Raw genomic sequence first — 41,614 nt, forward strand, 5'->3', positions numbered from 1 at the left:
CCTTCACCGCGTCGACGTACGTCAGCGGCGACGACGCCTCGAAGCGCTCGGGCACCTCTTCCGGGGTGCCCCCGAGCAGGGTCCGGTCCATCGCCTTCAGCGTCTCCATCTCGTCGTGGTACGCCGTCACATAGTCCGCGACCGGCACCGCCGCGATCCCGATCGTCCACGCGTCCGGCTGGGTGCCGAGCCCGAGCAGGGTCAGATACCCGCCCCAGGAGCCGCCGGTCAGGACCAGCCGCCCCGGGTCCGCGAGCCCGGACGACACCGCCCACTCCCGCACCGCCGCGATGTCCTCCAGTTCGATCAGCCCGACCCGGTGCTTGAGGGCGTCCGTCCACTCGCGTCCGTACCCCGTCGAACCCCGGTAGTTGATCCGCACCACCGCGTACCCGTGGTCCACCCAGGCCGCCGGGCCCGCCGCGAACGAGTCGCTGTCGTGCCAGGTGGGGCCGCCATGGATGTCGAACACCGTCGGCAGCGGTCCGGTCGCCCCGGCCGGCTTCTGCACCAACGCGTGGATGCGGCCGCCCGGCCCCTCCACCCACACGTCCTCCACCGGCACCGACCCCGGTGATCTCATTCCCGGCGGATCCAGCACGACCCCGCCCGACGTCGACCGCACCACCGGCGGCTCGGCCGCAGACGACCACAGGTACTCCACGGTCCCGTCGGGGCGGGCCGTCGCGCCGGACACCGAGCCCGGCGGTGTCGGCAACCGCACCAGCTCGTGCGTCACCAGGTCGTACCGCAGCAGTTCGCTGCGGGCCTCGAAGCTGTGCACGACCAGCAGTGCGGAGCCGTCCGGATACCACTCCGCGGCCACGTCGCCCGGCAGCTCCAGCGCCAGGTCCGTCTCCTCGCCCGAGGCGACGTCCCACACCAGCGGCTCCCACCGGCCGCGCCGCTGGTGCCCGACCAGCAGTCGGGTGTCCCCGTCGACCGGTGCGAAGCCCAGCACCTCCAGGCTCAGCTCGACTCTGCCGCCCTTGGTGTCGTCCAGCTCCGCCACCGTCGAGCCGTCCGGCCGCAGCACACGCAGGGCCGAGTGCATCGCGTCGCCGTGCTCGGTGTGCTCGATGGCGATCAGCGAACCGTCGTGCGCGAGGCCGCCCACCCCGGCCGACTCGCGGTGCCGGTAGATCTCGACCGGGTCGTGGCCGATCCGTGCCAGATGGATCGTCGAACCGTCCTCGTCGGTCGAGCGACCCACCACCGCCGTCCGTCCGTCCCGCCCGATCGCGAGCCCGGCCGGGTACGACGGCTCCAGGCCGGGAGCCGCCGGCTCGTCGGTCCCGGAGTCCGCGCCGGAGGCGCCCGGGGTGAACCGCTGGCGTCTCCAGATGCCGAACTCGTCCCCGTCGGTGTCGTCGAACCACCAGATCCACTCGCCGTCCGGTGAGAGCACCCCGTCCGTCGTGCCGTTCGGCCGGTTCGTGACCTGGCGCTGCTCGCCCGTGGTGCGGTCCCACGCGTACAGCTCGTACGTCCCCGTCGCGTTGGAGACGAACAACGCGCGGTGCGGCGCGTCCTCCGCCCACTCCGGCAGTGACACCCGCGGCGCCCGGAAGCGCTTCTCCCAGTCCGGCATGTCCTCGCCGTGCTCGGGCGAGGTGGACCCGTTGCTCTCAGTCATGGCCCCATAGTGCCTGGCTCGGGCGGTATCGTGCGGCCGAGGTCCTCAGCCTGTGGAAAACTCTTCGGGAAAACCTCCTGACCAGGCACGACCGCGCGACCGGACGACCGCGCGACCGGACGACCGGACGACCGGAGCCTCCCGGCCGCCGCCCCCCACGCCGTCCGTCGCCCCGGCCGATCCCGTGCCTACGCCGTCCCCGCCCCCTCGCGGTGCCTGCGGCCCAGGAGGTCCGCCAGGCCGCGGCGCGTCGCGGCCAGGACCACCCGGTCCTCCGGCCGCAGGACGTACGTGGGCGGCAGGTCCCAGACCAGCCCCGAGGGGCGGCCCGGACCGCCCGTCTCGGGGTCCGGCGCATGGTCCCGCCCGCCGGGCGCCGCGGTGTCCAGAGCGAGCACCCGCCAGGCCCCCGCCCGGAAGGCCTGCGCGACCGTCCGGCCCTCCAGCTGCGGATGCCCGGCCACGTCCACGGCGGCGAACAGCAGCACCCGCCGTTCGACGGGGATCGCCCCCAGGATCTGCCGCCCCAGCATGGCCCCGGCGAACGCGGGCGCGGCCAGGTGCGACACGCTGCGGCTGCGGGTCGGGGCGTGCGGGTGGGCGGCGCGCAGGGTGCGGTAGACGGCCGTTGCGAAGTCGTCGTCGTACAGGCGCAGGACGACCCGCAGGTCGGGCCGTACGGAGCGCGCGTACAGGACGGCCTCGAGGTTGGTGGTGTCGGCGCTGGTGAGCGCGAGCAGCGCATGCGCCCGGTGGATCTTGGCGGCCTCCAGGACGCCTTCCTGCGTCACGTCGCCGAGCACGACCGGCACCCGCAGCCGCCGGGCCGTCGCGAGGCCGCGCGCCTCCGGATCGCCCTCCACGCACACCACCGGAATCCTCAGCTCCCGCAGCCGGGTGAGGACCCGCGTGCCGATCTTGCCGACGCCGAGCAGCACCACATGACCGGACAGGCCGCGTGGCGGTTTGCGCAGCGCACTCCCGCTGCGGAAGGTGCCGAGCGCCTCGAGGACGGCCGCCACCAGCACGGGCAGCAGCAGCAACCCCACGAGGCCGGACAGCAGTTGCAAGATCTGCCGCCCGGCGGGCTCCCCGATGGCCGGGTTGTTGATGGCGAACAGGTCGAGCAGCGTCAAGTACGTGGCGCGCAGCGGGGGTTCCCCGGTGACCGCCATCGACGCGATCGCCAGCGCGACGACACAGCCCACGACTCCCGCGAACGACCAGCGCAGCCGCCGCGAGAACAGCGAGCCCAGGGGGACGACACTGCGCCCGCCGGACAGTGCGGGACCCGCGTAGGAGACGGTCTCCAGGACGACCGTGCCGCGTCCGGTGGCCGCGGCGATCGCCCGTTCGTCGGGCAGGAGTTGCGGCCCCTGCTCGCCGCTGCCGTCGGAACCGTCGGCGCCGACGGGGTCGCCCGCCGTCGCCGACAGCAGCGCCAGCGTGCACAGTCCCGGGTCGGCGACCTCGCCGGGGCGCGGCGGCGGGCGTTCCACGGCCCGCAGCATCAGCCCGTCGGTCTGCACCACCTTGGTGGTGCCGGCCACGGCCGTGGCCGCCAGCGCGGGCGCGGCGGTGTCGGCGTCGGACAGGACGGTCGTGGACGCGTCGAACGCCTCGGCCGCCCCGTCGCTCCCGCCGGAGGCCAGCGCCGCCGCCTGGTCGAGGAGCGCCTCGATGTGCTGCCCGAGCCGCCGGTTGTAGAGCCGCAGCACGAGCTGGAGGCGCGGGTTGAGGCGGCGGGCGGTGAGCGCGGCGCGGATGTTGGTCTGGTCGTCGTCATAGACGAGCGCCAGGGCCGTCGCCCGCTCCACCCCGGCCTCGGCGAGCACGGCCTCGGAAGCCTCCGGGGCCTCCAACAGCCGTACGGCGTCGGGTGGGTGCGGGGGACGGGCACCGCCGACGCCAGAGGTACGACCGTTCGCGTCATTGCCGTTGCCGTTGCCGTTGCCGTTGCTGTTGCCCGCCGCGCGCGTGACGGCGGCGGAGACCCGGTCTATCAGCGTGGAGGGGCGGGCACGGCCCACCACCGGCTGCCGGGCGACCCGTCTGGCGGGGGGCACGACAAGGGTCACCTGCTCGCCGTACACCCCGCGCAACTCGGCGGCCAGCCGGTGCGCGAGTCCGTCGTCCCCGCACACCACCATGTGCGCGACCGCGTCGCTCGATCCGTTCTGTTGCGGAACGCCTGCCACGAGGAGAAAGACTGCCCTACGGACGGGCCGGTTCCACAGGGGCGGGGTGCCGAAAGTCCACCCTTGCCGAACAGGCGCTTCCCGGGGGAGACTTCTACAGAACTGTAGAAATGTAGAACTGCAGAGCTGTCGCGCCGCGGATCCGGCGCATCCTCCACCCGCCCTGGGAGCAAGACTGATGTTCGGCATGAGTGAGCTGGCCGTGATTCTCCTCGTGGTCGTCGTCGTCCTGGGGATCAAGAAGCTGCCGGAGCTGGCGCGTTCGGCGGGGCAGGCGAGACGGATCCTCAAGAGCGAGGCGAAGGCGCCGACGGAGCAGGACGGCGTGACGCCGGATGCGGGCCCTGTGATCCGGGGGACGGTCGTCGGCCGGGACGAGCCGCCCGCGCGTTCCTGACGCGGGACCTCGGGGGAGGTTCAGGCCGCCCGGCGCTCGTTCCCTCCGAATGCGGCCTTCCGAATGCAGCCCTCCGAATACGGCATGAAAGGCGGAGACCGCCACCCGCAATGCGGTGTCATCCGAACGGGTCATCGTGCTGGACGAGACGGCGATCCGTGAATTCCGTGCGTCATACTCATGGTGTTCCCGTGGTGTGCAGGTTCCTGCGATGTGCACGTTCTGCTCTGTGCATGTTCCCGCGCTGTGTCTTTCTGTGCTCCGTGCGAGGAATGCGGAGGTCGTCACATCCGAATACGCAGGCCCGGACGGGTGGCATCGGCTCCACGGGCCGGACCATTCCCTGAGGGGGCCCGTCATGGCCGTGGAAATTACGCCCCTGGTAAAAACCTCCCGGCTCCGGAGGCGAGGGGGCCTCTTCGGCGAATGCCTGGCGGAATCCCTGGGGACGTGCGTCCTCGTCTCCTTCGGGTGCGGTGCGGTGGCCATGGCGGTCGCCGCACTGCCCGGATCGGGCCGTACGGCCGGTCCCACCACGTTTTTCCTGGGCGCCGGTGACTGGCTGCTCATCTCCTGGGGCTGGGCGCTCGCCGTGACCTTCGGTGTGTATGTGGCCGGCGGTGTCAGCGGCGCACACCTCAATCCGGCGGTGACGCTGGCATTCGCGCTGCGCCGCGGCTTCCCCTGGCGCAAGGTGGTTCCGTACACGGCGTCGCAACTGGCCGGCGCGTTCGTCGGGGCCGCGCTGGTGTACGGCGTCTACCACGACGCGATCGACACCCTCGACCGCGCCATGACGGGCCCGAAGACGAACGGGCACACCCTCGCCACCTTCTCCATCTTCGGCACGTTTCCCGCGCCCTATTACCACGGCGGCACCGGGGGCCCGCTCGTGGACCAGATCGTCGGGACGGCCTTTCTCGTCATGTTCATCGTGGCGGTCGTCGACCTGCGCAACACGGCGGTGAAGGCCAACCTGGGCCCCCTGGTGATCGGCTTCGCGGTCGCCGCCATCGGCATGTCGTACGGTGCGAACGCCGGCTATGCCATCAACCCCGCCCGGGACTTCGGCCCCCGTCTGTTCACATGGCTCGCGGGCTGGCAGGACCTCGCGCTGCCCGGCACCCTCGCGGGGTCCTTCAGCGACTACTTCTGGATCCCCCTCGTCGGCCCCCTCGTCGGCGGAGTGATCGGGGTGCTCGTCTACGACCTGTTCATCGGCGACGTCCTGCATGCCCGCGTGCGGCTGGCCGAACTCCCGGAGGCCGGCCTGACCCGCCTGGAGACGGACGCGGGCGAGAAGTGAGCCGGGCCCGCTGAAGACCAGCTCCGTGCGGTCGCAGGGCAGCGTGACGTCACAGGCGTCCGCCACGCGGCCGTCGAAGGCGTACGACGTCTTCCCGGAGGAGGATCACCGGCGTGCCCGGCGGCAGCCCCAGCTCCTCGGCCTGCTCCGGCGTCGGCGGGAAGCGGCGCTCACGGCACGCCCCGTACCGGGAACCGCGTCGTCCAGGGCTCCCGCACCCGGGCATGGAAGCGCCCGACCGCTGGCGACGGGGGATGCGCCAGCGATCGGGCTGTGGTCCAGCGTAACAACGTCGCTCGCGCGGCGGGAGTCGACTACTCGGCCGTAGCGGGGAGTTGTGAGCGGGATCACGTGGAATCCGCCGTCGTCCGCCCCGGCTCCCTCATCGCCCGCACGGCGGGTCGTACGAGAGCCGGGGCAGGTACTCGTGCCACCGCTGCGGGGTCAGCACGCCCCGGGTGACCGAGCAGATGTGCCGGATGGCCTCGTCGGCGTCCAGGCGCCACAGGCGGACCGTGTCCGCGCCGCTCGACACCCCGAGCACCTGGCTGTTGGGGCTGAAGGACAGGAAGTTGCCCGTCTTGGCGTAGGGGCTCATCGACTGGCCGATGGGGGTGGCCGACGACGGCCGGGCGACGTCCCAGAGCCGGACCGTGTTGTCGTTGCCGCCGCTGGCCAGGGTCTGGCCGGACCTGCTGAACGTCAGCGACGTGACCGCCTCGGTGTGGCCGATGAGCGGGGGGCCCAGCTCGGTCGCCGCGCGGGGCTCGGTGACGTTCCAGAGCCGTACGGTGTCGTCGTCGCTGCCGCTGGCCAGCGTATGGCCGTCGGGGCTGTAGGCGAGCGCGTTGACGGGCCCGGAGTGCTCCGTGAGCGGGGAGCGGAGCGGGGCCACCCGGGCGGGGTCGGTCACGTCCCACAGCCAAATGGTGCTGTCCGCGCTGCCGCTGGCGAGCGTGCGCCCGTCCGGGCTGAAGGCGAGGGCGTTGATGAAGCCCCGGTGGCCGGTGAGCGGCTTGCCGAGCGCGACGGCACGGGAGGGGTCGCTGACGTTCCACAGCTGGATGGTGCGTTGGTCGTAGGCGGTGGCCAGGATCCGTCCGTCGGGGCTGTACGCCAGGGCGTAGGAGCCCATGAAGCGGGTCTGCAGGGCGAGGCGCGGCCCGGTGAGGACCGGGTGGGCCGGATCGGTGACGTTCCACAGGTGCACCGACTCCTTGTCGGTCAGCACCACGAGCGTGCGGCCGTCGGGGGAGAACACCAGCGAACGCTGGCCGCCGTCGGCGGGCATGAAGGGCCGGCCCATGAGCCTCGGCCGACCGGGAGCCGCCACGTTCCACAGCCGGACCCTGCCGTCGCTCGCGACCGTGGCGAGCAGCTTGCCGTCCGGGCGGAACACCCCGTTGCGGCCTGTCATGTCCGACGTCGGGACCGACCACAGACGGACCCTGCTGTCACCGCTGCCGGTGGCCAGAGTACGGCCGTCCGGACTGAACCCCAGGGCGTACATCTCGCCGCTGCCGCCCGCGAGCGGCTCGCCGACCTGGGAGGGCAGGTGCGGATCGCTGACGTTCCACAGGCTCGCCGAGCTGTCCGCGCTGGCCGCGGCGAGCCGCTCCCCGTCGGGGCTGAAGGCCACGGACCAGATGGCACCCGTGTGGCCGGTGAGCGGCGAGCCGATCGGTGCCGCGCGCTTCGGGTCGGAGACGTCCCACAGCCGGATGGTGTCGTCGGCGCTGCCGCTGGCGAGCGTGCGCCCGTCGGGGCTGAAGGCCACCGAGTGCACCAGGTCCGTATGGCCCCTGAGCACCCTCGGCAGCGGCTCGGGGTGGCGCGGATCGGCCGTGTTCCACAGCCGGATCGTGTCGTCGTCGCCTCCTGCCGCGAGCGTGCGCCCGTCGGGGCTGAACGCCACACAGCGCACCGCTGCCGTATGGCCGCCCAGCGCGCCGAGCGACTGCGGCCGGCGCGGGTCGGCCACGTTCCACAGGCGTACGATGCGGTCCTCGCCGGCGGAGGCCAGCGTGCGTCCGTCGGGGCTGAAGGCGACCAGGTAGATCGTGCCCTCATGGCCCGTCAGGGGCCCCCCGAGAGGGGTGGGACGGGCGGGGTCGGTCACGTCCCACAACCGGATCGTGCCGTCGTCCCCGGCGCTGGCGAGGGTGTGTCCGTCCGGGCTGAAGACGGCACTGCTCACCCAGCTCGTATGACCGGTGAGAGGCTTGCCGAGCGGCTTGGGGCGGCTGCGGTCGGCCACGTTCCACAGGCGGACGGTCCGGTCGTAGCCGGCCGTGGCCAGGGTCGTGCCGTCGGGGCTGAACGAGGTGAGGTAGACGGCGCCGCGGTGGCCGAGCAGGGGGGTGGCCAGGGGCGCGTTCACGACCGAGATCAGCCTGCTGTACGTCCCCTTGTCGCCCGGCCGCAAGGTGTGCGCCACCAGGTCGAGCTGGGCGGACAGCGACGGATCCGTGCGCTGGACCCGGTCCGCCTCCGCGAGCACCTGTTCGAACACGGCGTCGTCCCGCTGCTGCCACGCGACCACCGCGGAACCGGCCGCGAGCACCACGAGCACGACCAGCGCCACCACGGCAGCGCGGCTGATCAGGAGCGTACGCTTGCGCAGCCTGACCGAGGCGGCCAGGAACTGCACGGTGCTGCGGGTCAAAGAGGTGTCCCCGGCGGACCGCGCCCAGCCGCGGGCCTGTTCCAGACGGGAGCCGCGGTAGAGCAGCGAACTGTCCCGGTCCGAGGCCTCCCAGGCCCTGCCGTCCTCCTCCAGCCGCTGGCGCAGCAGGTTGCCGTTCCTGTCCTCGTCGATCCAGCCGCGCAGCCGGGGCCAGGCGTGGAGCAGCGCCTCATGGGTGATCTCCACGGTGTCCGCGTCGAGTGTCACCAGCCGGGCGCGTACCAGCGCTTCGAGGGACTCCTCCGTCTTGCCGGGGTCCGCCGACTCCTGCGCCAACTGGCGCCGTGTTCCCCGGCGACGGGTGGCCTGGGTGTCCTCGCCGAGCCGGACCAGCCTCAGCAGCAGCAGCCGCGCGGCCGTGCGCGCCGCCGGGTCGAGGCCGGACCAGGCCTGCTCGGCGGTCGCCGCCACCGCTCCGTGGATCCCGCCGGCCGCGCGGAAACCGGCCAGCGTCAGCCGTCCCGCCTTCCGGCGCTGCCAGGTGGCGAGCAGGGCGTGGGACAAAAGCGGAAGTACACCCGCGTCATGGGCCCCGCGCGGGCCGTCGGCGCCCACCTCACGGACGATCAGCTCCGCCAGCCCCGGCTCCAGCTCGAGCCCTACGGCCTTGGCCGGACCCGTCACCGCAGCGCGCAACTCCGCGGTGGTCAGCGGCCCGAGCACCATGTGCCGGTGTTGCAGCGCGTCGGCCAGTTCGGGGTAGCCGAGACACTGCTCGTAGAAGTCGGCCCGCATGCCGAGGAGTACCAGCACCGGGGCCCGCTCGCCGGGGCCGGCCGGTGAGCAGGCGGCATGGAGGAGCTGGATGAAGGTGCTCCTGTCCGCCTCGTCGGGGCAGAGGGTGAACGCCTCCTCGAACTGGTCCACGACGATGACCGGACGCGCGGCCGAGGGCGCCTCGCGGTGCGTCCAGGCGGCGACGGCCTCCCGCACCGCGTGCGCGAAGCGCGCGCTGCCGGGCTCCTTGGGGAATTCTCGCGTCACGGCGTCCCGGGGAACGGTGTCCGGCGAAACGGCGTGCTTCGCGGCGGAGACCACGGGCGCGAGTTCGGGAACCCGCCGGACCAGTTCCCCGAGGGGATCGCTTCCGGGCACGAGGCGCAGTACCTCCCGTGCCCGGCCGCTCTCGTCGCCCAGCGCACCGTTCTGCAACGCGGGCACCAGACCGGCGTTCAGCAGCGACGATTTTCCTGCCCCGGAGGCGCCCACGAGCATGACCAGCCCGCCCGTCTCCTCCGCCGCGCCGAGCTGGGCGACGAGTGCCTTCGTGTACCGCTCCCGGCCGAAGAACCACCCGGCGTCCTGCCGCCGGTACGCGGCCAGACCCCGGTACGGGCACACACCGGCGACGGCCGGAGCCTCGACCGGAGGCCGATCCTCCCCGTCGGGGGCCGTCTCGGGGCCTTCGCCGGCCGGATCGGCCACCGCCCGCTCCCACAGACGCTGCCACTGGGCCACGTCGTACAGCCCCTTGGCCACCGGAGCGGGCCGCGAGCGCCGCGCCTGGGGTATCAGGACGTGCAGCACCGCCGCGAGCGCGGGAAACTGGGCGGGCACGTTCTTGGCCCGTCGCCAGTCGCTGATCCGCTGCGCCGACACCCGTACGGGCCGCCCCCGTTCGTCGACCCGCTGCAGTCGGTCGACCGCCTCGGCCACGCGTTTGAGCGGAGGGTTGCCGGCCTCCTTGTACAACAGCGCAAGGCGCTCTGCGAAGGCTGCGCGTGCCCCTGAGTCGGAACTCAAGGCCTCCACTCCCCACTTCCCCCGCAGCTGGACATCCGGACCGGAAAACTCACTCTATACGGCTGACCTGCGGTGAAGCCGCCGGTTTGACACCGGAGCCTCCTCGGGGGGACCAACCGGCTGGCAGGATCATGACCCACAGCGCGGCAACGCGCATCGTCCGGACGAGCCATCGGCTCAGCGTTCGAAAGACACCGCACGGCGCACGTTCTGGTCGCCTCCGCCGCAGTGATGGGGCGGGTGGTGGCGGTCTCGCCGCGGAAGCCGGAGCGATCCGTGGAGCCGGAATTGCTTCCGGGCAGCGCTGTCGCGTCGACCACGGCTTTGGCCTTTTGCCGATCCGTGCCGTTCGGTACCGGTCCCCGCGAGGGGAGGGACCGGTACCGAGCGCCGCGGTGCGCATGGGCCCGTCCCGGACGACTGAGCGGCTCAGCGCGGAACGACTCCGCCCGCTCTGTCCAGCTTCGCCCACTGCTCCGACGTCAGCCCATCACTTTCTTGAGCGGCAAGCGCTTTTCGACGGATACGGGTCGGTCTGTGCCGTTGCAGGCCGATGTAATGGCCGGTTTGTACCGTTGTCGGCGATGTGGTGGCCGGCTGACGGGAGCGGGAGCGGGAGCAGGAGCTAGAGGTCGAGAACGACTTCGGTGGCCGGCTCGCTGCAACAGACGAGGACGGTGCCGGCTTCGGGGAGTTCGAGGGGCGGGGTGGTGTAGGTGATGTCACCCGACACGAGGTGGGTGATGCAGGTGTGGCAGACACCGGTGCGGCAGGACCAGCGGGTCGGGATGTCGCAGGCCTCGGCGAGGTCGAGGAGGGACGCGTGAGCGGGTGACCAGGGGGTGGTGATGCCGCTGCGGGCGAAGGTGATGAGGGGGCCGGTGCCCGGTGGGCCGGGCGGCTGGTGGGGCCGGACCGCGGCAGTGGGCGATACGCCGGGATTGATGGCGGGGAGGGCGCTGAACCGCTCCGTGTGGATCCGCTCGGGGCGCAGGCCGTGATCGCGCAGATAGCCGCCGAGGTCCTCCATGAAGGCGGGTGGTCCGCAGAGGTAGGCGTCGGCGCCGGTGGGAATGCCCATGGCCGCGAGCGTGGGGGCGGTCGGACGGCCCTGGGTGACGTGGGGCTCGTCGGGACGCCGGGCGGCTTCGGCGGTGTAGTAGATGTGCTCGTGGGCGTGGGGGAGTTGCGCCAGGAGCGCCCGGACCTCGTCCGCGAAGGCGTGGTGGGCGCGGTCGTGGGCGGTGTGGATCCACCAGACGGGGCGTGTGTCCCGTACGGCGGCGAGTTGGTGGAGCATGGCGAGCACGGGGGTGGCGCCGATCCCGGCGGAGACGAGGACGACCGGGCGGCTGCCCTCGTCGAGCACGAACGTCCCGCGTGGGCTGGCGATGTCCACGGGGTCCCCGGGGCGGAGCGTGGCGTGGATGTAGCTGCTGACCTTGCCGTGGGGCTCGTGTTTGACGCTGATGCGGTAGGTGCCGGCGCTGGGCGCGGAGGACAGGGAGTAACTGCGGACCGCGGGGGCCCCTTCGCCGATGGCGAGGCGGAGGGAGAGGTACTGGCCGGCGCGGGCCTCGGGCAGGGGCGTGCCGTCGGTGGTGTCGAGGTAGACCGACGAGACGGTTGGGGTCTCGGGGACGATGCGGGCGACGCGCAAGGTCCTGAAGCCCGGCCATCCCGGCTCGTCTCTGGGCTGCTGGGTGCCGGTGCGTTCGCTCGGCCATCCCGGTTCCTGCCGGGGCTGCTGGGCGGCGGCGAGTTCACGGAAGGACTGCTGCCATCCAGGGCTGAGGGCGGGGATGTTCAGAGCTCTGCGCAGCTTCGCCGGGTCACGGCCGGGGAGGTAGAGCAGCGCGTCGGTGTCGGCGACGCTGAGTTCTTCGGGCCCCTTGCGGGTCAGGGTGATCTCGTCACCGGCCTGGACACGCCCCTCGGTGAGGACGCGCAGGTAGAAGCCGGGGCGGTGGTGGGCGACCAGCAGGGCGGCCATGGTGGGTTCACCCAGGCGCAGGCCGACGCGGTAACAGGTGACGCGCGGCTGGGTGACTTCGAATTCGGCCTCACCGATGCGGTACCGGTCGCCGATGCACACCTCGGTGTCGGGCAGACCGTCGACGGTGAAGTTCTCGCCGAAGACACCGAAAGTCAGGTCGTCGCGGCCGAGTTGCTTCTGCCAGTACTGGTAGGACTGGATTTGGTAAACGAGGACGGCGCGAATTTCGCCGCCGTGCCCGGCCAGATCACCCTGACCGTCTCCCTCGATGTTCAGCCGCCGCACCATCCGGGGGCCCTGCACGGGGGATTTCCAGGCCCCGGTGCGGACGGTTCTGCCCTGCCAGGAGACGTCCTTGGGCATTCCTACGTTGACGGACAGCAGCATCGCCATTGCGGACCTCCTGCGGGGTGGCCGGCCAGAGGCAAGCCCCTCAGGGCGCTGTGAGCTGTGAGCCGTGATCTGTGGCTCTGAGTCGTGAGTCGTGAGTCGTGATCTGTGATCTGTGATCTGTGATCTGTGATCTGTGATCTGTACGCTCAGGCCGATAGTAATTCCTATGCCAGTGCGTCCGCGATTCCGTGATCACACAGCATGGGGTGCACGCGCTGGGATTCCCCGAGCGAACAGACCGAAGACGTCACTCGGCTGCGGTGTCGCGGGTGCGCTGATAGTGACGCCTTGCCTTCATACGGTTGCCGCAGACGGCCATCGAGCACCAGCGGGCCTCGTTGGTCTTGCTGCGATCGATGAGGAACAGCCGGCACTCCGGGTTGGCGCACGGCCGTAGCCGGCCGGGCATCGTCTCCTCCAGCGCGCTCCACGCCATGACCGCGTCCACCGCCGTCCGGCGCTCCGCAGGGGCGTCCAGCTCCCACGACACGGCGGGCAGGAGGCGCGGACGGGAGACGACCCCCTCCAGAAGCGGGGTCAGCGACGTGGCGGGCCGGCTGCCGCGCACCACGCCCTGCAGGGCATCGCGCGCCTGAAGCAGATGTCGGTGCTCCCCGGCCGTACCGCTGCCGCCGTGGGTCCGCTGCCAGAACCTGGCCGCGTCGGGATCTGCCAGTCGGTCCTGGACGACCCCCTTGACCACCGGCGTGCTGTTGAGCAGCTCGAGCAGCGCGTCCTGCTGTTCCCGGTCGGTCGTCACCACGCCTCCTGACCGCATTGGCTCGCTTGACAGGGTGCCCGAGTCCCTCTCCGGGACGGCCGGCCGCGCTGGCTGCCGACCGTTCCTGGGTGGAGGCTTGAAACATGCCGATGTGCTGCGGCCTGGGCGGGCCGGCCGGCGCCCGCTCGCAGCCGCCACAACCGCGATCTGACGATCTCACCATCACAAGCACATTGACGGATCAGACCCATCGTGCGCGACCGAATGAGTAACCAGTGAAACTGACCGAAGGGGTTAGGGAGATGGTTTCCGCAGTTCACCACCGCACCGCCACCGTCAACGACCTCGAAGTCCTCTCCTCCTCGCCTGACGTACAGGGGGTCGCCTCGCGACGCAGGCGCTCGACGCCCGGGGCACGCCCCGACCGTCGATGACCACCACCCCCCATCCCGGGGTACGGCCACCCGCCAACCCCGCACCCGGAAGGAGCCCGCCATGGGACTGTCCTGGCAGCAAGGCCCCCTCTCCCCCGGCGCGATCGGACACTTCCTCACCCCCGAGCCCCTGCCCGAACGCCTCCTGTTCGCCGAGCCGTTGCGCCGTCGCCTGCGCGTGAAGTTCAACGGCACCTGGATCGCCGACAGCGAGAACGTCATCGTGCTGCACGAGCCGGGCCGCTACCCCGTCGCCTACTTCCCCCGCGAGGACGTGGACGCGCAGGCCCTGCTCGCGTCCGGGAAGGTCACCCAGCACAAGGACCTCGGTGACACCGCCTGGTACGCGGTGCGGGCCGGTGACCGCACCACCGAACGTGCCGCCTGGGAATTCACCGCGCTCCCCGGGCACGCCGCCGGACTCCAGGACCGTATCGCCTTCGCCTGGCGCGCGATGGACGCCTTCTACGAAGAAGACGAGCGCATCCTCGGGCACGCCGCGGACCCCTACCACCGCATCGACATCCGCGACACCTCCCGCACCCTGGAAGTCCGCCTCGACGACACCGTGATCGCCCGCTCCGAACACCCCGTCGTGCTCTTCGAGTCCGGATTCGCCCCGCGCTGGTACGTCCTGCGCGCCGACATCGACGAGAGAAGGCTGCGCCCCGTCGAGGGCCAGACCTTCTGCCCCTACAAGGGCCTGTGCGACTACTACGACATCGGCGACGCGCACCGCGCCGCCTGGTCGTACCGCAACGCCTACCGGGAAGTCGACCGGATCAACGGCCTGGTGTCCTTCGAACCGGACGAGGTCGAGGTCTCCCTCGACGGCAAGCGCCTGCACCTGGAACCCGGACAGAACGTCATCCCCCATGGCGCCGACCGCGATCTCGACGTCGACGAGCCCAAGCCCCACTGACCCCGACGAACCGGCCCACCGGCCCGCGCCCACGCCACGCGCCGCGAGCCGATCCGGATGACGCCGGGGCAGCCCGGCGGGCACGGTGGTCTCCGCGCAGCCGCCCTACGCGGTGCTCGTTGGAGGGGGAGTCACCGGCTCGGCCTGAGCAGAGCAACCTCTCAAGCCGAGCCGGTGGGCGATGTCGCGGAGCGGATCCCACGGCACCCTGGCTGCTGCCGGACTCCCTCTGCGCCGGTGGACGCCCCCGGACCGGTTCCGCCGGCCACCCCGGCGACCCGGCAGGTGTCGATCGGGCCGCACGGAAACACCCTCGGTGAGGCCCGATTGCCTTTACCGGGTCATGCTGTCGGGGGTGGGCATCAGTGCGTCCCACAGGGCCGTGGCCGCGCCGCGGTTGCGCGCGCTGAGCTCTTCCAGGTACCAGTCCTGGCCGAGGAGCTGCTTGACCCGCGGGATCGCCTCGCCGTCGGGGCCGCTGTAGTAGTGGACCTTCTTGGTGTTCCCGTCGGTGATCATCCGGAACATCACGTCGGCGGTGAGCGCCGGGTCGGAGCGGACGAGGTTGAGCGAGGCGAAAGTGTCCCAGGAGGCGAGGTAGTCCTCCGGGACGTTCTCGGCACGGTCCGCCTTGCCGAAGATCTTGGTCTCCATGCTGCCGGGATGCAGCGCCTTGACCGCGACGCCGAACTCGGCCAGTTCCGCGTGCAGGCCCTCACTGAGTGCGGCGACGGCCGCCTTGGACGCCTCGTACACCGAGGTGTACGGGAATCCGGCGTCGGCGCTGATCGAGCTGACGTTGACGACGACGCCCGAACGTTGCTTGCGGAAGATCGGGATGACCGCCTTGTTCAGCGCGATCAGGCCGAAGACGTTGGTCTGGAACTGACGGTGGACCTGGTCCATCGTCGAGGCTTCCAGTGGGCCGGACTGGAAGTAGCCGGCGTTGTTGATCAGGGCGTCGAGGCGGCCGAACTGGGACAGCGCGAGGTCGCCGAAGGCCAGGTCGGCGTCCTCGTCGTTGACGTCGAGCAGCAGCGTCCTGACGTTGTCCAGGCCGGCATGCGCGTCAAGGTCGGCTTCCTTGCGGACGGTGGCGACGACGTTCCACCCGGCTTCGGCGAAGCGGCGCACGCCCAGGTACCCGAAGCCGCTGGCGGTGCCGGTGATGACGATGGTCTGTACAGACATCGGAAAGCTCTCTTCGTGAGGTGAATGGTCCCCCGTGGCCCCCGCGAGTTAGTGAAACATGGTTGCATTAAATCTGCAACGGTAACGCACCCTTGTTGCGTTAAGCTGTCTTCATGACGACTTCGCCGTTCCAGCGCGCCCGTCGGCCCGAGCACAAGGAGCAACGCAGACGGGACATCCTTGACGCCGCCGCCACCCTCGGGCGGCGCGACGGCGTACGACCGGTCACACTCACCGACATCGCCGCCGAAGCAGGCGTCCACAAATCGGCCGTGCTGCGCTACTTCGCATCGCGCGAAGCGGTCTTCCTCATGCTGACCGCGGACGGCTGGCAGGACTGGGCCACCGCCGTCGACGCGTCACTGCAGGCACCTGCGGACCCGCGCGAGGTCGCGGCGGCACTCGCCACCACACTCACCGACCGCCCCCTGTTCTGCGATCTGCTCGCGCACGCACAGCTCAACCTCGAACGCGGGGTGACGCAAGAACAGGTCCGCGACTTCAAGGTCACGACCCTCGACGCCGTCGACCGCATCACCCAGGCCCTGACCACCGCGCTGCCGTGGATGACCCGGGGGCAGGCGGTCGACGTGATCGCCGGTACGACCGCAATGGCAGGACAGCAGTGGCAGACCTCGAACCCGCCGGAGACTCTGACCCGCCTTTATGCCGAGGACCCACTCCTCGCCCACGTGGCCTCGGAGTTCACGCCTCGGCTCACACGGTTGGTGACACTGCTCCTGGCCGGTGCCTCGGCGACCTCGAAGAGCGAGTCGGAACAGGTCGACTGACCTCCCGTGCGCCCGCGTGCACCGGCTCTCGTCGGTACGCGCGTCGAACTGGTGCGCTTGTGGTGCGGCGCCGGTGTTGTGGCAGGAAGGGGATGCTCGGCGGGCTGTCTCGGTGAGCAGCTTTACTCCGACAGCAGCGGTTGATTGCGCGGCACCCTGCACGCTTGCGCGCCTCGGGCCACCGGCGGAACGAAATCCCCGAGGGCAGAGCGTGTCTGTGCGCACCCAATCCCACCATCACTTTTGAGCCGCTGGAGCCAGCCTCCGCACACTGTCTTGACAAGCACGGTTCTTCTTTCTGGCCCGGACCGCCCCTGCCACCGAGGAGGAGATGCCCGTACCGTCCCCGGTGGAGACGTCGCCGGCGCCGCCGGTCGACACCAAGCCGCGCCCGCGCCGCCGGGCCTCCGCCAAGGGCAAGGCCAAGCACAGCGCACCTTCGAGGAGTTGCTGACCGAGGCGCGCGCGGCCACCGCCGAGTGGCCGGACGCGGAGTTGACCGCAGAACGCATCCGCACGGCGGTGCACGTCTCGCAGGCCAACGCGCGCACGCTGCGCGACACGCTGAAGGGCGAGCGCGCCGACGGCCGCCCGCTGCACTCCGTGGACGCGTCGGAGGGCAAGGAGCCCGAGGCTGAGGCCGCCTGATGCCCGCGGCATTCGGCAAGTGCTACGACCCCTCCAGTAGCCAGCACGGCATCCCAATTGGAGTTCACGCGGGTTCCTCGAGGCCCTCGGTACGAGCAACACCGCAAGTGAGCAGGTGAGGGCCTTCTCCATGCTTGTCACTCGTCTGTGTCAGCTTCTCCAAGTTACTGGCGGATTCCGGGAGTTCGGCCAGTAACTTCGAGACTATGCGGGATTCAGGAAGCCACCGCCGTCTGACGTTGCTCACCAGTCAGCCAGACGACGGCGATGCGCGCGGCGCCGACGAGCCTGAAGACAGCGGCCTGGCCGATGTCCAGGTGCTTCAGCGGCGGGCTGCCGCACAGACCCATGCCGTCGATGAGCAGGGCTTCTACCTGGAGACCGTGTCGGAGTATCTGTGGGCCCGGGACGTCGCCGGGCTTGCCCCCACGACGCTGGAGAAGCTGGTCCGCCCGGTATTGGAGCTGTGCTCCTTCTACGACCTGGTGCCGTGGCGGCTCACACCGCGGCATGTGGACCGCTTCTACGCTGGTCAGGGGCGCCGGGCGCGCTCGACCGTGCGGAGCAAGCTGACGAAGATCGACAGCTACTTCGCGTTTCTGGAACAGCGTTATGCCGGGGAGATCGCCCGGCGGTTCGGGGGGACTGTTGAATCACCGGTCGACACGTTCAACAGGCCGGTGCACCGGGGGGACTTCGGCTTGCGAATCCCCCCTTCGCAGCGAGCGCTGATGGAGTGCTTCGCGCAGTGGCGGGCATCCCTGCCCTCTGCCCGCAAGTACCAGGTGGCCGTACGCGACTACGTGATGGCAAAGATCGCCTACATCTCCGGGGTCCGTGCGAGCGAGCTGTGCGCGGTCCGTCTCGGAGACATCCATTGGGAGCTGGGCCAGTGGGGCAGGTTCGTGGTCCAGGGCAAGGGGGCCGGTGGCTCGGGCAAGCGGGAGCGGCAGGCTTACCTGTTCGAGGAGGGACGCGAACTGCTGTGGTGGTACATCGAGGAGGTCCGTGGATCGTTCACCGACGACGCCTCCGACCCGGCCGCACCGCTGTTCCCCTCCGAGCGGCGTCCCCGGGCAGTGGCTGCTCTGGACATCGCCGTGGCCACAGCAGTGCAGCCCGACGCGTTCCGCAAAGCGCTCAAGACTGCTGGCAGTCTGTATCTTCCCGGGCCGGTGACCTGCTTGTTTCCCCACCTGCTGCGGCACGCGCGGGCGACGCATCTCTACGAGAGCGGCATGGCGCTGTGGGACGTCCAGAAGGTCCTTGGCCATATCTGGGCCAGTACCACGGTCGGCTATCTGTCGACCGTCCAGGCGGACCCGGAGCTGGCCAGCCTGCAGTCCGCACGGCGCGCGGTCCGCCGCCTGAGCATGGAGGCATGAACGATGAAGTGGAATCTGCGGATGGTCGCCGCGCAGCGTGACATCTGGCGGCCGACGCAGCTGCAGAGCGTCCTGGCCGAGGTGGGGTTCACGCCGTCACTGAGCAAGGTCGCGGCGTTGTGGAGCGGCAAGCCGGTCACGGTCCGGCTGGAGGACCTGGACAAGATCTGCGCGGCGCTCGACTGCACCGTTGCTGACCTCATGCAGGCCGAACCGGAGTCGTATCTGGCCCCCCGTGAGCAGGACGAACGCCGGGCGGTCGGCACTCGGCGTGATCACGGCGGTGCCGTCCGGCCAGTCCCGGGCAACGGCCGTGGACTGCGGGGCCTGCCGCCCAACTGAGGTCCAAACGAGATGCACTGGCGCCAACTGGTCTTCCGCTTTGGCCCGGAGCTGCCAGTTCCTCAGTGGCGCCCGTGGGCGCCGGGGCCGAAAGCGGACCCGGTTCGCGATGACCACAGGGTCTGTCCCCCGCAGGTTTCCGGTCAGCTGTCCTGGCCGCCATTGCCACGGACACTGACGACAGACCACGCCCACCGGATCGCGGACCGTCCTTTCACAGAGCTGCCGGCAATCACCGCGGCGGTCGACCAGATGGCCGCCGAGCGGAATCTGGGCGAGGCATGGAAACGCCTTGCCCTTCACATGGCCCGCCTCGCACTCGCCGGCCGGGACGCCGATCAGCGTCTGGTGCGTGAGCAGGACATCGTCCAGCTGCCGGAACTGCGCGGCCCGATGGTGGAGCTGCTGCGTCGCACGGGACTGCTGCGGCGCCGCCCGAATCGGTGGCATCTGGCATTGCATCCCCAGCCTGCCGCCGTCAGCTGCGAGCACTGCCTGTCCTGGTCCGGCACCGCGTCGAAGTTGTGCTCCGCCTGCAAGAACTGGCGGCGTTTCAACGACACCGGCAAGTGCCGCCGCTGCCGCCGGGTCCTTCCGCTGTCCCTGGGACGCTGTCGACGCTGCCGCGTCGTCGAGCTGGAGCAGACTCTGGCCAGCGCCCCTACCCCCGACCAGCTCTGGTTCGGCGGCGGGATCGACATCTACGCGAACAAGACCGGCCGCGACCTCAACAACGCACGACGGCACCAGGCCCGCCAGGCCAGAGCAGCCCGCCGCTTCTGGTCCGAGCACCTGATCGACCCGGCCCAGCTCGAACTCTTCCCGGCTCCGGAACGCAACTGGAAAGCGATCCGAGACCCCGGACTGCTGAAGATCAGCCGCGAGGCGCAGGAGGTCGTCGACGAACTCGACCAGCTCGCACGGACACAGTCGTGGACGGATGCGACCCGCAAGAAGAGCCTTCGCACCCTGCGGGTGCTGCTGGGCTGGCTTGGCACCCGCGCGCCGATCCTGGAACGCGATGTCTACGGCGTCGGCGGCATGACCCCGTACTACAACGCCGTCCGCGTCGCCGGCTTCCTGCAGACCAAGGGTCTGCTGGTCGCGGACTCCGAGACGATGGGCGCCGACGAGGCATCCGTCCGTCGTTGGATGGCACAGGCTCCGACGCAGTTCCAGGCAGACCTCCGCGCCTGGGTCGCCGTGCTTCGAGGCAACGGCAAACGGCCCTCGCCGGCCATGCCCTGGAACACGATCCGCGGCTACATGCTCCACGTCGCGGCCGTCCTGGATACCTGGGACCAGCTCACCTCACTCAACGAAGTCACCGAGGAAGAGGTGAAGACGGCCGCCGTCAACTACTCGTACTTCACCGGGCTGCGGTCGCTCTTCAGGGCTTTGCGGCGCGAGCGCCGGATCTTCCGCGACCCAGCCAGAAACGTGCACCTCACGGCTCCCGTCAGGGTTCCCCGGGCCATCCCGTCGGACCGACTCAGGGGGCTCCTGGAACAGGTCCCGGGCACCAAGGACAAACTCGCCCTCGTCCTGATCGCTGTCTATGCCATCCGTCCCAAGCAAGTCGCCGAGATCAGGCTGGACGATCTCGACCGATCCACAGGACGCCTACAGATCCGCAGGCCGCACCGGCTCGACCACCAGGTATGCCTGGACGAGTTCGCCCTGCATCTCGTCAAGGACTGGCTGGTCGAACGTCACCGCCGCTGGCCGTTGAGCAGCAACCCCCATCTGATCGTCAGCCCCATAACCGCCATGCACGTCGACCGGCCGACGGTCGGCATCTCCAACTTCCAAGCGATGCACGACCGTATCGGGATCAACGCCACCCAGCTCCGGCAGGACCGGTTCCTCGACGAGGCACGAGAGACCGCGGACCCGGTCCGGCTGATGCGCTTGTTCGGCATCACCTCTCACACCGCGATCCACTACGTCCGCGCCGCCCACCCCGAGTACTTCACCATCGACCCCACCCAGGCTTAAGAACGTTGTTTCCTATGGCGAGACGTCCACCGACCACGAGTGGCGGGGCGGCCTCGTTTGGGCTGGAGTGGTCAGTTGGGTCAGGTCACCCAACTTCTGGTGGTCAACCAGATGCAGGTCGAGCAGGAGGTGCCGATGACTGGCGCCTGATGGGCTCGTAGTCGAGCCACGGGTCTTGGAGGAACTCGTTTCGATGGGAGGCATGGCCCAGAGCGCTGACCCGGAAGTACAGCGCACGTCGTGTCTGCTCAGATTGGTAGTTGCCGCCGATGTTGTGGCCGAGAAGGTAGTGCGCGAGCAGCAGGTCCCCCGCCCGTCCCCTGATCTGCTCGGGCTCGGGCAGAGCAATCGGTGGGTAGGCACAGAACATCTGCGGGCCGTGATCGCGGAAATATGCGGCGTGTGTGAGATGCGTGCCTGGCCAGACCCAGAGGTTGCCGGAGTTCTCCGTGAGCTGATCAGACATCAGGACGCCGGCCAGGAGCGTGAAGGTGCCGCGCACTGGCTCACCGGTCGGTTCCGGGTTGCCGGCATCAATGTGCGGAAGGCCAGGACGGTGTGAGTACGGCGGGATATTCAGCGCTACCTGGACCTGCCAAGGCACCTCCAGTGTGCCGGCCCCGGCCAGTTCCTCGGCGAGACCGAAGGCAGAGCTGTCGGTCAAAGGCGCCATCAACGCGGGCTCGTCTTCGGTCCGAAGGAAGTAGAAGTGACTGCCTTGCTTGTCGGCAGCGGGTGGGTCGGCCGCAATGACCTCGTCGATCCGCCGGGCCGCCTGGTCCAGAAGGTCGTCGGACACCACCTGAGGAACCACGACGAAGCCTCGCTCGGCGAACTCGCTTATCTGACTGTCGCTCAGCACTCGATCACCTTAGAGCGACAGCACCTGTGGCAGCGAAGGGATTTCTGCAGGCAGCCGCGCGTCAGCCGGAGACCCGATGCCAGCCCACCGGCGTCTAGGCGGATCAGGATCACGAAGGTGGCTGACATGCCGGTCCGTGAGGCTTCCCCCACCGATTCGAGACCTCACCCTGCCTAATTCGCCCCGGGCGAACCCGCGTGCCTCCTCACTCCCAAACCCACCCTCTGCCAGCGCGTTCCTGTCAAGGCAGCCTACAGATCCTGTGAACCCGCTGGTTTCCACCTATCCGTGGCGCTATGCCCCCGAGGGGCTCGCCACGCGCCGCCAACTACGCGCCCGCGGCTTACGTCCGGGCGGTCAGTCGATCGCGGCTCAGGTGCTGCGCCCGCGCTACCGGCGCGGCCCGCTGGTCACCTACCTGTACCGCATCGACCGCGCCAAGCCCGTGCGGCCGATGACGCCCGGCAAGCGGGCCGCGCTCGCCAAGGCGATGTGCGCCCGCCGCACATGCCCGAAGTGTCGCACTGACGCGGGATACGTCATCCCGACCTCACTCGGCATGTGCGTGCCCTGCGCTTACCTCGAGGAACAGCGCGCCGCCTGACCTCCCTAGCACGATCCGGCGGGGCCCGTCCGCTCACCTCCTACAGCGACGGCCGGACCCCGCCTTTCCTCCCATTGGAAGGGACCCTCAGTGAAGCACCCCGACGACGAGAACGAACTGTTCAACCGACTCGAAGCCGAGATGAACACCGACTCCGGGGGCCAGGTGGTCGACCTCGACAAGGCACGGTCGGCCCGCTCGGAGTCGGCGGACCCGACCGCCCGACCCAACTCCGACCCGTCAACCGACTCTGGCGCGAGTCGGTCGGGTACCGAGTCGGCCGATCCGACCGTCCGCATGATGGTCGACCAGCCGAGCCCGACGGCGACCGGTCCGGGCTACCTCGGTCGGCTGCTCGGTGCGCAGCGCCGGGCGGTCGTTCCCGTGTGGTTGCGGTCGGTGGCGGAGCTGCGGACGGCCACGGCGTGGGTGGCCCGTCACTACGCGCACGCCGCCGGGTACCACGCGCTGCGCGCCCCGGTCTACGCCGCCCGCCTCACGCTTCAGGCGCCGACCGGCGCCGCTAGGTTCGTGGGCAGCACGCTACGGTGGGTGGCCGACCGCGAGGGCGAGACGGTCCGACTCGCCGCGGTCCGGCGCGAGGATGCGGCGGAGTACCTAAAGCTGTCGCGGCAGCGCGACGGACGGGTCCGGCTGCGCACCCTCGTGACGGTGCTCGCGATGTTCGTCGGACTGGGCACTGCGCTCGCCATGTACGTACTCGCCCCTGACTGGCTTCAGGCGGTGTCGGTGGGCGCGGTCGTGATGGCGCTCGGGTTCGCCGGCCGCCGCGCGGATGCTCCGGTCATCCACCGCGCGGTGGAACTGCCCAAGGCGGTCAAGCTCACCAGTGACATCGTGCTGCGTGCGCTGGGTGCGCTCGGCATTCCCGCCATCAACCAGGCGCAGGCCAAGGGCCGCGACGGGTTCGAGTTCACCGCTCCGATCTCCCGCGACGGTCCCGGCTGGCGAGCGGAGGGCAACCTCCCCTACGGCGTTACTGTGACCGACGTCATTGAGCGCCGCGACCGGCTCGCCTCCGGGCTGCGCCGCCCGCTCGGGTGTGTGTGGCCCGAGGCGGTTCCCGATGAGCACACCGGTCACCTCTTGCTGTGACGCGGTGGCCTGATCAACTTCGTTTGGCCCCCGGGCGCGACAGAGGCCACCTACTAGTGACTAGTAGGTGGCCTCTGACCAGCGTCGGGGTGGCGGGATTTGAACCCACGACCTCTTCGTCCCGAATGAGGTTCGGTCGGGATCGCCATCAGGTGGTTTGCTGTTTTGCCTGGTCAGGGCGTTGGGGTGCGGTGGTCTCGGGTGGTCTCGAAGGAGCCGAGAGAGCGGGTCGGCTCCCAGATGGCTCCCAGGGATAGCGCCCGGGCGGGACTGGTGTTCTTGCCCCGACCGTTATGACGACGGAACGGGGGCACGTTGTCGACCCCGGCTCTTGTACTCAGCGGTTTCGTCGGCGAGACGCCTTGGCTTGCTTCTGACGCTTACGTCGCGCGTCCTCCGCGCGGCGCTGGGCTTTGACCCTCGCCACATCCTCGGGGCTCCGGATAGCGCGAGGGAATGCCTCTTCCACCGCAGCCTCGTCGTCAAGTAGCCATGGCGGACACGCGCCTGTCATCGCCTCGGTGTCGGCGACGATGGCTTCCTCCAACTCGACATCCGGAAATTCGGCGCCCGTGCACGAGGAGTAGCGTGTAAAAGGCGAGGCGAGTCCTGTGATCGCCCCGATTCCCGAAGACGGGTGATCCTCATGACCGGCTCCGATGCACGGTCTGTTTCCCGGCATCTGCCCAGCGGTGTTCACGAGGCCGTGCAGCCGGGGTGTGCGTTGCTCCGGCTGGAGACCACGGAGTCGCGCGAAGGTGTCCTCGACGGTGCGTGGTGGCCGCGGTCGCGCGACATCGCCGCCGAGCTGCCCGCGCTGCTCAGCGCCCTCACCGGCCATCTCGGCCCCCTCACGCGCGTCGGGCTGGACACCACGGCCTGGGAAGGGCTTCCGACGCGGATCGTCGTCGACGACCAGGTGGTGCACATCGACTCCTTTCCGCTGGGCGACGACACCGTGCTGATCACCCGAGGCGACCAGGACATCTTCTCGCTGCTGGTGGTTCCGCCGGACACAGCACCCGAGGCCGCCCGCGCCGCGATGGCCCAGGCCGTCCGGGCCGACAACGTCACCCAGGCGAATCAGATACTCATCGACACCCGAAGCGCGCAGGTGCCGCCGGAGTGAGGTCAGCCGCGCCACTCCACCAGGAGCAGCGTCGCGTCATCCGTGGTGTGTCCGCCCCGCGCCCGCTTGAGCGTGTGGGACAGGGACCGCGCCACCGCCCGGATTCCGCGGCCGGTTCTCTCCAACTGGTTCACCCAGTCGATCATCAGGTCCTCCCCGAACTCGTCCTCCCCGGTCTTGTGCTCCTCGATCAGTCCGTCCGTGAAGCAGAGGAGGCGGTCCCCCGGCTCCAGCTTCATCTCGCTCGTCTGCGGCTGCGGACCCCCGAAGCCGACAGGGAGGGTCGTCGGACCGGTCAGCCGGAGTGTGACGCGGTGATCACGGACGAGCATCGGTGACGGGTGCCCGGCGTTGACCCACAGAAGATGCCCCGTCGTGGTGTCCAGCTGCAGCATCTGCGCCGTGACGAAGTGCTCGGGGCCGAACTGGTCCGCCACTGCGCGGTCCATGAAGGCGTAGATCTCCGGCAGTCCGGTGCCGGCGCGGCGGGCGTGGCGGTAGGCGCCGATGGCCACGGTCGCCATCGTGGCCGCGTCCAGGCCGTGTCCCATCGCGTCGATCATGGCCACGTGGAGGACGTCTCCGTTGAGGGCGTAGTCGAAGCTGTCACCCGCCACGTCATAGGCGGGTTCAAGGATCCCGGCCACGGCGACCCGAGGCATGATCATCGCCAGCGGTGGCAGCAGGGCCCACTGGATCTCGGCGGCGACGCTCATCGGTTCGCTGCGTCGGACACCGAAGAAGAGGTCGGAGTAGCCGTGCTTGGTCACCAGTAGGTCGGCCACCAGGCCGGCGAGCCTGCGCAGCATGCGGCGGTCGTGTTCATCGACGCTGTCCAACGTCACTGCCATGACTCCGACCTGATCGCCGCCGTCCAGCAGCGGCAGCAGGATTCGCACGCCGTCGTCCTCGGGCAGCTCGACGGGGTGAGCGTCGAGAAAGCAGCGGCCCGCCTCGGAGTCGTCGATCACCTGCGGTTCCCCGTCCGTGAGGCCGTCGCCGGGCAGGGGGACGAGCAGCAGTTGGCCGTAGTCCTGCAGCAGCACCTGCGGCCGGCGACCCCCGAGCCGCTCCACCACGTCAGCGACCAAGGGCCCGATGAGATGGGGCGGCAGCTCATGCGCGCGGTCGAGGACCTCTCCCAGCAGAGCTTCCCCGAAGCTCTCGTAGCGGTCTGCACGCTGTCCGGCCGTCATCCCCTCACCCGCCATGATCCGAGCCGATCGGAGCGGCGGGCTGGGACGACGCAGGGTCTGCCAGTGTCATCGCTCCATCGACGGGTCGTAGATGCCCCGGGACTGGCCCCGTCACCCGGGTCCGTCCGGATGGATCGGGCCTCTCACCTGAGTCCGGACCCTCCTTCCGACTCCCATGTGTCTTGTCCGTCGAGGCCGCTCTCGACGAGTGCCAGCAGGCGCGGAGCCGACAGTGGGTTCCCGGGGTCGGCGGCAGCGGTCAGCAGCCGGGTGGCGGCTCCGGCCGGCTCGTCCGGGGGGATCACCAGCAGTTCCCAGCGTCCCACGGTGCCGCAGTCCACGGTGATGGCATGCACCTCGGCGGCAAGATCGGTCAGGACCACCTCGATCACATGGCCGGGCGCCATCACCTCCTGCGGGGCATCGGGCCAGGTGGCGGTCCCCACGGTGACGCGGGTGACGGTGCCGACGCTCGGATCCAAGGAGCCGACCAGCGCGGGCAGCTCCAGTTCCAGTGCGTAGCAGCGCGGCCACCACGCGCCGTCCAGCGGGCCATGGCTGACGCCCGCCGTGAGGCGCAGCCGGGGCAAGGGCATCCGGTAGGAGCGGCCTTCATCTGGTGCCGTACCTTCGGCGGGCTCTGTGATGGCGTTCATCGTGCGATCCCGTTCCGGGCGGCTTCCGGCCGCCCGTGTCTGCCACTCGCCGGGAACGGCGCCGCCGTGGTCGTGCGCCCGAAAGCTCTCGGTACGTGTCAGGCTACTCCCGGCCGTGGCGGGCGGCCTGGTGCGCAGCCATCGCGGAGAGGCAGACAGCCGGCCGGTACGACCGCCGGCTCATCGCCCCTCTGCCAAATCATCGGCGTGCCAAGGCCAGCCCTTCGACGGACAGGGTCAGCACACAGGGGGCGACGGCGCCGGGCAGCCCGACGACCTCACCCATGTTCTGCCAACCCCAGGACGAGAAGGCGGCTTGTCCTGCCTGGTCGGCAGGATGCAGCAGGGTGACCCCGAGGCAGGAGTGCAGGTCTGTGAGCAGACGCTGCTGCAGGCGGCGGGCGATATCGCGGTGCTGAGCGTGCGGATGGGCCACCACCTGGGTGAGGACGACGAACCGTGCGCGGGAGGTGAGCCGATGGATGATCCCCTGGAGCGTTCCGTCGAACCCCCGCCGGCCGGAACCGTCAGCACCCACCGGAAAACCGAAGGCGCAACCGACCAGCACCGTCGTCTCTGCGACCAGCAGGGCGAAGCCGGGGCGGTGGGCAGTGACCGCCAGGCGGTGCAGGAAGTCTCCACGGTCGTGGTACGCCTCGCCGGGGGTGCCCGCGACGGACTCCGCAGCCAGGTCCGCGATGTCCTCGCGCATGTCTTCGGCCTGCCAGCGGGTCAGCCGGCGAAGCCGGATCCCGTCCTTGAGGACCGGCTGATCCAGCCGACGAGCGGGGTCCCCGGGCGCCCGCGGCGCGGTACTCAGAAGGTTGCCGGATGCGGTGGGCGGCACGGGACTCACCTGGCCGGTAAGGAGCAGCGAAGTGGATCCGGTGACATCGAGGAGCCGGGTGATCTGCGCGCACGGGTGCTGCAGCCTCAGGCAGGCGTGGACCCGGCCGGCGCGCCGTGATGCCGACCGGAGGACGTCCAGGCCCCCCGCGTCGCAGGAGCCGACCGTGGTCAGGTCGATGTCGATCACGGTGACACCGTCCAGCAGACACTGCTCCAACGCGGCCCGCAGCAGCGGCGTCGTGGCCGGCCCGATGTCACCAGCAAGCGTGACGAACGTCCGCTCCCCTCGGTTCCGCCTATGAATGTCCAGCCGGGAAAGGGTCATCACGCCTCCCCTTGGTGGGGGCGCGGACCCGCGCGGGTGCTCAGCGCGGCCCCAGCCATGATGAGCTCGCGCGGAGTTGCTTCGACCGCGGCGGACATGATGCCGACCCGTCTCCGCGCCGACGATTGGGGCGGCCCGGACTCGTCTCTCGCCGAGGACGACCCGGCGTGGCGGCCGGAGTGCGTGATGCCCTCGGTACTTCAACCGTACGTCGGCCGCAACCGGAAGCGGCTGCGCCGAGGGCGCGCCAGGACACTCCCGCTGACGCCGCGGGCGGTGAGGCCGGCGATGAGCAGGGCGGACCCTGTGCGGATGTCGGTGGCCTCCACCCCTGCGCCGGCCAGCTGCTGTGGGCCGGTGAAGCGGCACTTGGTGGGGGAGAATTCGTGGAACTCGGCACCCAGGCGAGTCAGGTGGGGGCAAGAGGTTGCTCCCAAAGCGGAGGCATACAGCAGATCAGGCCCGGTGCTGATCTCTCAGCACCGGGCCTGACCTGGTGTTACGGCTGTCGGGGTGGCGGGATTCCGGCAGGGACGGGGGCTCAGGGGCCGTTCGGGGCGGCGGCGACTGCGAAGCCGATCACGAATCCGCATGAGGCGGAGATCAGCATGATCAGAAGCGGCCCCGTGTAGCGGGCCAGTCGGCTCACTGCGCGGCCCATCACTGCTTCCACCAGGCGCGCCACGGCCGGGAGATGATCTCTCGGTACGTGTGGTGCGTGGGGTTGCGGCCGCCGTGCTCGAACACCCAGTCCTGCGGTTCGGCGAAGTCGGAGCTGGTCGGCGAGCTCTCGCCACAGACTGCGCACTGCATCGCATAGGTGGTGGGCTCGGCATCCGGTTCCCTGTCCGGCTGGAGCATCCATTCCTTGTGGCAGACGACCGCTCGGCTGCTCACCGGCCAGCCCCTTCCAGAGCGGTACTGACGTATGGGTGCTGGAGGGCGGCGTGCAGGGCGCCGGCGTCGGTGAGGGTGTCGTCGTCGGGCAGCTCGTACCAGCCACCGAACCAGTCGTCGATCAGCTCCAGGCTGGGGGCGACGAGCCACGAGTTGGTGGAGAGGTGTCGTACCGGCAGGTCGTCCCAGCTTTCGGCGGTGCCGGTCTCGATGGCGTAGTAGAGACGCCCGTTGGGGCTGTCGTACAACACTGGACCGATCGCCGCACCAGTGACGCGCAGGTGGGCCAGGGCCAGGAGACCGATCTCCGCGGTGGTTCGCACAAGGTCCCAGCCTTCGCCGACCCGGAGCAGACGCAGGCCGGGCGCGTCGTTGACCACGGGTGCGCTTCGCAGCGCCTCACGAACGGACATCACGCACTCCTTTGCACTGGTGGTCGGAGCCAGCGTCGGGAGAAGGAACGGGGGCTTGTGCCGGCCCGACGGTGCGCACCACGATCAGACGGGCGCTCGTTGCCGTTATCTGTCGCTTCCGCTCGGCCACAACGCGCTGCGGACCCAGATGGCTGAGGGCGGGAACCACGGCGCCATAGCTGCCGGGCAGTTCGAGCGCGTCCAGGAGACCGACGAAGGCGGGGGAGTGGACGGCCACCGCTGGGTCGCGGTCTGTGAATACGCCGCCCAGGGTCAGCTCATGCTGCCGGCAGTACTCGGTGAGGCAGTCGATGAGCGCTGCGTGGCGGGTCAGGCCACCGGTGACGTGGCGCAGGTAGCCGAAGACCTGGGGGAAGGCCACGGAGCGGCGTTCGGTGATGAGTTCGTCGTCCATGCCCACAGCGTCGGCCTCCGTGAACGGCCTCGAAATGACCTGCTGTTGCACTTACGTTGCACTTCCCGCCCCACCTCGTCACCGAGAGTGCTTACATACGTGACGGAGGGAGGTTACTCGTGGTCAGCGTGCAGCAATGGACCGGCCGGGAAGCGAGCGCCCTGCGCGCAGCGCTGCGCATGAGCACGCGCGCCTTCGCCGAGCACCTCGGTGTCGCGCTGCGCACGGTCGCCAAGTGGGAGAGCCTCGGCACCGAAACCCAGCCCCGGCCGGACACCCAGGCAATCCTCGACACCGCGCTCGCCCGTGCGGACTCCGCTGCTCAGGCCCGCTTCGAGGCGCTGGTGTCTCCCGGACGGAAGAGCACGCGGCCGGCAGACCACGAAACGTGGACCGAGGACATCGACCGCGCTGTCGTCTGTGTCAGCCGCCAGAACTTCCCTTTCGCCTCGTCCCTGTTGAACCGCTGGCTGAGCCGCTACGACCCGCACGACCTCGACGACAAGGGGCTCTACCTCTACGGACGTTCCCTCGTCCTCCTCGGCGACCTCCAGCGCGATCAAGGCGCCATCCTGGGGCCGCTCTCCGCCCGGCACTCTTACCTGACCGCCCGTGGCATGTTCACCGAGCTGAACATCCCGCGTCGCGTCGCGCAGATCGAGCTGTCCCTCGCCGTCGTACAGGAAATGTCCGGCCAGCTCGATGCCTCTGCCCGCCAGTACGAACTCCTCTCGTTAGACGAGCGATTGAGCCCCCGCGACCGAGCCAGAGCTGGACTCTGGGTGGGTACGGCGCTGAGCAAGGAGGGCAACAACGAGTACGCCACCCGCGTGATGACTGCTGCCACCCGCGCCTTCGAGGATCTGGGTGAGCCGGAGGACTGGTCGGTCGCCCACCAGAAGCTGGCCCTGGCCCACCGCGGCGCCGGCGACCTGAAGCAGGCCCTGCACTGCATCGACATCGCACGCAGCACCGGGACGGTCGACTCCCCGATGCAGCGGGTGCGGTTGGACACCGCCCACGGGCACATCCTTCTGTCGGACGCGGCGACCCGGAATGATGGGCTGTCCGTCCTCGACCAAGCGGCACAGGTGGCTCGCCAGTATGGGCTGAGCCACCAGTTCCGCAGCATCGAGGGCATCCGAAAGGGTCAGCAGGGATGAGCCAGGGAGTGCCAGTGCCGGAGCACGAGCAGCGCCAGATCACCGACGAGCAGTTCCACGACGCGACACTGATCTGGAACTACCACCAGATGGGCCACGAGCAGCGGCCCTGCTCGGCGGCGATCGGTCTCGGCAGCCACGACCTCGGTGTGGCCACCGCGGCCGCCGATCTGTACCGTGCTGGTCTCTTCTCCGTCCTGGTTTTCAGCGGCGGCAACAGCCCCACCACCCGTGCCCGCTTCCCTCGCGGCGAGGCCGTCCACTATCGCGAGCACGCCCTGGGCCTGGGCGTGCCGGACGAGGCGATCCTGGTCGAGTCGAAGGCGGCCAACACCGGCCAGAACATCACCTTCTCCCGCGAGCTGCTCGCCGAGGCCGGGGTGGAGATCGAGTCGCTGCTCCTCATCTCCAAGCCGTACATGGAGCGCCGCTCCTATGCGACCTGCCGCAAACTGTGGCCCGAGGCCGAGGTCGTCTGCGCCTCCGAACCGCTGGAGCTGGACGACTACATCAAGTCCATCGGCGACGAGAAGCTCGTCGTCGACATGCTCGTCGGCGACCTGCAACGGGTGATCGAGTACCCAAAGCTTGGTTTTGCCATCGAGCAGGAAGTACCGGGGGATGTCTATGACGCTTACGAGCGACTCCTGGGCGCCGGCTTCGACAGCCGCCTCATCAGCACCTGAGCCACCCCGCGTCAGCCCGCCGAGCGGGATGTGCGCGATCCATCAACCGAACCTGTTCCCACGGCTGTCCACTCTGGCGAAGCTCTTCGCCGCCGACCGCTGGATCGTCCTCGACGACGTGCAGTTCGCCCGGCGCGACTACCAGCACCGAGCACGTCTCGCCGCCTTGGGCGATCCCGGTCGGCAGCAGTGGCTCACACTGCCGACACATCTTCCCCATGGACGTCCGACACTGATCAACCAGGCTCGGCTCGTTGATCCCGGCCACTCGCGCCGCACGGTCGAGCTGCTTGTGCGCCAGTACTACGGGCGCAGCTCCCACTGGGGTGCCGTGTCCGAGGTCCTGGACGCGGTTGTGTACGCGCTTGCCACCACAGACTGTGTGGCCAGCATCGCGAGAGCATCGACGGTTGCCATGCTCGGCGTCCTTGGCTGGGCAGGGGAAGTGTTGGACAGCAGTGGGATCCCGGCTCGCCAAAGCCGGTCCGAGCGTCTTGCCGACCTTGCCATGGCCACCGGCAGTACCCACTATCTGTGCGGCACCGGCGGTCTGCGCTACCTCGACCCCGATCCCTTCAATACCCACGGCATCCCCGTACTGCCCTTCCACACCCCTGCGGATACCGGCGACCCGCTCTGGCAGTGGGCCCGGCGGTCCAGCAGCCTCTGGGTCCTGAGCGAGATCGGCCCCGGGGCACTGGCGAACCACTTGGCTGCCCAGCGAGAAAATCACCGCCTTGGATTCGCGTCGTGACCGTGCCAGATACTTCGGACGCGGCACAAGAAGCGTTGGAACTGGTCACTCCCGAGCTGTCCGCCCCGGCCTGATCAGCGCCGCCGAGCTTGGGTCGGTTGCAGGGTGGCTGGGGAAGCCGCCGTTGTCGCATGCAGTGGTGGCACGCCGGGGCGCCACGCTGCACTGCGGGCCTGCGCTGCACGGGCGCGTGCGCTGGGCGCCGGCCTTGCGCTGAGACGCTGGACACGCCAGGTCAGGACCCGTGCTGGGTGGCGAGCATCGTCCAGAGCTCGCTGATCGGCGGCTTGCTGGAGGAGTTGCTCGGGGTCGTGTCCTGCGGCCTCGGCCTCGGCGAGTGTGGCAGCGAGGGCGTCGAAGGCCCCGTCCTCCATCACCTGCGCCGCGTGTTCGGGCACGGAGCGTCGGATGACGTGGATGTGCCGCTCGACCATCTGCTGCGGCGGTCGGCGCTGGGCCAGGGCGGTCAGGGGCGCGGCAGCCACCTGGGCGTAAGCCGCCTGGAGGTAGATCACGGCCTGATGGGCGGCAGCGACTTGCTGGTCGTGGTGGCGGAGCTCGTGCCAGCGAGCGGCGGCGATGATGGCGAGGATCGCGGCGTCGAGGAACATCGCCAGGGCAGCTCCGTCCCTGGGGGCAGTCTCGCGGAGCATGGCCCGCACGGCACCGCGCAGGGCACGGGCATGGTGGTGATCGGCTCGGATGCGGGACCGGGTGGCGCGCTCGAACGTGGTCGCTGCCTCACGGAGTTGGGATCGAACGGGCTGGGGCGCGATGAGAGGTAGGGCGTCGAGGGCTTCGCCGAATGCGGCGAGGTGACCTTGGGCGGCTTCATCGTCGGCATGGTCGAGGCGGTGGGGGATGCGTTCGGCGGCTGCGGTGGCCTGGTGCCAGGGGTTGGGCCTGCGTCGGCCCGGCTGCTCGGCGGGCTGTGGGTCGATGGCTTCGAGTCGCTCGCGGATCTTGGGGAAGGACAGGTCCGGGGCGAGTTCGGAGCCCGAGAACCAGACGGGCTCGTTGCTGGCGGTGGTTGTGTCTTCGCAGGCGACCTTGTAGCCGCGTACGTCTCCGGAGGGGAAGTACACGACTTCGGCGAGTACTCCGTCGACGTGGCTGAGCAGGTGTACGAACTCCTCGGCGCTGGTGGCGGCGGCTACTGCGGTGCGGACGGTGGAGCGCAGGCGTTCGCGAGCGGGCTTGTGCTGGCCTTGGCGGTGGGCCTTTTCCTGCTCGGCGCGGGTCGGGCGCTTCGCGGCGGTGCGGTCACCGCGTACGACTTGCCGCAGGCCGTATTCCTCCTCGATCGCGGCGAGTTCGCGGTCGGCGGTGAGGTAGTCGTTCCAGTGGCGCGCGATGCGCAGGTCGCCGCGGACTTTGGTGGCCGCGATGTGGATGTGGTCGGGGGCGTGGCGGACGGCGACCCAGCGGCAGCCGTCTGGGTCGCCGTCCGGCGCGATGCCGGTGGCGGCGACGACCCGGCGGGCGATGTCGGCCCACTCCTCGTCGCTGAGGATGCGGTCTTCGGGCGCGGCGCGTACCGAGCAGTGCCACACGTGCCGCTCGGGGGCGCGGCCGAGCCGTGTGGCCTGCTTGACGTGCAGGTCCAGGTCCGCCACCAAGAGGTTCCTCGTGGCGTCGACGTCCTCGGAACGGCCTGGGTCGGGTGCGAAGCCATCCCAGGAGGCGACCAGATGTGCGTCTGTGTGGTCCTTGGCCCTCTTCGTGTCGAACAGGTACCGGATGAGGCCGGCGGTTTCCTTGCCGCTACGGATATTCGCGATCATCAGGCTGCCTTCTTGGCGGCTGCCTGGTTTGTGGTTGCCGCGATGTGGCGGACGGTGGTGCCGACCACGTCCAGGGTGCGTTCGGCCTGGCTCAGGAGGGCGGTGTCCCCAGGGTGTGAATGGCCACCGGAGTTGAGCTTCTTGGCGATCTGGTTGATGTTGTGGCCGATCTTGGCGACCTGGCTGCGGAGGGCGGTCAGCTCGTCGATGTAGTCGTCGAGCGGGGTGCGCTGGCCGGGCACGGTGAGGTCGCCGTGGAGGTGGGCCATGACGACGGCGCCGACGTAGTGGGCGCCGGCGATGTTCAGCGACCTGGCCATGCGGAGGATGTCGGCCTTCTCGTCGACGCTGTAGCGCACGTCGACACGCTCCTTGCGCTGGGTGTCTTTGCGCTGGCGGCGTCGGGCGACGCGGTGCAGCGCGGCGGCGTCGGCGGCTCGCGGCAGCGGAACTGTGGCGGTGTCGACGGGCTGTTCCTCCTCGGGCACCCCCTGGTCCCCGAGGGCCTCCGCCACCCCTGGGGCGGAGGCTGCTTCGTTGGACCGGCCCTTGGACGGTCCAGCGGCATACCTTGCTGGCTGGGTGGCGGTGGTCGTCATCGCCTTTTGGGTGGTGGGGAGTCCGTCGTGCGGGTCGTGCATGAGGAGGTTCTCCGTAGAGCGTTCGTGATGCGGGGCGATGTCGGGTGGACTCGTTGCGGGCCGATCACCCGTCCCCGCGCTGACCTGTGCGGGGACGGGTGGTGCGAGTCGAGAGGGGGGCGACGTGAGCGGGCGTAGGACTCAGAAAGCGCCAGCGGCAGCCTGGTCGAGTTCGGTCTGCCTCTGAGTGATGGCCTCGTCGAGTTCGGCCTGCAGGGCGTCCTTGACCGTTTCCGCGTCAGCCCGGCTGATGGAAAGGCCCTCGCCACGGATTGCCTCCTCGATGTGGCGGCGGGAGGCGCGGCCACCGCGTCCTAGTGGCGCGGTGCGGGCTATGGCGAGGAGGTCGCCGGACACAGCGCGAGGCTTCTGGGCTTCCGGCTCGGCAGAAGGCTGTGGGAGCTCCGGCGCGTTGGCGGCACCCTGCGCCGCGTCGGCGGAAACCCGAGCCACGTCGATGTGACCGTCTGCCACTTCAAGAGCGAGTGGGTCCGGGCGATCGGGGTCCTCTTCGGCGGGGGCGGCGAGCTGGGCGCCATCGGTGCCGTTGTGGCTGTGGGTGGCAGGGGTGTGGCGTACGGCGGCGCCCACTTCCTGGGCGCCAGGCGTGGGATGGCGGCGGATCACGATGTAGAGGTGGACGGCGCCGGCCAGAGCGAGCGGGGCGATGGCGGACAGGACGCCGACGGTGATGTCGTCCAGGTGCAGTCCGTCCGGGCGGGTTTGTTGGTTGAGACGGACGGCGTGCAGGGCGTTGGCCCAGATACTCGTGGCGGTGGCCAGTCCGACGAGCGCCCATACGTACAGGCGTGAGCGCAGCGGGGCGGTGCGCAGGATGAGCAGGGTGCCGACGCCGATGGCGATGAACCCGTCGATCACGAGCGGGAAGACATAGGTGAGCATTCCGCGGATGTGGATGGCGACGGCCATCTGACGCAGGGCGTCGTAGGAGAGGGCGAAACCGATGGCACCGAGCAGGACGATGCCGAAGCGGATCGCGGCGCTGCCCGGTAGGGCGGAGGGTGCGGTGACGGTGGTGCGAGGAGTCAAGAGGAAGCACTCCAGTTGGTGTTGGGCGGCGCTCACTGGCGCAGGAGGAAGGGGCCGCTGTGAGGTGCGGTGACTCGTACCACCCGTTGCGTGCCTGGTCAGGGCAGGTACGAGAGACATGACGATGTCGGGTTGACCCGTTGCGGGCCGATCACCCGTCCCTGCGCTGACCTGCGCGGGGACGGGTGTGACGGGTCGAGCCGGGTCAGGCTGCGGTGCCGGTGCCGGTGCCGGTGCCGGTGCCGGTGCCTGCGCCCTCGCCGGGCTCGGCTGGATTCGCCGTTTCGGCCGTTGGTGCGGGGCAGTAGCGAGCCCATGCGTCGAGGAACTGGTTTCGGGCGTAGCCCTTGGCCTGGCCGCCGCCGGGGAAACGGCGATTGCCCGGGCGGATGCCGTAGTCCTCCAGCAGAATCCCGAGTCGGCGCGAGGTCAGCCCGGTAGAGCCGTACTCGGCCCATGGCGCTTCCTCGTCGTTGTTGAGCTCTTCGAGCAGACGGCTCGTGCGCAGCGCGGCGGGGTTGCGCTCGGCGGTGAAGACCCGGCGGATGTCGATCAGGATGCGGGTGCGTAGCCCTGTGTCCGCGTCCTTGCCCGACTCGTGGGCGGTCATCACCCGGCAGGCCGTTCGGGCCAGCGGGGGCCAGTCGCCTCCCGCGAGGTCGGCGACGATCACCAGGGGCTCCCAGGTGTCGGCGGCACGGTCCTCGACCGGCATGCCCGGCTCGGCGTCCATCGCCTCGGTGCGCCGGGGCTGGAGCCAGGCGGTAAGGCGGTCGCGTACGGCGTGCAGGGCGGGGGTGTCCCGCCCTGTGCGGAACGCCGCGACGGTCTCGCCCGGTGCCCGGCGGCGCATCCGGATGACCACCGACCGGTCCATGATCGTGTCGGGGAGGTCACCGATGCCCGCCAGGGCGGCCATGGCGAAGGTCGGGAAGGCGACCGGTGTGTGTTCAGGGCCGGTGACACGCAAGGTGGGCCGGTTGCGCTGGTGGCCGGCGTTCAGCAGGCCGCGCAGGTCCTCGTTGCGCTCAGCCGACTTGGCGGTGCCGAACAGCGTGTCGGCCTCGTCGACCAGGAGCGTGGGCGGATCCTCGGCGGTGATCGAGCGGAAGATCGCCGCAGGGCTGGCGTTGACCGTGATCAGCGGTGCGTGCACGGTCTCGGTCACCACGTCGAGCAGCCGCGACTTGCCGCACCGCTTGGCCGGACCGACCACTGCCAGGCGCGGCGCGTGCTGCCACGCGGGCTGCAGATGGGTGGCCGCCACCCACAGGGTTACTGCGGTGAGGGCCTCGTCGCTCGGCATCACGACGAACTGCTTGATCCGGGCCCGCAGGTCATCCAGTATCTGAGCCCCCTCGAACGCAGGCACGACTTTGGGTTCGTCGTGGCGGGCTGCGTCTGCGGGTGGCGCGGTGTGAGTCGGCTGGCCGGTTGCGTCGGCCGGTGTGCCGTCGGCCTGGAGGGATGGCGTATTCGGCTGGGGTTCGGTCATACTGGGCATCAGCTCCTCTGCTCGCGGGCCATATGGGACGGCAATCCCGGCCACGCGGGTCGATCGCTAGGGATGGCGGTTGAGAGGTTTGCGCTTGGCCCCCGGTGACAGCCGGGGGCTTTTTGCATGTGGCGCTACATGGGGTGGGGCGCGGGGACTCCTCGGGCTGGAGGGGGCGGGGCTACCAGCATGCCACATGAATTGCCGATTGCAGAAGTGCTCTGCATCTCGCAGAAGGATGTTACTGTGTATGGGTCGCTGCATACGGCAGTGACTTGCTACGAATGGAAGGAGGTGGCCGTGGCGGACGAAGACGCCCCGCAGGGCGTGCTGCTCAGCGGCGAGGCGAACGTCGCGGTGCGCATCAAGCTCGAGCGCGAGGCGCGCGGCTGGAGCACCAACGCTCTGTCCGACCGCCTGAACGACGCCGGCTTCGACATGAACCCGTCGGCGGTCTGGCGCATCGAGAACGGCAAGCGCCGCATCAACCTCGACGAGGCCATCGGCTTCGCCGAGGTCTTCGGCATCGACCTGCGCAACCTCGTCGGCCCCCCGCAGCTCGCCGCTCAGGCCCGCGCGATGGAACTCATCGACGCCGTCGTGGACGCGTACCGCGAGACCCAGCGCGCCAACGCCGCCTTCACCCAGGCACGTGACGCCCTGGACGTGTACCTCGCCGAACACCCCGACATCCGCGAGGAAGCGGACGTGATGGTCTCCAACGCCATGGCCGAGGCAGCTGCCAAGCACCTGCTGGAGTCGTACGGACCGTCGTCCGCCGAGCAGCACGAGGACACCAGCTCCTCAGGCGAGGCGTAGCCACCGGCCTTCATTCACTCCCGTCCTGGGCCCGCAAACCCCCAGCACGGACACCTCACCTCATCCCTAGCGATCGACCGGCGGGCCGGTGTTGCCGCACCCACGCCCGCCAGAAGAGGACTCACCCCTTGCGCCAATCCGCGATACTCCCTGCCCCCGCGCCGACTCCGCACTCGGAGGCCACTCCCCCGCGCCTGTACGTCCCGGAGGAGGTCGCCGCCGTCCTCGGCTGCTCTGCCTGGTGGGTCAAGGACCGCGCCCGGCGACGCCTCATCCCGTTCACCCGCGTCGGCCGCGCCTACCGCTTCACCGGCGAGCACCTCGCGGAGATCATCCGCATGCACGAGGCCCGACCTACCTCCCCGCGGCAGCATCCAGCCCCTGCTCCCGCCCGCAAGCCGCCAACTCTCAAGCCCTCCCAGCCGTCTGCCGTGCCCACGGCCCGCCTGCGCGCCCGGCCACCACGCCGAGCACGCCAGAGCCAGTTCGGTACCGCCGCTTAGGTCGACGACGAGGAAGGGGAGGAACACATGGGTTTCGCGGAGAAGCGCGGAAACTACTGGCGCGGCCGATACAAGACCGCGCCCGGCAAGCACCTCACGGTCGTCGACGAGACCGGCAAGGCGATCAGGTTCGCCACCAAGGGCGAGGCCCAGCGCGCCGCGAGCGAGGCCGAGAACAAGTACCGGCGCGGCGACTGGCGCGACCCGGCGCTCGGCCAGGAGACCTTCGGCGAGTACGCCAACCGCTGGTACGAGGGCCAGGACCTGGCCGCCTCGACCATGCAGAACTACAAGCGCCACATCGAGGAGCACCTGCTCCCCGAGTTCGAGGACAAGGCGCTCGCCGGCATCCTGCGCACGGACGTCGACCTCTGGGAGAAGAAGGAGAAGAGCGCCTACGCGGCCTCCAGCGTCAAGACCTGGCGCTCGACGCTCCACCTGATCTTCGAGGACGCGATTGACGAGGGCCTGATCACGTCAAACCCGGCCGCCAGGCGGCGCGGACGCGGCAAGCGCGCCGGCCGCTCCCGCGACCGTGGTCCGGAGAAGGTCGTCACCGACGCGCTCGGCATCCTGCTGACCGCCGAGAGGGCCGCCCTGCTCTCTGGCCGCGACGACGAGTTCGTCGCCGTGGTGCTGAAGGGGTACACCGGCATGCGCTGGGGCGAAATGGTCGGCCTTGAGACCGAGTTCGCCCGACCCGGGGTCGTCCGTGTCGAATGGCAGCTGTACGAACTCGACACGGGCGAGCTGGTGCGCTGTCCGCCCAAGGACGACAGCTACCGCACCCTCGACGCCCCGAACTGGCTGTCGGCGCTCCTGACCGACCACGTCGCCCGCACGAAGCCGACCCCGTGCCCGTGTCATGGCCGGATCTACGTCTTCCGCGGACAGGGCGCGGCTCGTACCGGTGGCCACCAGGGCGCGAAGCTCATCGACGTCACCCGTCGCGCCGACGTATCGGCGGGCACTGTCTCCAACGTCCTGAACCACCCTGACCGCGTCACCGAATCCACCCGCACCAAGGTGGAGCGGGCCATCGCGGACCTCGGATTCGTGCGAGGCGGCGCGGTGTCGGGCCACGCCGCCCACTGGCGCAGGAACGGCTTCGCCACCTGGCTGTTCACGCCGGCGGTCTCCGGCTGGTACCCGAAGAAGGCGCCGCAGGAGGCCCGGCCGGTGCCCTTGCTCGGCGATCCTTGGCCCGGTGTCCCGGCACGGGGGCGGGGTGCCAGCGTACGGGCCGATGCCTGCTGGCTTCCGATAGCCAAGGGACTCACACCCCACGGCCTTCGCCACACCCACCGGACGATGATGGAGGACCTCGGCACCGAGAAGGTCCTCATGGACGAACGCATGGGCCACATCGACGGCTCGGTCTCGGCGCGCTACGCCCACGTCACCCCCGGCATGCGCAACCGGCTCGTGATCGGGCTGACCGAGCAGTGGGAGACGGCGCTCGAAGCCCGCCTGGCGATGAGTCCCACGTCATCAGTGCGCGTACTCAGCCATCTCCTGCGCGCATTCAGCGAGTCGCGTCTGCCTGTATAGCCCCAGCGATGAGTGCTGGTGTGTCCCTGGCGGTCACCGCCAGGGACACACCCGTCTTTCCTGCCGCCTTGCCGGGCAGCGTCAACCCGGTGCGGTCAGCTCACCCGTGCGGTTACGGCGATTGCCGGCGGTTACTCGAGCTGCCGCTCTGGTTGTTCCTCGTCCTCGTCGGGCAAATGCACATCGCCGACCGCGATGTTGAGATGGCAGCGATCACGTTCTCTCTGACATCGCCCGCGACATCGATGATGGAGACGCCGTACTCGACGACGATCTCCAGATCGACCGCGGTCTGCACCTCGCCGACCTCGACCTTCACCCCGCTGGTGACGGACTTCCCACTGGCACCGGGCATACGTTCACGCATCGCCCCCATGCCACGGGCGAACCCACCGCCCATCGAATGGACTCCGGCACGTCCCGGGCGGCCATCCCGGCAATCTTCGCCACCACACCGTCGGCGATCGTGGTACGGCCACGCCACCCTGGATCGCTTCCGTGCGGCGCCCCCACCCTCTTCCCGCTGCGCTCGCCCAATGACACCGCGCGAGGGGTCTCACGCCGGTTCGGCAGTCCGATATCCGCCATCTTCGGGCACCTCTTTTCCGAGGCGCAGGTGGTCTGTTGGGTCCCTTCCCCCACGCTAACGGCGAGCGCCCGACGTCGCTCAGGCGAGGGCATGTGAGCGCTGTCGGGCACTGCGCCAGGAGCCGGTGGTACCCCATGCAGAGGGTAGGTCGGGTGGCCGGTCGGACCGCCCTACCGGACGCGGGGCCCGCGGCTGCGCTCCATCCGCGTTCTCAGGAGGACAAGGTCGACGCCGAGCACAACCGCCACGATGAGCAGCAGAAGATAGAGCACCACGTCAGCCCCCGGCATCAGCGGCGGGTCAGTCGCTGTCCGTTGTCCACGTAGACGGCGCGCTGATCTCCCGGCCCTTCGGGTCAACGACGTCGCAGTTGCGTCACTCGCGGGGATCGGCCCAGCGGATCACGCCTTCTCCCCCGTGGCATGTGCCAGTGACGCAACGGCCCCGGCGTATACACACCGGGGCCGCCCTTCCGGGTCGTTGCACGTGAGAGTGCACCGGCCCACTCATCAGGGTATGCCCGGGAGGCCGTTTCAGTCATATGGGAGGATATGGCCGTCATGTGACCGGCTGGCGCCCTGAGGGCGGCCTGGGCCGTGTCAGTCACTGTCCTTCTCCTCGGTCTCCATGAGCTGGATCCCCTTGTGCAGCAGTGTGACCATCGCGGGTGTGTTTCCTCGCGCCCAGTCGACCTGGATCAGTCCCTCGGCCGCCAGGTACGGGCAGGCGGCGGCCAGGTCTTCCTCGGGCATGACGAGGCCCTCGCGCAGCTGCGCCCCAGTGAGGCCGAGAAGACGATTGCCTTCGATGGCCTCGTACAGGGTCTTCATGATCGCCTCGCGGTAGTGCTGCCGCTCGTGCAACGTCGCCATGGTCGCCTGCCTCTCGTGCCGGCGCTGACGGAAACCCGTACGTCTGGGGCGGTGTCCTCCTTCCCCGCTGAGGGGCATCCTCCTCAGATTTCGTCCGGCTGTGTGTGATCGTCCCGGGAGGACTGGCTGGTCAACAGCCAGGAGCGCACCGGCTCCGCCATGCACGTGGTGTCCACGGTGAGGTGGAGTCGTGTTCCGCCGTCGGTGCCTGCGGGGTAGCTGCGCGCTTCGGTGGCGGCGAAACAACGGCGGAGAGTCTCCGCGACATGGCGAGCCGTCTCCGGGTCCGCGGCGACGATACGAACCTCCGCGTGCCCGGCCGACGGCAGTTCCGGTGACTTCATGGTGACCCCTTACTCACTAAGAACTCCTAACAGAATGCTGCAACTCGCCTCGGAATGAAGGGGTCTGATGACTTGTTAGCCTGCACATGAGAAGGGGTGAGCGGCCGCCGTGGA

Annotated in this window: 35 protein-coding genes and 3 pseudogenes (1 of these 38 only partly in view); 17 read left to right on the plus strand and 21 right to left on the minus strand. The window is 69.8% G+C overall.

What is annotated here, in order from left to right; translation table 11 throughout:
- Window positions 1–1,636 carry the 5' portion of a prolyl oligopeptidase family serine peptidase gene (locus tag ACWD5Q_RS11570; RefSeq protein WP_451426825.1) on the minus strand. The gene continues 218 nt to the left of window position 1, outside the view, so the window shows 1,636 of its 1,854 coding nt (coding positions 1–1,636); its start codon is at window positions 1,634–1,636; its stop codon lies beyond the left edge, outside the window.
- 188 nt (window positions 1,637–1,824) lie between these two features.
- Window positions 1,825–3,786, minus strand: a complete 1,962-nt coding sequence (locus ACWD5Q_RS11575) for an NAD-binding protein (protein WP_451426846.1) — start codon at window positions 3,784–3,786, stop codon at window positions 1,825–1,827.
- Between the two features lie 226 nt (window positions 3,787–4,012).
- On the opposite strand from ACWD5Q_RS11575, the gene ACWD5Q_RS11580 reads away from it, so the two are divergent.
- Both ACWD5Q_RS11580 and ACWD5Q_RS11585 read left to right on the plus strand, forming a co-directional pair.
- Window positions 4,013–4,231, plus strand: a complete 219-nt coding sequence (locus tag ACWD5Q_RS11580; RefSeq protein ID WP_451426826.1) for a twin-arginine translocase TatA/TatE family subunit — start codon at window positions 4,013–4,015, stop codon at window positions 4,229–4,231.
- Between the two features lie 358 nt (window positions 4,232–4,589).
- Window positions 4,590–5,537 (plus strand): MIP/aquaporin family protein, encoded by a 948-nt coding sequence (locus ACWD5Q_RS11585; RefSeq protein WP_451426827.1) that lies wholly within the window; start codon window positions 4,590–4,592, stop codon window positions 5,535–5,537.
- Between the two features lie 382 nt (window positions 5,538–5,919).
- On the opposite strand, the gene ACWD5Q_RS11590 is transcribed toward ACWD5Q_RS11585, so the two are convergent.
- The 3 genes from ACWD5Q_RS11590 to ACWD5Q_RS11600 form a co-directional block, all read right to left on the minus strand.
- On the minus strand, window positions 5,920–9,975 hold the full coding sequence (locus tag ACWD5Q_RS11590) for an nSTAND1 domain-containing NTPase (protein ID WP_451426828.1): 4,056 nt from the start codon (window positions 9,973–9,975) through the stop codon (window positions 5,920–5,922).
- 616 nt (window positions 9,976–10,591) lie between these two features.
- A complete protein-coding gene (locus ACWD5Q_RS11595; protein ID WP_451426829.1) occupies window positions 10,592–12,355 on the minus strand; it encodes an MOSC domain-containing protein in 1,764 nt (587 codons plus the stop codon).
- A 247-nt stretch (window positions 12,356–12,602) separates the two neighbouring features.
- Window positions 12,603–13,115: a CGNR zinc finger domain-containing protein gene (locus ACWD5Q_RS11600; RefSeq protein ID WP_451426830.1), complete on the minus strand. Its 513-nt coding sequence runs from the start codon at window positions 13,113–13,115 to the stop codon at window positions 12,603–12,605.
- 456 nt (window positions 13,116–13,571) lie between these two features.
- On the opposite strand from ACWD5Q_RS11600, the gene ACWD5Q_RS11605 reads away from it, so the two are divergent.
- Window positions 13,572–14,432, plus strand: a complete 861-nt coding sequence (locus ACWD5Q_RS11605) for a DUF427 domain-containing protein (RefSeq protein WP_451426831.1) — start codon at window positions 13,572–13,574, stop codon at window positions 14,430–14,432.
- Window positions 14,433–14,765: 333 nt separating this feature from the next.
- On the opposite strand, the gene ACWD5Q_RS11610 is transcribed toward ACWD5Q_RS11605, so the two are convergent.
- Window positions 14,766–15,623: an SDR family oxidoreductase gene (locus ACWD5Q_RS11610; RefSeq protein ID WP_451426832.1), complete on the minus strand. Its 858-nt coding sequence runs from the start codon at window positions 15,621–15,623 to the stop codon at window positions 14,766–14,768.
- 113 nt (window positions 15,624–15,736) lie between these two features.
- Here ACWD5Q_RS11610 and ACWD5Q_RS11615 point away from each other — a divergent pair, with 113 nt between their 5' ends.
- The 5 genes from ACWD5Q_RS11615 (at window position 15,737) to ACWD5Q_RS11635 (ending at window position 20,787) form a co-directional block, all read left to right on the plus strand.
- Window positions 15,737–16,414 (plus strand): TetR family transcriptional regulator, encoded by a 678-nt coding sequence (locus ACWD5Q_RS11615; protein ID WP_451426833.1) that lies wholly within the window; start codon window positions 15,737–15,739, stop codon window positions 16,412–16,414.
- A 447-nt stretch (window positions 16,415–16,861) separates the two neighbouring features.
- Window positions 16,862–17,062, plus strand: a complete 201-nt coding sequence (locus ACWD5Q_RS11620; RefSeq protein ID WP_451426834.1) for a hypothetical protein — start codon at window positions 16,862–16,864, stop codon at window positions 17,060–17,062.
- 239 nt (window positions 17,063–17,301) lie between these two features.
- Window positions 17,302–18,447, plus strand: a complete 1,146-nt coding sequence (locus ACWD5Q_RS11625) for a tyrosine-type recombinase/integrase (protein ID WP_451426835.1) — start codon at window positions 17,302–17,304, stop codon at window positions 18,445–18,447.
- A gap of 3 nt (window positions 18,448–18,450) precedes the next feature.
- Window positions 18,451–18,789 carry a helix-turn-helix domain-containing protein gene (locus tag ACWD5Q_RS11630; protein WP_451426836.1) on the plus strand — a complete coding sequence of 113 codons (339 nt, stop codon included), beginning with the start codon at window positions 18,451–18,453 and terminating at the stop codon, window positions 18,787–18,789.
- A 303-nt stretch (window positions 18,790–19,092) separates the two neighbouring features.
- Window positions 19,093–20,787, plus strand: a complete 1,695-nt coding sequence (locus ACWD5Q_RS11635; RefSeq protein WP_451426837.1) for a hypothetical protein — start codon at window positions 19,093–19,095, stop codon at window positions 20,785–20,787.
- A gap of 103 nt (window positions 20,788–20,890) precedes the next feature.
- On the opposite strand, the gene ACWD5Q_RS11640 is transcribed toward ACWD5Q_RS11635, so the two are convergent.
- A complete protein-coding gene (locus ACWD5Q_RS11640) occupies window positions 20,891–21,649 on the minus strand; it encodes a phytanoyl-CoA dioxygenase family protein (protein WP_451426838.1) in 759 nt (252 codons plus the stop codon).
- Between the two features lie 262 nt (window positions 21,650–21,911).
- On the opposite strand from ACWD5Q_RS11640, the gene ACWD5Q_RS11645 reads away from it, so the two are divergent.
- The 3 genes and pseudogenes from ACWD5Q_RS11645 (at window position 21,912) to ACWD5Q_RS11655 (ending at window position 24,498) form a co-directional block, all read left to right on the plus strand.
- Window positions 21,912–22,253: an RRQRL motif-containing zinc-binding protein gene (locus ACWD5Q_RS11645; protein WP_451426839.1), complete on the plus strand. Its 342-nt coding sequence runs from the start codon at window positions 21,912–21,914 to the stop codon at window positions 22,251–22,253.
- A gap of 90 nt (window positions 22,254–22,343) precedes the next feature.
- Window positions 22,344–23,366, plus strand: a pseudogene (locus ACWD5Q_RS11650) (cell division protein FtsK); the annotation flags it as partial.
- A gap of 649 nt (window positions 23,367–24,015) precedes the next feature.
- Window positions 24,016–24,498: a DUF5994 family protein gene (locus ACWD5Q_RS11655; protein WP_351925832.1), complete on the plus strand. Its 483-nt coding sequence runs from the start codon at window positions 24,016–24,018 to the stop codon at window positions 24,496–24,498.
- 2 nt (window positions 24,499–24,500) lie between these two features.
- Here the strand turns inward: ACWD5Q_RS11655 and ACWD5Q_RS11660 are convergent, their stop codons facing one another.
- The 7 genes and pseudogenes from ACWD5Q_RS11660 to ACWD5Q_RS11690 all read right to left on the minus strand — a co-directional run bounded on the left by ACWD5Q_RS11660 (window position 24,501) and on the right by ACWD5Q_RS11690 (window position 29,249).
- Window positions 24,501–25,694 carry a PP2C family protein-serine/threonine phosphatase gene (locus ACWD5Q_RS11660; protein WP_451377522.1) on the minus strand — a complete coding sequence of 398 codons (1,194 nt, stop codon included), beginning with the start codon at window positions 25,692–25,694 and terminating at the stop codon, window positions 24,501–24,503.
- 143 nt (window positions 25,695–25,837) lie between these two features.
- The gene (locus ACWD5Q_RS11665) at window positions 25,838–26,350 is read right to left on the minus strand and encodes a DUF5994 family protein (RefSeq protein ID WP_351925830.1); all 513 of its coding nucleotides are present in this window, start codon (window positions 26,348–26,350) and stop codon (window positions 25,838–25,840) included.
- 199 nt (window positions 26,351–26,549) lie between these two features.
- The gene (locus ACWD5Q_RS11670) at window positions 26,550–27,524 is read right to left on the minus strand and encodes an STAS domain-containing protein (protein ID WP_351925828.1); all 975 of its coding nucleotides are present in this window, start codon (window positions 27,522–27,524) and stop codon (window positions 26,550–26,552) included.
- Window positions 27,525–27,784: 260 nt separating this feature from the next.
- Window positions 27,785–27,943, minus strand: a pseudogene (locus ACWD5Q_RS11675) (UDP-N-acetylglucosamine 1-carboxyvinyltransferase); the annotation flags it as partial.
- Between the two features lie 241 nt (window positions 27,944–28,184).
- Entirely contained in the window at window positions 28,185–28,421 is a 237-nt protein-coding gene (locus ACWD5Q_RS11680; RefSeq protein ID WP_451377474.1) for a DUF7848 domain-containing protein, read from the minus strand.
- Window positions 28,418–28,834, minus strand: a complete 417-nt coding sequence (locus tag ACWD5Q_RS11685; RefSeq protein ID WP_225076985.1) for a hypothetical protein — start codon at window positions 28,832–28,834, stop codon at window positions 28,418–28,420. The genes ACWD5Q_RS11680 and ACWD5Q_RS11685 overlap by 4 nt, the downstream gene beginning before the upstream one ends.
- Window positions 28,821–29,249, minus strand: coding sequence for a hypothetical protein (locus tag ACWD5Q_RS11690; RefSeq protein WP_351925826.1), 429 nt, complete (start codon window positions 29,247–29,249; stop codon window positions 28,821–28,823). The genes ACWD5Q_RS11685 and ACWD5Q_RS11690 overlap by 14 nt, the downstream gene beginning before the upstream one ends.
- A 119-nt stretch (window positions 29,250–29,368) precedes the next feature.
- On the opposite strand from ACWD5Q_RS11690, the gene ACWD5Q_RS11695 reads away from it, so the two are divergent.
- Genes ACWD5Q_RS11695 through ACWD5Q_RS11705 form a run of 3 tightly spaced genes read left to right on the plus strand, consistent with a single transcriptional unit; the run spans window position 29,369 to window position 31,852 of the window.
- The gene (locus ACWD5Q_RS11695; RefSeq protein WP_351925824.1) at window positions 29,369–30,412 is read left to right on the plus strand and encodes a helix-turn-helix domain-containing protein; all 1,044 of its coding nucleotides are present in this window, start codon (window positions 29,369–29,371) and stop codon (window positions 30,410–30,412) included.
- Window positions 30,409–31,098, plus strand: a complete 690-nt coding sequence (locus tag ACWD5Q_RS11700) for a YdcF family protein (protein ID WP_351925822.1) — start codon at window positions 30,409–30,411, stop codon at window positions 31,096–31,098. Before ACWD5Q_RS11695 ends, ACWD5Q_RS11700 begins: the two co-directional genes overlap by 4 nt.
- Window positions 31,099–31,126: 28 nt before the next feature.
- Complete coding sequence (locus tag ACWD5Q_RS11705; RefSeq protein WP_351925820.1) at window positions 31,127–31,852, plus strand: WbqC family protein; 726 nt, start codon at window positions 31,127–31,129, stop codon at window positions 31,850–31,852.
- 74 nt (window positions 31,853–31,926) lie between these two features.
- Here the strand turns inward: ACWD5Q_RS11705 and ACWD5Q_RS11710 are convergent, their stop codons facing one another.
- From ACWD5Q_RS11710 to ACWD5Q_RS11725, 4 genes are all read right to left on the minus strand, one after another.
- Window positions 31,927–33,636, minus strand: coding sequence for a relaxase/mobilization nuclease domain-containing protein (locus ACWD5Q_RS11710; protein ID WP_451426840.1), 1,710 nt, complete (start codon window positions 33,634–33,636; stop codon window positions 31,927–31,929).
- Complete coding sequence (mobC, locus tag ACWD5Q_RS11715) at window positions 33,636–34,277, minus strand: plasmid mobilization relaxosome protein MobC (protein ID WP_451378385.1); 642 nt, start codon at window positions 34,275–34,277, stop codon at window positions 33,636–33,638. The genes ACWD5Q_RS11710 and mobC overlap by 1 nt, the downstream gene beginning before the upstream one ends.
- Before the next feature lie 141 nt (window positions 34,278–34,418).
- Window positions 34,419–35,327: a DUF2637 domain-containing protein gene (locus ACWD5Q_RS11720; protein WP_351925814.1), complete on the minus strand. Its 909-nt coding sequence runs from the start codon at window positions 35,325–35,327 to the stop codon at window positions 34,419–34,421.
- 205 nt (window positions 35,328–35,532) lie between these two features.
- Complete coding sequence (locus ACWD5Q_RS11725) at window positions 35,533–36,822, minus strand: DUF3631 domain-containing protein (protein ID WP_451378384.1); 1,290 nt, start codon at window positions 36,820–36,822, stop codon at window positions 35,533–35,535.
- 300 nt (window positions 36,823–37,122) lie between these two features.
- On the opposite strand from ACWD5Q_RS11725, the gene ACWD5Q_RS11730 reads away from it, so the two are divergent.
- The 3 genes from ACWD5Q_RS11730 to ACWD5Q_RS11740 all read left to right on the plus strand — a co-directional run bounded on the left by ACWD5Q_RS11730 (window position 37,123) and on the right by ACWD5Q_RS11740 (window position 39,695).
- Window positions 37,123–37,641 (plus strand): helix-turn-helix transcriptional regulator, encoded by a 519-nt coding sequence (locus tag ACWD5Q_RS11730; RefSeq protein ID WP_351925810.1) that lies wholly within the window; start codon window positions 37,123–37,125, stop codon window positions 37,639–37,641.
- A gap of 128 nt (window positions 37,642–37,769) precedes the next feature.
- Window positions 37,770–38,144 (plus strand): helix-turn-helix domain-containing protein, encoded by a 375-nt coding sequence (locus ACWD5Q_RS11735; protein ID WP_351925809.1) that lies wholly within the window; start codon window positions 37,770–37,772, stop codon window positions 38,142–38,144.
- 27 nt (window positions 38,145–38,171) lie between these two features.
- A complete protein-coding gene (locus tag ACWD5Q_RS11740) occupies window positions 38,172–39,695 on the plus strand; it encodes a LacI family DNA-binding transcriptional regulator (RefSeq protein ID WP_451426841.1) in 1,524 nt (507 codons plus the stop codon).
- A gap of 131 nt (window positions 39,696–39,826) precedes the next feature.
- On the opposite strand, the pseudogene ACWD5Q_RS11745 reads toward ACWD5Q_RS11740, so the two are convergent.
- From ACWD5Q_RS11745 to ACWD5Q_RS11755, 3 genes and pseudogenes are all read right to left on the minus strand, one after another.
- Window positions 39,827–40,283, minus strand: a pseudogene (locus ACWD5Q_RS11745) (Asp23/Gls24 family envelope stress response protein).
- A gap of 600 nt (window positions 40,284–40,883) precedes the next feature.
- Window positions 40,884–41,156: a hypothetical protein gene (locus ACWD5Q_RS11750; protein WP_451426842.1), complete on the minus strand. Its 273-nt coding sequence runs from the start codon at window positions 41,154–41,156 to the stop codon at window positions 40,884–40,886.
- Window positions 41,157–41,239: 83 nt separating this feature from the next.
- Window positions 41,240–41,500, minus strand: a complete 261-nt coding sequence (locus ACWD5Q_RS11755) for a hypothetical protein (RefSeq protein WP_351925803.1) — start codon at window positions 41,498–41,500, stop codon at window positions 41,240–41,242.
- Window positions 41,501–41,614 lie beyond the last annotated feature (114 nt).

The organism is Streptomyces sp. NPDC002513, assembly GCF_053595355.1.

What these genes read in the sequence shown, in the direction of transcription:
- ACWD5Q_RS11655 (WP_351925832.1), top strand. Translation starts at nt 24,016, where the DNA reads ATGACCGGCTCCGATGCACGGTCTGTTTCCCGGCATCTGCCCAGCGGT.
- ACWD5Q_RS11615 (WP_451426833.1), top strand. Translation starts at nt 15,737, where the DNA reads ATGACGACTTCGCCGTTCCAGCGCGCCCGTCGGCCCGAGCACAAGGAG.
- ACWD5Q_RS11630 (WP_451426836.1), top strand. Translation starts at nt 18,451, where the DNA reads ATGAAGTGGAATCTGCGGATGGTCGCCGCGCAGCGTGACATCTGGCGG.
- ACWD5Q_RS11660 (WP_451377522.1), bottom strand. Translation starts at nt 25,694, where the DNA reads ATGACGGCCGGACAGCGTGCAGACCGCTACGAGAGCTTCGGGGAAGCT.
- ACWD5Q_RS11725 (WP_451378384.1), bottom strand. Translation starts at nt 36,822, where the DNA reads ATGACCGAACCCCAGCCGAATACGCCATCCCTCCAGGCCGACGGCACA.
- ACWD5Q_RS11685 (WP_225076985.1), bottom strand. Translation starts at nt 28,834, where the DNA reads ATGTCCGTTCGTGAGGCGCTGCGAAGCGCACCCGTGGTCAACGACGCG.
- ACWD5Q_RS11635 (WP_451426837.1), top strand. Translation starts at nt 19,093, where the DNA reads ATGGCCCGCCTCGCACTCGCCGGCCGGGACGCCGATCAGCGTCTGGTG.
- ACWD5Q_RS11740 (WP_451426841.1), top strand. Translation starts at nt 38,172, where the DNA reads ATGGGTTTCGCGGAGAAGCGCGGAAACTACTGGCGCGGCCGATACAAG.
- ACWD5Q_RS11710 (WP_451426840.1), bottom strand. Translation starts at nt 33,636, where the DNA reads ATGATCGCGAATATCCGTAGCGGCAAGGAAACCGCCGGCCTCATCCGG.
- ACWD5Q_RS11585 (WP_451426827.1), top strand. Translation starts at nt 4,590, where the DNA reads ATGGCCGTGGAAATTACGCCCCTGGTAAAAACCTCCCGGCTCCGGAGG.
- ACWD5Q_RS11755 (WP_351925803.1), bottom strand. Translation starts at nt 41,500, where the DNA reads ATGAAGTCACCGGAACTGCCGTCGGCCGGGCACGCGGAGGTTCGTATC.
- mobC (WP_451378385.1), bottom strand. Translation starts at nt 34,277, where the DNA reads ATGCACGACCCGCACGACGGACTCCCCACCACCCAAAAGGCGATGACG.
- ACWD5Q_RS11670 (WP_351925828.1), bottom strand. Translation starts at nt 27,524, where the DNA reads ATGACCCTTTCCCGGCTGGACATTCATAGGCGGAACCGAGGGGAGCGG.
- ACWD5Q_RS11595 (WP_451426829.1), bottom strand. Translation starts at nt 12,355, where the DNA reads ATGGCGATGCTGCTGTCCGTCAACGTAGGAATGCCCAAGGACGTCTCC.
- ACWD5Q_RS11690 (WP_351925826.1), bottom strand. Translation starts at nt 29,249, where the DNA reads ATGGACGACGAACTCATCACCGAACGCCGCTCCGTGGCCTTCCCCCAG.
- ACWD5Q_RS11700 (WP_351925822.1), top strand. Translation starts at nt 30,409, where the DNA reads ATGAGCCAGGGAGTGCCAGTGCCGGAGCACGAGCAGCGCCAGATCACC.
- ACWD5Q_RS11575 (WP_451426846.1), bottom strand. Translation starts at nt 3,786, where the DNA reads ATGGTGGTGTGCGGGGACGACGGACTCGCGCACCGGCTGGCCGCCGAG.
- ACWD5Q_RS11705 (WP_351925820.1), top strand. Translation starts at nt 31,127, where the DNA reads ATGTGCGCGATCCATCAACCGAACCTGTTCCCACGGCTGTCCACTCTG.
- ACWD5Q_RS11605 (WP_451426831.1), top strand. Translation starts at nt 13,572, where the DNA reads ATGGGACTGTCCTGGCAGCAAGGCCCCCTCTCCCCCGGCGCGATCGGA.
- ACWD5Q_RS11610 (WP_451426832.1), bottom strand. Translation starts at nt 15,623, where the DNA reads ATGTCTGTACAGACCATCGTCATCACCGGCACCGCCAGCGGCTTCGGG.
- ACWD5Q_RS11665 (WP_351925830.1), bottom strand. Translation starts at nt 26,350, where the DNA reads ATGAACGCCATCACAGAGCCCGCCGAAGGTACGGCACCAGATGAAGGC.
- ACWD5Q_RS11580 (WP_451426826.1), top strand. Translation starts at nt 4,013, where the DNA reads ATGTTCGGCATGAGTGAGCTGGCCGTGATTCTCCTCGTGGTCGTCGTC.
- ACWD5Q_RS11750 (WP_451426842.1), bottom strand. Translation starts at nt 41,156, where the DNA reads ATGGCGACGTTGCACGAGCGGCAGCACTACCGCGAGGCGATCATGAAG.